The organism is Saccharopolyspora antibiotica (genome assembly GCF_047200635.1).
GTDB lineage: Bacteria > Actinomycetota > Actinomycetes > Mycobacteriales > Pseudonocardiaceae > Saccharopolyspora_C.
In genome coordinates, this window is sequence record NZ_JBJZOI010000035.1 from 1 (window position 1) to 51,232 (window position 51,232).

The window sequence follows — 51,232 nt, forward strand, 5'->3', positions numbered from 1 at the left end:
GTCGGCCACCGGACCCAGCTGCTCGGCAGCCCGCAGGGCAACGGGGTGCACTTCCCGGCGCCGGGCACCTCGGTGCGCGAGGCGGTCGCGCAGTCGCGCGCCATCTCGCCCGCCTACGACCTGGTGGACGTGGTGACCGCCACCGTCCGCCCGGACCAGCGGATCGCGCTCTGGGACGGCGGCGTCCTGGAGCCGGATCGCTTCATCGACATCGTGACCGATCGCAACTTCGCCACCGCCGTGACCGGGGTGCTGGCCGTCTCCGGTGGCAGCAGGCTCCGCTGGTTGCCGGATCTCGTCTCGGTCGTCGAGGGCCTCATCGCCACCCCCGCCCACGTGCTCCGCACTCCCGACGGCAGGCTGATCGCGGCGAACCCGGTCGTGGGCGAGGACGGGAGGACCCGCCTCCAGCGCGACCCGCACGGCTGGGTCCAGCACTTCGCCGACCGCCAGGTCCCCAGCGGGATGGCCGAGCTCGGCGAAGCGCTGGAGGTGTTCGACCTCCCGGCCTCCACTTCGGGGCGCCCCGAGCCGGGCCGGATCACCGAGGCGCTGCCGGAGACCGCGCCCGAGCGGGAGACCCGGCGCCGCCCGGCAGCGAGCCCGGACGAGATGGACGTCGACTCGCCGCCGTACGAGACGGCCCCGACGCCCGGTTACGCTCCGACGCCCGGTTACGCTCCGACCCCCGGCTACGCCCCCACGCCCGGCTACGCTCCGACCCCCGGTTACGCGCCGACCCCGGGCTGGGGCGGTGGCGAGTCGCCGAACGCCGCGTCCCTCCCGGACACCGAGCCGTGGGACAGCGGCCAGAACAGCCCGCAGCACCCCGCGCCCACCCCCGGCTACGGGGACGCGCCGACGCCCGGGGCGATGGACCTGGACGAGCAGATGCCCTCGGTCGAGTCCGACCCGCCCGAGGAGATGGTGGAGTGGATCGGCGCGATCGAGGACGCCGCCACGGACCGGGTCCCGGAGGCGGCCCTGCTGGAGCTGCGCGACGAGTCCGCCCGCTCGCTGGCCTCGGAGCTGCTGGAGGTCGTCCGGGGCGAGCGCAAGCCCTTCGAGATCCGGGTGCACGGCTGGTTCACCGAGGCGCACGGCCCGGAGGCCGGCGCGGCGCGGTTGGAGCAGGCCGTCCAGGAGCTGCGCACCTCGCTGGAGACCCACCTCGCGGAGATGCAACCGCGGCGGCCCGCGGACGAGCTGGCCTACGCGCTGACCGCGGTCCAGGTCGCCCGCGAGTCGACGCTGCCCGCCGAGCACCTGCGCATCGCGGTGGACCGGGTCCGCACCGCGCTGGCCGAGCCGATCGCCGAACTGGACGCCCTGGACTCGGTGCTGCGCCGAGGGGACGGCACCGGCCTGGGGGCCGCGCTGGACCAGGCGGCGAGCGTGCTCGAAGCCGAGGTGCGGGCGGCGCAGCGGCACACGCTGAGCAGCCTCGGCGTGCGCATCGGCGCCCAGAACGCGCTGCGCGCCGAGAACACGGTCCTGATCACCAGCATGGAGCTCCCCGACCGCGGGCAACTCTGGGAGGGCGGCGAGGAACCCCCGGTCACCGACCCCTCGTGGCGCCACGCCACGGCGGAGCACGCCTCCTGGTACGACCCGCTGTGGAACAAGTTCGAGCCCCGCGACTGGGAACACCTGCGCCGCCCGATCCCGGACCTGACCGTCCAGGCCGAGTCGCTCGACCTGCAGATGAACAGCACCGTCACCCGGCCGGAGTCGAACTCCGCCAACCCGGCGGTCCCGGACACCGCCATCCGCACGCTGAAGTTCGACGGGGACTGGCTGACCGGGGACATCCGCTACGACGTGCAGCGCATCGAGGTCGAACCGGGCCGGTTCGTGCAGGAGCGCACCTTCCGGGCGCACCTCGACGCGGAGGAGCTGCTGCGCCCGCACCGCGAGCTCGCCGACCGGCACGCCCGCATCGCGGATCGCGCAGAGGCGCGGGCGATCGATCTGGACAGCACCGCCATGCTGCTGGAGATGGCGAGCTCGTCGCGCGACCCCGACGTCCGCACGGCGCGGATCAAGGCCGACGCGGCGGGTGCGTACGCGGCCAAGCGCCGCGCGAAGGCCGACGCTTCCGCGGCGAAGCTCGCCGAGGAGCTCCAGCGGATCGAGGACTTCAAGGACCGGGCGCTGCGCCGGATCGACGAGGTGCACAACACGGGCTTCCGGCTCCCGAACGGGGACCAGTTCCACGGCAGGCTGGTGTTCGTCGACACCCCGGCGCAGGCGCACGACACCGTGCTCCTGTCCGAGAAGAGCCAGATGGACCAGACCTCGTGGAACGTCGACAACGACGGGTCCGGCGTCGCGCACGAGGTCGGGCACTACTGGGGCCTGCCCGACGAGTACCGGGCGAAGCCGAAGTTCGACCTGAGCACCCGCGAGTACCGCGGCAAGGACCTGCCGGTCTACACCGTCAAGGTCCACCTGGACAGCGACCCGCTGCTGGCGTCGCTCCGGGACCGCGCCGAGAGCTTCGGGCTCGAGGCGGAGGAGGCCGCGGACATCGCCCGGTTCGACCGGGAGCAGGCCGAGGAACTCGAAGCCAACCTGATGGACGACGACTCCGGCACCCCGCCCCCGGACGTCGTGGACGCCTGGGCCCAGGCGAGGACGTCGCGCGAGATCGCGGAGACGCGGCGCCAGGAGGCCGACGAGGCGCAGGAGAAGCTGAACGACGCTCTCGAGGAGCTCAACGAGTTCAAGGACCAGGCCGTCCGGGGCGCGCAGGCCGCCTTCCACCCGAGCCGGATGCACCGCGACGCGCGGTTCTTCGCCGAGGTGGAGTTCGTCGACTCCAGGTCCGAGGCGCACCTGAGCAGGGACCTGCACCCGGACGGCACCACCACGTCCGACCCCGACCTGTGGGAGGTCTCCGACGGGCCGCACCTGATCAACGCCCGGATCGGCGCGCACCTGGGCCTGCCGCCGAAGTACCTGACCGCCCTGGTGCACGGCAAGACCGGTGACCTGCGTTCGCGCCCGCTCGACACCCGGCGGATCTTCAACCGCGACGACGTGAAGCTGCCGATCGACCCGGCGACCGGTGAGCCGCACGTCCCGTACAACTCCTACGTCCCCGACGACGGCCTGATGACCGGACGCGAGCGGATCTTCCTGCCCCGCAACGCGTGGCGGGTGGAGGAGGTCGGCATCGACCTCGGGGTGCGGCCCGACGTGCTGGTGCCCGGACCGGAGCGGCTCGCCCGGCGGGTCCAGCACCTGCTGTCGGTGGAGGAGGCCGAGCACCAGCGCCCGGCGCGGCCGGAGGGCCTCACCGGCACCCCCGCCGTGCGCTACCGGCCGACCAGGGAGATGACGCTGCTGACCGACCTGGAGGAGGTCACCGGCAGCCCGGCGGCGCTGGACGCGGTCCGCGCCGAGTTCACCCGCCTGACCGGGGGGCAGGACCTCGACCAGTCGGTGCGCGGCGAGCTCGGCCAGCAGGCCGTCGAGCGGCTGAACGAACTCGCCGCCCCCCGGGACCACACGACGTCCGGGGCCCGCTCCGACGACGGTTCGGCCACCGAGTCGAACTCGGATCGCGACGACGGATCGGACTCCGACTCCGACGCCGGAGGTGCCAAGGGGAGCCGCCCGTCCGGCGCCACCGGGCTCGAACGCGGCCTCGGCGACCTCGCGATCACCATCCCGGACGACGTGCGCACCGGCGAGGGCCCGGCCTACCCCGGCGGCGACCCCACCGCCGCGCCCCGGACGACACCGCTGCTGGAGCGGACCCACCAGGCCCGGGAACTGCTGCCGCGCAACGTCGTGCGCGCCGAGCAGCTCGACGGGGCCGCGATCCGCGCCGACGCGCGCGCGGCGATGCTGGCGGCCGGGGTCCCGGCCGAGCGGGCGGAGCAGCTGCTGCACGGCCTGTCCGACACCGAGCTGAAGAACTCCTTCACCGCGCTCAACGGCGAGGGCATCGCGGTGTCCGCGGGCATCGGCGACGACGCCGTCGAGGTCGTCGTGCGCTCCGGGCTCGACGACGACAGCACCGGGGGCCAGCCCGCCCCGCCGACCGCGGCCCCGGCGAAGAAGGGCAAGGAGAACAAGGTCGACAACGCCTCCGGCGGCTACGGCAAGGTCAAGAACTCCTCGGACTCGCCGGCGATCCGGGACGACGGCTACGCCTACCGGAGCAGCATCCCGATCCCCTTCCTGCCCGGCACCTCGGTGCAGACGGCGCTGAGCCTCAAGGGCCTCACCCCGCAGCGGGGCTGGAGCAGCACCGACAGCTCCGAGTACCAGCACGGCTCCACGGTCGAACCGGGCGGCAAGCGGACCCGCAGCCTGCACGACCTCGTGCACACCGCGACCGTGCTGCGCAACGGTCAGGACCCGGTGCACCGCAGCGGCCGCGGGGCCGGTGCGGTCACCATCAGCACGGCCAACTCCCTCGACGGCCTGCGGCCCGCCGAGAACGCCGACGCCGAGTTCGCCGCCCCGCTCCCCGGTGACTCCACCCACCTGCGCGGGGACCGCGCCCTGTTCGACCAGGCCCGCGAGCTGGTGCACCGGCACCCGGCCTGGGCCGGCAAGGCCGACGAGATCGGTTCCGCGCTGCGCGGCACCCTGCGCGGGCTCGTCGCCAGCTCCTCGCTGAGCCGCCGGGACGTGGACCTGCTCTCGGGCGGCACCCTCGTCGAGCAGCTCGCGACCGTCGACGCCGACGGCCGCGACCGCACCGCCACCGTCGAGCTCAAGGCCCGGCGCGGCGCGAGCCGCGAGCACAGCACCCCGGACGGCCTCGAAGGCAAGATCGCCAGCAAGTCCGGGCGCAAGGACGGCCACTCGGTCGAGAGCACCGTCGAGCACCCGGTGGACCTCGGCGGCCGGGTGCGGCTCACCCAGACCGTCTGGGGCGACGACGCGGGCAACCGGCTCGACCTGCGCGGCGCGGTGCAGGGCAAGCTGACCTCGCACGAGGAGCACGGCGTCACCCGCAGCGACGACCTGCGCACCGAGCTGGCCTGGGAGCGCAAGGGCGCGCTGCACGTCGGCACCGGCGACCTCACCTACGACCTGCGGATCCGCTTCGACGACGGCGTCGTCGAGGAGACCTCGGTGGACGTGCCCCACGGCGCGACCGCCTGGCGCGGGCAGAGCCCGGACCCCACCGCGCCCGAGTTCACCGGCGGCGACCCGTTCCCGCCGCAGAAGGTCCTCGGCGCGGCCGAGACCCGCTTCCCGAACGTCGAGGGCGTCGCCGCGGCGCTGCGCGAGATGCTGCCCGAGGGCGTGCTGGCGCCCGAGAAGGGGACCGCGGAGCCGCACGCGACCGCGAACGAGGCCGTGCTCGCCGACGCCGTCTCCGAGAGCGGGTTCAGCAGCCGCTCCGCCGCGCTCAACGGCTCCGGCACGTCCTTCGTGCTCACCCGCGCCCAGCACGCGAACACCGCCACCCCGGACGACCTGGTCGGCGTGCTGGTGGAGACCGTGCCGCGCACCACCACCACCGGCTACGGCACCTTCTCCTCGGCCACCCCGCCGAGCTCGCCCGCGACCGTGCCGGGCGCCGAGCTCGGCAGCGAGCTCACCGGCAACACCAAGGTCGAGCACAGCTCCGCCGCCAAGTCCGGCCGCACCCTCGGCGGCGGGGGCGGTCTGCGCGGCCGGGCGCCGTCGCTCGGCAGGCTCGGCGGACTCGACCTCAACCTCCAGCGCAACGACAAGGTCGGCATCGAGGAGTCGACGCTCACCACCGCCAGCGGGCTCGGCCGCGGGCAGGGCTGGAAGTCCGGCGACGTGCTCGCGCACCCGGAGCTGATCGACTACCGGATCACCGTGTTCGGCGCGGAGGGCGTGCTGGACACCCGGGTCGTCGAGGGCGGCGAGTCCACCACCTACGCGGGCGGCCTGCTCGACCCGGCGCCGCGCACCGGCGCGGTCGACCTCGCCGCGCGCTACGAGCGGGTCGAGCACGACGCGCCGAGGCGCCCGGAGGGCTGGGAGCCCGCCGAGCTGCCGGAGCACTTCGTGGTGCACGGGCTCGACCTGCCCCAGGTCAACGGGCACCAGATCACCGGGGAGGTCTTCGGCGGCTTCGGCGACAACCGGGTCATCGCCGGGCACCAGGTGCACTCGTTCGTCTCGCCGGAGGAGGTCGCGGTCAACTTCGACGCCGTGGCCACCGGTGCCTACGAGGGCTCGGTGCACCGCTACGAGAAGAACACCTTGCAGCCCTCCGAGCAGCGCATCGGCGACGTCAAGCTGAACGCGGCGCTCAGCAACGCGCGGCTCAACGGCCCGCCGCAGCAGGTCGAGCTCACCTTCACCCGCAAGGTCACCGGCAGCACCGGGCACGGCACCGAGACCTTCACCGGCGGCGGCTGGACCGCCCGCGCCCGCATCGGCAACCCCGGTGGCGGCGAGTCCTCGACCGTGACACCGGTGCTCAGCGGCTCCGACGCGGAATCCGGCTCGCGGGGCCGCTCCGAGGCCAGGGAGTTCGAGCGCACCACCACGACCACCTACAAGGGCCCGGCGTACCTGGTCACCTACGACACCAGCACGCTGCTCAGCGGCGGCGAGCCGGACCGGCCGCGGACGGCGGTGCACCTCGAAGCCCACAAGGAGGGGTCCGTCCAGCTGTGGGTGCCCGCCTCGGAGATCGGCCGGATCGGGCTCGGTCCGATGCCGGAAACGGCCGACCCGGTGCCGCACATCGCACCGGGCATCGACGCCGACGGCCACACCACCGCCTCGATCCGCCCCGAGGTCACCGCCCGGCTGCTGAACGGGATCAAGGAAGTGCTCGGCGCGGTGTCGCAGCAGGACGTGCCGCGCAGCGCGATGCGGCGGTTCTCCGACCACCTCACCTCGTTGGCCCTCGGCGACGCCGAGCGTTCCGCCGGGCTGGACGTCTACCGGCAGAGCGCCCGCGACGTCGCCCCGCGCGGGATGCGGGCGCTGCTGTCGGACCTGCGCGGCCCCGGCAAGCAGTGGACCGCCTCGGTGCCCGGGCCGCTCGGCACCATCGACGTCTCGCTGACCCTCAAGGGCGAGCAGGGCCAGGGGCGGTTCGACGGCATCGAATCCGGCTGGAGCGAGAAGCACGAGTCCAAGACGACCTCCTCGGTCAGCGAGACCACCAAGACGGGTCACCAGCGCAAGGCGCAGCCGATGGCGCTGCTGCGCGGCGGCGGTGACGACCTCCGGCGGCACGGCGCGCTGCTCGGGCAGGTCGCGCTGAGCTCGAAGTCCAGCGACAAGCTCGTCGAGACCCGCAACACCGACAACACCCGGACCTACTCGGCCAAGAGCGACTTCGCCACCTTCGGTCACGACCTCGACCTCCGGCTGGAGGTCGTCAAGACCGCGCACGCCAACCGCACCCCGAGCACCCTCACCCGGGGCCTCGCCGACCTGGGCGCCCCCGCGACCACCGGCAGCAGCCTGGTGCTGCCGACGCTGCGGGACGCGGTGCGCACCCGGGTCCCGGTCGGCGAGCTCGGCACCGGGGAGCACCAGCCGCAGCGCATCGACGAGCTCACCGAGATGGCGCACGTCGTGGCGAACTCCGACGACGTGCACCGGGTGGTGCGCGACCTGCTGGACGGGACCCCGGGCGACACCGACGCGCCACCGCCGGTGCCGGAGCGCGCGACCTGGACCCGGCACGGCGTGCTCACCGGCACCACCACGAGCGCGCTGTCCGCGCACCTGCCTGCCGCGATGCGCGAGGGCGGCTACCGGATCGGCGGGCTCGACCACGACAGCCACGCCGCCGAGGGCACCCAGCACCCGCTGGAAGCGCTGGTGCTCACCGCCGAGCTCGACGACGCGCACGTGATCCCGACCGGGGACGAGGCCGGGCTCACCACGAAGGACTCGGTCACCACCGCGATCAAGCAGCAGCACAAGGAGGGCCCGGGGCTGGGCCTCACCGGCCGGGTCGCGATTGACGCGCTGGCCGACCCGAGGCAGGCCGTGGACGCCTCCGGGGCGAACTACCGGCAGGCGCCGCAGGCCACCCTGCCCGGCCCCAGCTACTCCTGGCAGCGGACCTCGGCGGCGGAGAACAAGTTCAAGGACGCCCAGGCCGAGCAGCGCTCCGTCGGGGAGACCTTCCTGGTCAGCGCGATGGCGAACTGGACGATCGCGCCGGAGTACCGGGCCGGTGCCCCCGAGGGCTGGAGCGAGCCGCGGCACGCCCGGGACCGGGTGTACGTGCACACCGACCGGGCGGGCCTGGTCATGATGGGCCTGCGCGCGCCGGAGCCGGTGACGGTGCGGGTCGAGGACGCCAGCGGCACCAGCACGCCGAACCGGACGAAGTCCGCGCCGGACTCGCCGGGCCGCTCGGGAACGCACACCCCGGACCCCCTGCCCACGCCGGACCCGGCGCCGACGCCGGACCCGATGCCGACGCCGGGCAGCGAGCAGTTGCGGGAGGCCGCTCCCGAGCCGCCGCGCACCGCGCTGGACGACTTCCTGTTCCCGCGCGAGCCCGAGCCCGAACCGGCCACCACCCCGGAGCAGTCCGATGTGGACGGCGAGGCGGTCCGGGCGGACTCCGACGCCGAGCCCGCTCGGGACTCCGACGCCGAGGTGGAGGCCCCCGGCGACCGGGACGGCGACTCCGACAGCGACGCCGGGACCGACCTGTGGTCGGAGGCCGACAGCGAGGCGCGCACCGAGCTCACCGACCCCGACGACACCCGGTCCGAGCTCTCCGACGACGCCCCCGACCCGCGCGCGAAGGTCCGCGAGCAGGCCCAGGAGGCCGAGAACGCGCTCGGCAAGATGGGCGAGCGCGCGTTCGAGGACCTCTTCGTCCAGGCCCGCAGCATCGTCCAGCCGCTGCACCAGGTCCCGCTGGTGCTCGACAACCCGAAGCCCGCCGAGGTCGAGATGCGGGCGTTGATGAACGAGGTCACGACGATCGTGGCCCGCGAGCTGCACCAGAAGGGCCCGGAGGCGGCGACCGCGCTGGCCAGGGACCTCGGCGACGAGCTCGGCACCCGCCGCACCAGCGGTCTGCCCGCAGGCTCGCCCCTCGGCGCGGGCCTGCTGGAGACCGTGCCCTCGGCCATCCCGCACGCCGAGCCCGGGCCGTCCGGCACCCAGCGGGACCGCTCGGCCACCCCGAGCACCGAGCACCGCGCCGAGGACCCGGTGCGGCGGTCCGCGGAGGACGGCTCGGCGCGGGAGACCGGCGCGGACGGCCAGGGCCGCTCCGCCGAGCTGGACGGGGAGACCGCCCGCGACCAGGACGACTCCGGCGACGGCTCCCGCGACGAGGACGGGCGCGAGCAGGACGGCACCGCCCCCGTCCGCGAGGGCGCCGAGCAGCACCCCCGCCAGCTGGGCCTGCCGAGCTACCTGAACCGCAGCCGCTCCCTCGGCGCCGGGGTGCAGCTCAGCCGCACCGAGGGCGCCGACCAGGTCGTCGCGGCCGCCACCGGTGCGGCCCGGGGCAAGGTCGAGCAGCGCCAGATCGACCAGCTCAGCCACGCCGTGAAGAACGAGTACGGCTCCTTCCTCGGCGGCGGCCGCGTGGTGACGCTGGGGAACGATCGGTTCCAGATCAGCTCCCGGCTGCGCCTGTCGGAGCGCACCGCGACCGAGGCGCCCGCGAGCTCGAACGCGGCGTCCACCTCCACGGGCACCGCCGCGAAGGCGTCCACCGGCACCGGCCGCACCCCGATGTCGCGCTGGTTCTTCTTCGTCCCAGCGGTTCCGGGAATCTTCGTCGTCGGTTCGGCCAACGTCCCGACCGACATCGGCTTCGCCCGCTCGAACGCGCAGGAGAACACCCGCGGCACCCAGCTCAGCGTGGCGCTGCCGGAGACCGCGGTCGAGGGCCAGCAGGGCTACCGGGGGATGACCGCGCAGCGCGTGCCGGCCGAGTTCACGATCACCCGCCTCGACAGCGCGGGCGAGCCCTCCGGCGAGAGCATCTTCGTCGGCACCCAGGCGCACCCGAGCGCGGAGCCGATCGCGGTGGAGCTCAGCCTCCCGGTCGGCCTCAGGACCGAGGGCCGCCCGGTCGCGGTGCCCGCGACGATGCCGCCGTCGGTGGTGGAGAACGCCGACGTGCGCACCCGCGCGCGCGGCCGCTACCGGGACAAGGCGCTGCCGCAGCGGCCCGGCCGCGCCGACGGGGTGTACGAGCAGGTCGCCGGGCAGCTCGGCAAGCTCAGCAAGAGCGCGCAGAGCACGCTGCGCTCCTTCCTGTCCCCCGACAACGTGAAGCGCCGGCTGCCGGAGATGGCCGTGACCCCGCGCCAGGCCGAGGCGGGCCTGGGCTGGGTCCAGTCCGACGCGCTGCTGCCCGGCGGCAACCCGCTGAAGCGGCTGCTGCCCAGCCGGACCCGGGCGGTGCAGATGCGGGTGATCGCCCGCCAGGTCGCCTACGAGCAGACCATCGAGGGCGCGCACTACTCCGAGGTCACCACCGAGGGCGCCAGCCAGAGCAGCTCGAACACCGCGGGCCGCGAGGGCAGCGGTGCGCTCACCGTCGGGCCCGGCTTCGACGTCGGCGCGGTCTCGGCGGCGGCCGGCGGCACCGTCTCCGGCGGAGGCGCTCGCGGGCGCGGGCAGGAGTACGGCCGCAGCACCGGCTCCGAGCAGGCCACCGGGCACACCGGGAAGGTCGTGCGGTTCCGCACCGTCTACGACCTCCAGGTCCGCAAGCCCGGCGACTCGCCGATCACCTTCGCCGAAGCCGTGGAGGCCCACCAGCTCGCCCGCCCCGAGGACGCCGACCGGGCGGGGATCAACGCCGACGGCACCGCCACCGCGCCGGTGCGCCAGCAGGACGTCGTCGACGCCGCCGCCGCGGCCGCGCTGGACCACACCGCCGCGAGCGAGCTGCTCAGCAAGATCATGAAGGACTCGGCGGCGGAGCTGCCCGGCCACCACCGGCCGAAGTGGCGGGACACCTCCTTCGTCACCGAGTTCGACGACCCGAAGCTGTCCCGCGGCATCGACGGGAAGGGCGAGCGCAAGCTGGCCCGCGGCGAGCAGATCCACGAGGTCGTCTCCCCGGAGCAGCTCGCGCGCCGCGCGCCGGACATGGTCGCCGACCGCCCGCTGCACCTGGACCTGCTGCCCGAACCGGGTATCGGCCACGACTACCGCGCGTCGTTCCAGATCAAGGCCGAGCTCGACGGCGAGCTCCGGGACCTGGGGCCGGCCGAGGGCACCCCGAGCTCGGCGGCGCTGAACCAGTCGGAGTCCGGGGCGCACAGCAAGAGCCGCAACTGGTCGCTGGGCGGCGGCCTCGTCGCCCGGATGTACGCCCAGCTGCACGGCGTCGCGATGCTGACCAGCTACCACAAGGGCGCCTACACCAGCGAGCAGGGCGCCGAGCTGGGCCAGAGCGCGAGCAGCTCCAGCGGCGGGGTCCGCGGCGGCACCCTCGACGAGGCGGGCAACGTCCGGCCGGAGCCGATGCGCCGGTACGCGGCCAGGATCAAGCTCACCACGACCGGTCAGCACTGGTCGCGGTCGAACGAGCTGGCGCGCGGCCTGTCCTTCGGGAAGCGCGGCGAGCACGCCCCCGAGCTGCAAGACCTGCGGATCGTCGACGAGTCCGCGGCGGCCGACGGTCGCGAGCCGGGGACGGTCACCGTGGACGTCGTGGTGGAGCTGCCCGCCTCGCACGGCCCGCTCCGGGTGGACGTCACGCCGGAACATCGCACCGAGCTGCCCGACGTCTCGACCAACCGCGGCGCGGAGCTGCGCAGGGGCGCCTCCCGCAAGCTCGACGGGGTGCAGATCGTGGCGTTCCACGGCCTCGAGCACGTGCGCGACTCGATGCGGGCGATGCTGAGCAAGGCGTCGAAGACGGCGACCAAGCCGGAGGACCCGATGTGGCGGTTCGACGACGGGGACAACTCGGGCCTGATCGACCAGGCGATCTCGCTGGACTCGCTGCGCGGGGACCCGCGCGCGTTCAACCGCCGCACGAAGCTGACCGGATTCCGCTGGCACCGCAGGCGCGCCGACACCGAGGCCACCGGCGCGGTGTCCTACATGCTGCGCGACCCCGAGGTCATCGAGACCCGGTGGCAGCAGCCGAACCAGTCGGTGACCGGCGGGAACACCTCGGGCCGGAACATCACCGGCACCGTGTCGGGCGGCAACGCCATCGAGCCCACGCTGATCCTCATCAGCGAGACCTCGAACCACACGCCCGGCACCGTCGCGCACGGCATGGGCCTGTTCATGCACGAGCTGAGCCTCTGGCTGGGCAGCTTCAGCAAGAAGGACGGGCACCGCACCGAGGTCTCCCAGCAGCGCGCCCTCGCCGAGGAACCGCGCCGACTGCACCTGGTCAACGCGCGGGTGGAGACGACGGTCGCGGCCGAGGTGATCCGCCGCGGCAACCTGGACCGCTGGCGGATTCGCAAGCCGAAGCCGGTGGGCCGCGCCGCCGAGCGCTTCGAGCTGCCGGACTCGGTGCGGGTGCTGGTCACCGACGAGCAGCTGCACGAGATCCGGATCAAGCAGGCGGAGGAGGACGCCCGCCGCGCCGCCGAGCAGGCCGAGCAGGATCCGCCACAGCTCCCCGAGCCGGAGCGCTCCACGGACCCGGACCGGGTCAGCGCGATCCCGGAGGGCCAGCGGCTCGGCGCCCCGCGCTGGGCGGACGGCGTCACCGAGCCGATCGACCTCAGCGACCGCATCGACCAGCTGCACGAGCAGCTGGTGCGCACCATCGGCCAGGAGGACGCCGACCGGCTGCTGCCGTCCTCCCCGACGGAGACCCCGTACGACAACCACCGCGAGGTGGAGCGCGCGCTCTCCCAGCTGCAGGCCTCGCTCCGCGACCTCTCCAACGGCGGTGCCACCTCGCTGCTGCGCCAGGAGTTCCGGGTCAGCGGCGAGACCTACGAGCTGCGGGTGGACGCCGAGCTGCTCGGCGACCCGGAGCCGAGCGGGATCCGGCACGGGGAGCTGACCAAGGCGACCTCGGCCTCGTTCACCACCACGGCCGCCCGCAAGTTCACCCGGATCCTGGCCGAGGCGATGACGTTCATGGCCCCGGCCGGCATGTTCCAGTCCGAGTCGGCCACGCACGCGGCCGAGGCCAACCCGAACGCCGAGCACGGCGCCCCGTACGGCAACTTCGGCTTCGGCTCCATCAACGTCCTGGAGTGGCTCAAGCAGTCCCGGGAGAACAAGCGGGACGACGCCACCCAGCACCAGCACACCGAGACCGTGCGCGGCGCGCTGGCCGAGCACCGGGCTCAGGTGCTGTTCGACCTCCGCTTCGAGCGCCACGGCGAGCGCGTCGCGGCGGCACCGGACACCCGCACCGTCACCACGCACAGCCCGGTCGAGGACGCCCGGATCAGCCCGGAAGTCCCCCGCGAGGCCGAGGTCGTCCCGCGCTCCGCCGACGAGGCGACGCCGGAGGCGCTGGCGGAGTGGCGGGAGAGCGGGCGCACCGAGCCGCTGCCGAGCGACCCGGCGCAGTTCCGCGTGATCGACTTCGAAGGCGACGTCTCCGGCGTGGTCCAGGCCGCCGGGCAGGCCCTGGAGCGCTCCCGCGCCGACGTGGACCCGTTGATCCGGACGATGCTGCGCAGCGAGCTCACGCCGAGCAGGCTGGCCGCGCTGCTCGACGCCGACCCGAAGGCCGAGTCGGGCGTGCCGCTGGACCTGCCGCCGGGGCTCGGCGTGAAGCTGACCGTCTTCCCGAAGGTTCCGGGCGGCGGCGAGCTGGTCGGCGCCAGCGGCCGGATCGCGCTGGGCGGCGACAGCACCCGGCCCGGTTCCGAGCACACCGAACTGGCCAGCGGCAACGGCGCCATGGTCGCGGCGGTGCCGTACTTCGCGACCGGTGCGCCGCAAGCGCCGCACTCGGCCACCTACGCCGACGGCCGCACCCCGTTCGGCGCGGCCGGCGACTGGGTGCTGAACATGGAGCCGCTCGCTGCCGCCGGTGCCGAGCACGAGCAGCAGGGCGCCGGCTCGTCCGGCGGCGGCGACCTGCCCGCCCCGGGCAAGCGGCCCGAGCAGAGCAAGATCACGAGCGTCTGGGCGCACGGCGCCGGGTTCCGGATCGTCGCCGAGCCGACCTCCTCGCTCACCACCAAGCGCACCGCGGTCGTCGACGTCGAGTACGCGCCGGGCGAGGGCTACGTGCTCCGCCGCGCCGACCGCGCCGACCGGCTGCCGGAGTCGCTGGTGCGCGCCACCGAGGACTTCGCGGCCCGGGACCGGGAGTGGACCGCGGCCCGCGCCGCCCGCCGCGCCGCCGATCCGTTCGGCCCGGACGAGCGGGCGGAGCTGATCGCCCAGCCGGAGGCAGAGTTCGCGTTCCGCGCGGCCACCGAGGCCGAGCAGGCGGCGGAGGCGGCCTGGTGGCAGGCCAAGCAGGTCTACGACGCCGAGCTCGCCGCCGCCCGCCAGGACCCGGCGTTGCAGGGCACCGCTCCCGATCAGCGGCTGGTGCTGCCCCCCGAGGGCGAGGTGCTGCCGCCGGCGCAGCGCGCGAAGCTGTACTCGCTGGCCAACCAGGCCGTGCGGGCGCACGAGGAGGGCACCCCGGTGGTCGCCCGCTACCGGGTGCGCGGCGAGCTGGGCACCCGCTCGGCGCAGGACTTCTCGGCGATGATGGCCGAGATGGACCGCTCGCTGCGGCTCGCCCAGCACGGCCGGGCGGGGGAGGAGCGGTTGCGCCGCACCGCCCTGGGGCTCGGGAGCACGCCGCACTTCGTGCGCGGCGACGGCCCGACCCAGGTCGAGGTGTGGCTCGAACCGGACCGCTCCGCCCGCGACAGCCGACCGCAGGAGGAGCAGGGCCGGCGCAACAGCGCCCCGGCCGGCCTGCCGCGCATCGACATCACGCCCGCGCAGGGTGACGGGACCGCCCCTCCGGCCCGCCCGGCCACCGAGGACGGGGCCGGCCGCCGGGACGACACCACCGGCGACGCCGAGCCCCGCGCCCGGGAGGAGCTGGACGAGGACCACGCGCTGCTGCCCGAGCTGTCCCGCTCGCGCACGGGATCCTCGGTCGCGCCCAGCATCAACCAGGAGTGGTCCCGGCCCTCCGACCCGACACCCGATCTCACCCCCGAGGTCATCGAGCAGAAGTACGGCATCACCACCGAGAACCAGCGGCTGTTCCAGGAGTTCGTCGAGGCGCACAGGGTGGTCGTCGACGTGCGCCCGACCAACCCCGACTCGGCGCGGCTGCTCAAGGAAGGCGCCTACCCGAAGCCGCTGGAGATCAAGGCGAAGACGATCAACGCGCTCGACGTCCGGCTCGGCGCGCCCGAGCACGGCCTCGGCGCGGTCGGTTTCTTCACCCCGAAGCTGCCGGAGGGCCTGAGCGACGCGGACCCGGACGCCCCGCGCCTGCGGGAGCGCGCGAAGCAGCGGCTCACCGAGTACCGCGAGCTGTTCTCCACCATGAAGGACCTGGCGAAGAAGTACCGGGTCGAGGACGGCGTGGTCCGCACCAGCACGACGCCGGAAGACGGCTCGCCCGCCCGGGACGTGCCGGTGGCGGGCGACCACGACGTGTTCAACATCCGCTCCGCCCGCGACGGCCGGGTGCTGCCCGAAGGCGAGTACCACGCGATGGTGCGCGAGCTGATCGCGCGGAACATGGGCGTGCAGCACGGGGCGCACCGGTACTGGAGCCCGCGCCGCCCCGCCTTCGAGGCGACGATCTACGACTCGATCATCCGGAGCCACGACCCGGGCCGGGAGCCGCTGGTCCGGTTCGCCCCGGACGAGCCGCCGTCGGAGATTCACGCCGACCTGCCGGACATCCCGCAGGCGGCCGCCGACTTCCGCGCCGACATGGACGCGCTCACCGAGGACTACCTGGGTCCGGACCCGCGGCGGCGGCCGGGCTACAAGGGGACGTCGATGACCGTCGATCCGACCTCGCGCTGGATGCCGCAGCCCCCCGCCCAGCCGCTGCGGATCGACCAGCAGGTGCGGGCCGAGCTGGACGCCGCCGCCGAGAACCTGTTCGGCGAGGACCGCGGGCGCACCCGCGAGCCCAGCGGCCCGGAGTCCCGCGAGGTCTCGCCGCACACCCGCCCGGACGACGCCCCGCCGCGCACCGAGCCCGCCACCGAGGCCGAGGCGGCTCGCGCCACCGAGGCCGAACCGGACGCGGCGCGCGCCGCCGCGGAGGACCTCCGGGACGGCTACGCGGCGCTGGTGCCCGAGGAACTCGCCCTTCCCGAGGCGGAGCTCCGGGAGCGGGCCGCCGAGCTCACCTCGCTCGGCGACCCCGCCGCGCTGGAGCGGCACCGGCTCAACCCCGGCACCGCCGAGCTGCTGAGCAGGCTGGCGCAGCGGGTCGACGCGCTGCCCGACGACGCCCGCCGCCACGAGCTGCGCTCGCTGGTCGCGGACGCGGTGCTGGCGGCGACCGCCGTCCCGGTGCGCACCACCGAGCTCCCCAGGGGCGGAACCGACCGCGCGACGCTGCGCCCGGTCACCCCGGCCCGGCTGGACGAGCTGCTGCGCGACGCGGAGCAGGCGCTGCGCTTCGGCGTCGACCCGCTGCGCGCCGCGGGCCAGCCGCTGACCGAGATCGCATACCGGGCGGACCAGCCGATGCCCGCGCGGCTGGCGCGGCTGGGCCTGCTGGCGCTGAACTCGCCAGCGCGCCAGGCGACGCTGGCCGACCCGCTGTTCAACGCACTGCTGGCGAACCCGGACGCGCTGCTGAACTCCTGGTTCGGCGCCACCGGGAACGAGCGGCAGCGGTTCCTGAACACCTGCACGAGCGCCGCGATCAACTCGGAGGTCCGCGCCGCGGTGCCGACGCTGGGCGGGTTGCTCCAGGTCGGCCGGGGCGTCGCGGACGCGACGCTGCACAACCTCCGCCGGATCCCCGAGTCGCGTCGCGGCCGGTGGGAGAACCTGTTCGGCCGCAGCTACGAGGAGATGGTCCGCGGCCGGGTCGAGCAGTCCAAGGCGGTCTTCGAGGAGCTGCGCGCGGCCGGGCTCAAGCTGGCCCGCGACGGCGGCGACCGCGCCGAGTGGGCCGCGCTGACCGAGCGCTGGTCGCGCACGATGCAGAAGCTCTCCGGCGCCTCGCTCAAGGCGAAACCGCCGGTCCTCACCGACCAGGCGATCCCGGGCCGCTGGGCGCTGAGCGCGCTGCTCGCGCTGCCGCGCGGCTTCGACCGGCCCTTCCGGCGGCTGGAGGGCATCGACGGGGCGACCTACACCGAGGTGCTGCGCACCCAGTTCGGCCTGGAGCCCGACGCCTCCCCCTTCGGTGGCTCCAGCGTGCCGTCGGCGCGGCCGGAGGAGCTCGTCCCGCTGTCCGAAGCGCTGGCGACTTCCGAAGGCACCTCCCACTTCTGGCAGCAGCTCTCCGACCGGGCAGGCATCGTCGCCTACACCCCGGGGCACTCGCTGTTCCTGCGCGCCGCTGAGCACAACGGCGAGCCGATCTTCGTGCTGCACGACCCGAAGTTCGACGGCACGCGCACCCTGCGGCCCGCTGAGTTCGCCGAGTTCGCCGAGCGCCGCTCGGTCTCGGTCTCCCCGCGCCTGCTGCCGGACGAGGGCGACGGGACCGTCCGCGAGGACGGCGGCCCGACCCCCGACGACACCCCCGACGGGAGCTCGGGCTCGGAGCCGTCCGGGCGAGGGCCCGACGACCCCGACGCGCGAAGCTCCGAGGACGGGGACGCGCCGCGCGGCGACGACCGGGCGCGGCGCTCCGATGCCGAGGAAGCGGCGCGCGCCGACGACGACCTCGTGATGCGGTTCGCCGACCGGGAGTACCCGCAGGGCTACGGCTCGGGCAGCCACTACCAGTACCCGCAGGGCTACGGCTCCGGCACGCACTACCCGCAGCACTCCTCGGGTTACGACACCTCCGGCGGCACCGTGCCGGTGGCCTCGGACTTCGTCGATCCGCGCGCGAAGATCTTCGGTCGGGACGCCCAAGGCCGGAAGCTGCAGATCCCGCTGAGCCAGATCGACTACGAGATGCTGCCCTCCAGCGGCGACTACGCCGCCGGCATCACCTTCCGGCGCAGCGACTACGAGCTCACCGACGCCTCCGACAAGTTCGTTCCCACGCTGCCCGGGGAGCGCGTGGTGGAGGCGGCCCAGCACACGACCCGGCCCGGGGACGCGCAGCTGGACGGCAACGCGATGTTCGTGGACATCGGCCGCGACGGGGAGGGCTTCGAGATCTTCACCCGCGACGGCCGCGCGGTCACGATCAACCAGGAGACCGTGGGCGCGATCGTGTCCCGGCTCAACACCTTCCGCGCCTTCAACCTGGAGCGGAATTCGGCGGGCGACCGGGTGCCGCTGTCGGTCGTGATGCTGACCTCGCCGCGAGCGCGGGTGGAGGGCGTGCTCGCGCAGCTGCGCGCCGATGGTTTCCAGGGCGACGTGCTGCGCCCGCGCGGCGACGTCGTCCAGCTCACCGACGGCCGGTTCGGCGTGGCGGACAACCACGGCTGGAGCCGCTACGGCGGCGACGGGAACTCGAAGTTCGTCTACTCCAAGGGCAACATCCGCAACATCCGGTTCTTCGAGCGCTACCTGCCGAACTCGGAGTTCATCCCGGACCACGACCGGGCGATCAAGGTCACGGACAAGCACTGGAAGGAGCACTGGATCACCCCGAGCGAGGTGAAGCCGAAGTCCTTCACCACGCGCTCGGAGGGGGTCTGGCGGGTCAACGGCCTGTCCTTCGTCGGCAGCAGGGGCGACGCCCGCCTCGACGCCGCCATCGCGGGCGATCTCGACGGCTTCACCCGCGTCGTGCGGACCCGGCCCGGTGAGGGCATCACGAGCAAGCTCATCCACCGCCTCGAAAAGCTGACGCCGGACAGAGACCCGACCGCCCGCCTCGCGCCCCTGCCCTGGCAGTTGCGCAGGCAGCCCGTGCTCGACCTGAACAAGGGCCGCCGCAAGACCGTCCAGACCGGCCCGGCGCTGCTGAGCTCGCACGGCAACGCCGAAGAGATGACCATGCACATCAAGCGGGGCGACCGGCGCCTGGAGATGTGGGTGCCCGGCAGCTCGTTCATCTACATGCTGGTGCAGCAGAAGGAGTTCCAGGACCTCTACGCCGCCAACCCCTCCGTCGACTTCGCCGTCACCGTGTGCGAGGCCGGGGCGGAGGGCGCCAAGGTGCTGCCCAAGATGATGGAGATGGCGAAGCGGTTCCAGATGTCGAACGTCTTCTACACCGGCGCCGACACGATCAGCATGATTCCGCTGAAGTCACCCGAGGGCAGGCGGGGCGCCACCATCGGCGTCGCGAACAACAAGGGCTGGGTCTCCAGCTACGTCGCCGCCGACGGCCAGGTCGTGCACAACAGCTACCCGCACACCCGCTACACCGACGAGGAGCTGCAGAGCCTGCCGTTCCGCTCCAAGGTCTCCGGCGAGTCGCACAACCACCGCGGCGCCGGGCCGGTCCCGGTCACCGCGGAGTACCTGAACCCGAACATCCCGGTGCGAGCGGAGGACGAGCGGGGACGGCCCATCACGCTGCCGATCGACCAGATCGCCTACGTGCCGACCGGCGGTACCTCCGGACTCGGCGTCTCCTTCCAGCTCCGGCCGAAGTTCGACCTCGACGGTGACGCGGACCGGATCGTCGCGACGATGCCGGGCGAGACCGCGGAGCAGGCCGCCGGGCACGTCAAGCGACCCGGTCACGAGGCGGCGCTGCCGAAGGGCGGGAACTTCTACGCCGAGGTCCCGCACACCGAGCGCGGCTACCAGGTCCCGCTGATCGGCGGGCGGCACGCGTTCCTGCGCGGCGACGCGCTGGGCGCGGTGCTCAGCCAGATCCCGGCCGCCAACGACTTCCTGTCCCGGGGCGCGCACCTGGCGCTGCTCGCCGACGACGTGGACCCGAACGAAGTGCGGGACGGGCTCGAAGCGGGCGGTGTCGAGACCGGGATCATCTCGACCCCCGGCAAGGTCGAGCAGCTGCAAGACGGCCGCCTCGGCGCCGCCGACAACGCCGGGTTCGTCGCGACCCGGGCCGACGGCACGAGCTCCCCGCTCGGCCGGTACTCGCCCGGCAACGTGTCGAACATCCGCTTCTTCGAGTCGGCGCTGCCGGAATCCCGGTACATCCCGGACGCCGACGCGCCGATCAGGGGCGTCGACCTGGACGGCAAGCCGTTCGAGTTCCTCCCGCACGAGGTCCACCGGGCCGGGTACCGCAGCGCCGACGAGGGCGGGGGCCGCACCACGGCGGTCGACCTCACCGGCGCGGACCGCGCCCCCGATTGGAAGAACCCGTTCAAGATCCTCGCGGAGCAGGCCGACTCGATGAGCAAGGTCGCCCGCACCTTCACCCGCGAGATGTTCAGCAAGACCTCCGCGCGGGACCGCCGGAACCTGGACGCCGAGGACCCGAAGCAGCGGTTGGTGGAGGCCCCGTGGCGGTCGACGCCGCTGGAGATCACCGACCCGGCCAGCGGGGAGCGCGTGGTCATCGACGCCGGCCCGAACATGCTCGGCGGGCACGGCGGGGCGCACCAGATCGCCGTGCTGGTGCACCGCGACGGCGAGCAGCACAAGGTCAAGATCAGCGGTGACGCCTACATCCGCACCATCGCGCAGCTCCCCGAGTTCCGGGCCATGCGCTCGGCCAACCCGCACAGCCCCTTCCTGCTCACCGTGTGCGGGGCGGGTGCCGACGGCGGCAGCACCTTCCCGTCCGCCGTCGCGGAGCTGCGCTCGATGTCCGTGAAGAACGAGGTCATCGCCGCCCGGGACGTGCTGGAAGTCGTGGCGACCAGCGGCAAGCCGATGGTGTCGGTGACGAACAACCAGGGCTTCGTCAGCAGCCGGATCCGCCACGGCGCCGAGCAGCGCGTGCAGCACGAGCACACCCGATACCCCGCCGACGCCGCGTCGCGCGCCGCCGCGGGTCAGCGGTACCAGGGCGGGACCTCGAACTCGATGCGCTTCTCCGACGAAGCCCCCGCGGCCCCGGCGCTGGACTACCTGCGCGGCCACGGCGACCGGCGGCACGGCGGGACCCGCTACACCTCGGCCGCGCTGAGCCGGGTGGCCAGGACGTTCGACGTGCCGGTCGCCGAGCTGCGGGAGAGCGTGGGCGCGGCGGCGCGGGCCGAGCTGCACCACGCCGCCCAGCAGGGGCGCGGCGCCGACCTCCTGGAGCGCTACCAGATGTCCCCCGCCTGGGCCGCCGACCAGCGCTCGCTCGCCGCCCGCGAGGCCGCCGAGGCCGCCGCTGAATCCGGTACCCCGCGCACCGCCGCCGACCTCGCCGCCCGCTACGGGCTGAGCCGCGCCGAGGCGCAGGACGCGGTGGTCGCCGCCGTGCTGGGCGAGGTGCGCTCGGCCCGCGAGCAGGGCGCGCCGGTGCTCGCCGACGAGATCGCCCAGCGCTACGGGATCGACCCGGGGACCGTGACCGCGCGCCGCGGCAGCGCCGCCCGGTTCGACGTCCGTGCGGCCGCCGAGGCCTGGACCCCCTTCAGAGCCGCCGACCTCGCCCGCCGCTACGACGCGGACGAGCGCTGGGCGCGCGCCCGGATCGACGAGGCCGCGCTCGAGTTCCTCGCCGACTCCGCCGAGGTCGAGCGGCCGCAGCTCGCGGACGACCTGGCCGCCCGCTTCGGCCGGGACCGGGAGTGGGCCGTGGAGAGCAGGCTGGAGGCCGCGCGGGCCGACGTGCTGGAGGGCCTCGAGTCCGGGAGGCCGCGCACGGTGAGCGACCTGGAGGAGCGGCTGGGGATCGACACCAGCCACGCGATCACCCTGCTGCGGCAGGCGTTGCTGGAGGACGCCCGCCGCTCCTTCGCCCTGGGTGAGCAGCGCCTCGTGGCCGAGCTGGCCAGCAGGCACGGCCGGTCCTCCGACGAGGTGGTGGCGGGGATCGCGACGCTGCTGCGCGACGACCTGCGCGAGCGGGAGCTGCGCACCGCCGGGGAGGTCGCCGAGCACTACGGCATCGACACCCGGGCGGCCGCGGCCTTGCTCGCCTCCGCCCTGTCGCCCGCGGCGCGCTCCGCCGCTGCCCTCACCGCCGCCCGGGAGGCGGAGCGGGCCGGTGAGCCGCTCACCGCCGAGGACCTCGTGGAGCGCTACGGCATCGACGAGGAGCAGGCGGCGGAGCACATCGACTACGCCCGGAACGTGCCCGAGGACACCGACATCGAGTCGGATTCCGAGTAGGCCGGGGGCCACCGGCCTCGAAGACCCGGAGCGCGCGCCCCGCCGGATAGGGTGACGGACTCGACCGACCGAAGGACTCCTGATGCACGACGACACCCCGCCGGACGACGAGGACCGCCAGTGGGTGCTGCTGCTGGACCCGGCCTGGCGACCGGAGACCGACGACGAGCCCGCACCGCCCGAGGCGGTCATCGGTGCCTGGGTGCTCGAACCCGACGGCGCGGTCGGGCCGTTCCAGCCCAACCCCGCCTACCTGCCGTCCCGCGAGGACTCGCCGACCGACCCGGTCGACGCGGCCCTGCGGCTGGCGGTGCGCGGGGAGCAGCCGGAGCGCGCCGTGGTCGAGACGATGCGGGACGCGCTGTTCGGCATCGCCCTCGACGAGCAGGGCGCCGCCGTCGTGTCGCCCGCACCGGACGGGGTCCCCTCGGTGCTGGTGGCGACCTCGCCGGTGCACGCCCGGCGGATCGAGGGGCCGAGCTGGCAGGAGATCAGCAGCGCCGACCTCGCCGCCTCGCTGCCGGCGGAGGGCGTCGACGTGCTGCTGAACCCGGGAGCCCCGGCCTCGATGCGGGTCGTGGCCGCGGCGCTCAAGGCCGTCGTCGCCGAGCCCGCGCCCAGCGCGCCCGCCCCCTTCACACCCCCGGAGCAGCGGTGACAGCACATCGAGAGGACCCCGCCGGTGCCGAGGCGGAGGGTGCCCGGGAGGACTCCGGGGACCACTGGGCGCTGCTGATCGACCCGAACTACGCCCCGGAGAACCCGGACGACCCGGTGCCGGAGGAGGCGATCGTCGGCGCCTGGTACGTCGCCGAGGGCGGCGCCGCGCAGCGGTTCGCCGCCAATCACGCCTACCGGCCGTCCAGCCCCGACCTGCCGACCGATCCGCTGGACGCGCAGCTGCGCCTCGCCGCGCGCGGGGAGACCCCCGTCGAGGACTTCGTGGCCGCGCTGCCGGGTTCGATGGTCTGCCTCGCGCTCGACGAGGAGGGCTCGGCGATCGTCACCCGCGCCCCCGACGGAATGCCGTCGGTGCTCGTGGTGACCTCGCTGGCGCACGCACACCGGCTCACCGTCGAGTCCTGGCAGGAGCTGGGCGTCGAACGGCTCGCCGCGATGCTGCCTGAGCAGGGCGTGGACGTGCTGTTCAACCCGGGCGGGGAGGCCTCGGTGCGGCTCGGCGCCGACGAGCTCCGCCGCGCGCTCACCCCGGAGGAACCGGAGGACGGGCCGACAGGTTCGTGAGGGTTTGACCGCTGCCCGGAGCCCCCCGGGCGGGGCAGCGCCGGGAGCGTCGCCCGGCCGTGGGAAGCTCGGGGCAGAAGAGGGAGGAGTGCGCGGTGTCCACTGCCGATCGAATGCACGATCTGTTGCTGCACCTGGCGGGGCGGGTGCCGGACGACTTCCTCGCCTCGGCTCGCGAGGTCCTGTCCACCGGCGTCGTCGGCCAGGTCGCGGGCTCGGTCTGCGAGCTGCTCGCGCGGGACAAGGTCTCGGTGACCATCGCCCAGGCCGGACTGCTCAGCGAGCTCGTGGACGACGCCGCCTCGGCGGTGTTCACCGGCATCCCCATCGTCGACGAGACCCCGCCCTCGGTGTGGCTGTTCGACGCCGATGAGGCGCCGGAGCGGACCGCGGACGCCACCGCCGCGCTCAGCGCGGTGCTCGCCCGCAACCCGGCCGCGCTCGGCCTCTGGACCGCTTGGCGCCGCCCGGCGCGCGGCGAGGGATCCCCGCTGCCGGTCTTCGTGGTCACCGTCGACGAGTCCGGCGATCAGCCCCGGCTCAGCGGCGAGCTGCACCGCGCGCTCGCCGACCACCCGGACGTGCCGCGGATCGAGGTCGTCGGCCCGGTCGAGGCGCCCGCCTACCAGCGCGCCGCCCGGGGTCGCGGCACCCTCACCTGGGCCTCCACCGAGCCGGTCGAGCTGCGGATCGCGCGGGTCTTCGACCGCGTCGACCCCGAGCGCGGCCCCGAGTTCGACGCGAACCACCCGCTGCTGGAGGGCGCCGAGCGCGAGGCGGCGCTGGCCTACCTGCGGGCCGGCGAGGTGCTGCTGAGCACCGGTGCGGTCCTGGAGGACGTGGTCGAGCCCGAGCGCGGCGAGGTCGTGCCCACCAGCTACCGGGGCGACGGCGTGTGGCTCTGGCCGGACGCCGTGGCCTACTACCTGGAAGAGCACGGCCTCGCGCCCGACGAGCACTTCCTGGAGCACATCCGCGCCGTCGACGGCCCGCCCGCGCGGCTCGACGCGGTGAGCACCCACCGGGCCGTGCGGCACCTCCTCGAATCCTGAGCGGCATCGCCGTGCGAGTAGTTTTCCCGGCAGGGAGTGAGGAGGACGCGCATGCCGGTCACCGGTGATTCGCGCTGGTACCTGCTGATGGACCCCGGCTGGGCGCCGTCGGCGGAGGAGACCGAGCCCCCGATCGAATCGATCATGGGCCTGTGGCCGGTCGGCGAGGACGGCGAATTGGGCCGGTTCCGGCCCAATCCGGGCTACGCGCCCACCGATCCGGAGGCCCCGGCCGATCCGCTGGACGGGCTGTTCCGGATGCTGACCGCGCGCCGCGCCGAACCGGACCAGCTGCGGCTGCTGCTGCGCGACAGCGAGCTGGAGGTCGCGCTAGGCCCCGGCGGCGGCCCGCTCGTGGTGCGCTCGCCCGACGACGTCGCCTGCCTGCTGGTCGCGACCTCGCCGAGCTACCGGCTGGACTCCGACCGGGTCGGCTCGTGGTGGCGCACCGGCGTGGACGGCCTCGCCGACCTGCTGCCCGCCGGTACCGACGTGCTGTTCAACCCGGGCAGCCCCGGCTCGCTGCGGCTGGTGGCGGACTTCATCCGCTCCGCGCGCGAGCTCTCGGCAGAGCAGGTGGCCTCGGCGCGCACCAGCCTGCCCACCGCAGCGGGCGAGGAGCTCCGGCTGCTCGCCTGGCACATCGACCCGGCGGAGGAGTCCCGATGAGCGAACCGATCCCGCAGCTGGACACCGGTCCGGAGGTGGCTCCGCAACCGGACAAGGAGTCCACGCCGACCGACTGGATGATGCTCACCGACCCGGCCTGGACCCCCGAGGACGAGGAGTCCGAGCCGCCCGGCGAGTCGCTGCTCGGCGGCTGGCCGATGTGGATGGACGGGAGCTGGGGCCGCTTCCAGGCCAACCCCGCCTACCGCCCGCTGGGCCCGGACTCCCCGAGCGACCCGGTGGACGCGGTGCTGCGCATGATGATCAGCGCCGACTACGGCGCCGACGCGCTGCTGTCGGTGCTGGAGGACACCGCCCTGGAGATCGCGATCGACGAGAACGGCGTCGCCGTCGTCGACCGCGCCCCGGACGGGGCGGCGTGCGTGCTCGTGGTGACCGCACCGATCCACCGCGACCGGGTCGAGGCCGCCGACTGGCGCGGCACCCACGCCGCGGAGATCGGGGAGGCGCTGCCGGAGAGCGGCGTCGACGTGCTGCTGAACCCGAACTCGCCCGCCTCGATGCGGCTGTCCGCCGACGCGCTGCGGGAGCATCTCGCGGCGGAGCCGGACGAGGCCGCCCGCGGACCGCTGCAGACCGAGATCGGATAGCGTGTGACCAGGGCGGCGCCCTCGCGATCGCCCATGAAGGATGTCCCCAGGAACAGCGGCCCACCGGCCCCTGAGCCCTCGTGGCGGCAGGGCGGCGGTTATGACTGAGTGCATTGCCGCAGCGAGCCGCGGAACCACCGGTCCAACCGGTGCGCGGTCATCGTGGACGCGCCCGTCGCGCCCCGCGACCCGGATCGCCCCAGGGCCCGGATCGGACCGGGGCGCCGCCACGTCCCGCAGGTGGCCGGGAGCCGTTCAGCGGGGAACGCATCGGTCGCACGCACGGTGAGTACGGAGGAACCGGGAACGTGAGCCAGAACGTCATCATGGTCACCCAGGGCACCGGCCAGGGGCACCGGAGCATCGGCGACGCCGTCGACAGCGCGTCCGAGGGTGCGGTGATCGTGGTGGGTCCGGGCCGGTACACCGAGAACCTGGTGCTGACCAAGGCCATCACCATCACCGCGGAGGACGGTCCCGGCACCGTCCGGATCGTCGCGCACAAGGGCGTCGCGGTCGCGCTGTCCGCCGATTCGGCCGCGCTGTCCGGGGTCACCATCGACGCGATCGACGGCGAGAACCCCGCGGTGCTCGCGACCGCCGGTCAGCTCACCCTCACCGAGTGCGAGGTCCGCGCGAGCGGCTGGGCCTCCATCTACGCCCGCGACTCCGGCAGCGTGCTGATGCGCGAGTGCAAGGTGCGCAACCAGGTCGGGGCCGGAGTGGTGGTCACCTCCGCGCAGGGCGGCGTGCTGGACTCCTGCGAGCTGCTGGAGCTGGGCACCTCGGCGGTCGTCGTCGCCGACGGCGGCGGGCTCACCGTGCGGGCCTGCGCCGTGCGCGGTGCCGCCGGCAACGGGATCTGCCTCAACGGCCGGGGCCGGATCACGGTGGAGGACACCACCGTCGCGGGCACCTCGAAGCCCGCCATCGCCGTGGAGCAGCACGCCCAGCTCAACGCCACCCGGCTGAACGTGCTGGACTGCAAGGGAATCGGCTTCTACCTCGCCAGCTCCGAGTCGGTGCGGCTGGAGGAGTGCCGGGTGGAGCGCGCCGGCGCGGAGGGCATCTACGTCGCCGAGTCCTGCGCGCCGATCATGCGCGGTTGCCAGGTGCAGGGCGCCCGCGGGCGCGGCCTGCACTTCGCGGGCCGGGCTTCCGGCGAGATCAGCCGCTGCGAGGTGTCCGATGTGGATGGAATCGGCATCGGCGTGACGGAGCGCAGCGTTCCCGAGTTCGACCAGACCAACGTCTCCGCCTGCACCGGCGGCGTCCGGGTGGACGACGGCTCCGACCCGTTCTTCCGCAGGCTCCGCGTCGTCGGCAGCGACGGCGCCGCGATCGCGGTGGACACCGGGGCGCGCGGGCGGCTGGAGAACATCGAGATCGACCAGACCGGCGGCGCCGGCCTGGAGGTCACCGGCGAGGCGCGGCCCGCCGTCAGCGGCCTCAGCGTCCGCCGCGCGGGCGCGTCCGGGGTCGAGGTCAACGACGCCGCGCTCTCGCTCGCGAACTGCGACATCACCGCGTCGGCCGGGGACGGCGTGCGCGCCGGGGCGGGCGCCGACGTCTCGCTGAGCAAGTGCCGGGTGCACGGCAGCGGGAAGGTGGGCTGCCACTTCGCCACCGGTTCCTCGGGTTCCATCACGGACTCGGAGTTCACCGGCAGCGCCTCCGACGGCGTCCACCTGGAGACCGAGGACTCGGTGCAGCTGTCCGGCTGCACGGTCCGCGACAACCGGGGCAGCGGCGTCCGGCAGCTCAAGCCCAGCTCGAAGATCACGGTGGAGAACCTGATCAGCGGCGGCAACGCCGCGCAGGACGCCTACGGCACCTCGGCGGCTGCCACCGCGGACCAGAAGCCCGCCGACCAGCCCGCGCAGGAGATGCGGGACCGCGCGCCGAGCGGTTCCGACCCGCTGGGCGAGCTGAACCGGCTCGTCGGCCTCGACGGCGTGAAGCGCGAGGTCACCTCGCTGGTCAACCTGAACAAGATGGCCCAGCGCCGCGTCGACGCCGGTCTCTCGGCGCCGCCGATGGCCCGCCACCTCGTGTTCGCGGGGGCTCCCGGTACCGGCAAGACGACCGTGGCGCGGCTCTACGGCCAGGTGCTCGCCGAACTCGGCGTGCTGCGCTCCGGTCACCTCATCGAGGTCGCGCGGGCGGACCTCGTCGCGCAGATCATCGGTGGGACGGCGATCAAGACCACCGAGGCGTTCAACACCGCCCTCGGCGGGGTGCTGTTCATCGACGAGGCCTACACGCTCAGCTCGGGGCGCGGCGGCAGCGGACCGGACTTCGGCCGCGAGGCCATCGACACCCTGGTGAAGCTGATGGAGGACCACCGCGACGACGTCGTGGTGATCGCGGCGGGCTACTCCAACGAGATGCGCGAGTTCCTCAGCGCCAACCCCGGCATGGAGTCCCGGTTCAGCCGGACCATCGAGTTCGCGAACTACTCCCCGGAGGAACTGGTCACGATCGTCGAGTCGCAGTGCCGCAAGCACGACTACGAGCTCGAGGCGGACGCGGTCACCGTCCTGCTGGAGTACTTCGAGGCCATCCCCAAGGACGGCACCTTCGGCAACGGTCGTACCGCCCGCCGCGTCTTCGAGGCGATGACCGACCGCCAGGCGTCCCGCCTCGCGACCGAGGCCTCGGTGGTCGCCGACGACCTCACCATTCTCAAGGCCGAGGACCTCGACACCTCCCTGGTCTGACCCGGCCGCGATTTCCCGCGACATCGCCCCCACCCACCCGGGTGCGGGGCGATTTCGCGTGAAATCGGGAGATCGAGCGCGTCCCCGCGGCCCGGACGATGCGACGTCGGTGCACCCCGTTGCGGCGAACCCCGATTTCGCGCGAAATCGCGGGCGCCCGGCCGGCGAGCGGGGTGGCCGGGGGCGCGATTTCTCGCGAAATGTCGTCCCCTCGGGAACGGGATCCGGGAGGGGGAGCGGGGTCAGGTGCTGCTGGCGTGGGCGGTCGCGGGCCGCTCGGTGGCGGCGTCGTCCTCGGGGGAGACCGGGGGGAGCGCGGCCGTCCGCTCGGTCGGGGACGCCGACTCGGTCGGTGCCGAGCTGGTGGTGGTGGGCTCGCGGGGCGCTCCGGCCGGGTCGGCGGGCGCCGTCCCGGCGGCGGTGCGCAGGGCTGCGACGTCGACCCGCACGGTCTCGCCGGAGGTGGGCGCCGGGCCGCTGGACATCGTGATGTTCGGCGGTCCGGCAGCGGTCGGGGGCGCCGCCTCGGCCGGGGTTTGCTCGCCGGTGGGCTCCTCCGCGGCGGGTGCGGAGGCGGCGGGGGGTTCGGCCGGAGCCGCGGCGAGGGCCTGCTCGACGGCGGACCGGTCCACCACGACCGTCCGCTCGACGCCGGGAGTCCCCTCGCCGACAGCGGCGGACTCCTCCTCGACCGGAGCGTCCTCGACCGCGGCCACCTCGGCGGTCTCCTCGACAGCGGACACCGCCAGATCGGCCCGCGAGATCACCTGGGTGCGCTCCACCCGCGCGTCCGCTCCGGCCTGGGCGTCGACGGCGGCCGACGGGATGACCTGGGTGCGCTCCACCCGCTGAGCCTCGGCGGGCGCCGCCGCGGTCCGCTGCATCCGCAGCGTGGACTGCTCCTCGTGCCCGAGGTCCGCCGCGAGCACCTTGGGGAACGCGATCCGCCCGCGCAGCTCGCCGGAGGCCGCCAGCAGCGCGCTGCGCGCCGCCCGGTCGGCGACCCCGAGGACGAGGATCCGCACCCGCGCCAGCTGTTCCCGGTCCAGCCCGCTCAGCACCCGGTTCAGCGCCAGCGCGACGCCCTCCGGCACGGCGGTGCACGGCACCCCGACCGTGATGGTGAGCCGGTCCGGTTCGAAGGCGAGCCGGTCGGCCGCCATCGACGACGCCGCCTTGCTCGCGGGCACCAGGGCCAGCCCGGCGGGCACCACCTTCGCGGTGATCTCGTGCGGGGTCGGCTGCAACTCGGTCGAGCCGCCCCAGCGATAGCTCAGCGGCCCGGCCGGGACCCAACCGCGCGGCGGGGGATTCGCCTGCACCACCGTGACCCGCCCGTCCGGCCCGTGCCGCAGCGCGGCGGCGAACGGTCGCCAGGTGGGAGCCCCCAGGACGTCGACGAGGTGGGCGCTGTCCGCCTCGCCCTGCCGTTGCAGCGGACCGACGGTGGAGACCACCTCGTGCCCGAGCATCCGCACCAGTTCCGCCCGCCACTCGCCGGTGGCCGTCGCCTGGTCCAGCGGCACGAGCTGCATCCGCGTCCGCACCGCTTCCGGGAACCGCCGCAGCAGCGCGGCGGCCTGGTGCGGCACCAGACCACGACCGCCCAGCACCAGCCGGGGGCGGTCGGCGGAGAACGGGATCCACTTCGCCAGTTCGAGCAGGGGTTCGCCGCCGCCCGGCACGGCCGCGAGCCCGGCGGGCACCGGCCGCAGGTGCAGCGTGCCGTCGTACCCCGAGCCGCGCGGCAGCCGGTCCTCCCAGCCGGGGCGGGGATACCGGGTGCCGTGCGCCTCGCCGGGCGCGTCCTCGACGAACCGCATCCAGCGGTGGTCCTCGTCCCCGGCGTAGACGCAACCCCCGGCGACGAGGCGTACCGGGCCGCTGGGGGCGAAGACCTCGGCATCGAACTCGCGCGCGAGCTTCTGGCCCTGCGGCCGGCCGCGGCCGCGCTCGCCGAGGGCGGGCACGGCCAGCCACAGCCGGGGCCGGTCGGCGGGCGCGCGGCGGGTCCGCTCGGCGGCGCTCACCGCCGCCCGGCAGGCCTTGCGCAGCGCGGTGCGGAACCCGCCCGCCTGGACCGCGGCGGGCGAGGCGAGCACGAGGCCGTCACCGGGGTCGACGGGCACGGCGCCGAGCAGCCCGGCGCTCTCCTCGTCAGCGGTGGACCGGTGCAGGACGAGCACCGTCGAGCCGTGCGCCCGCACCACCAGGTCGCGAACCCGCGTGGTCCCGGATTCGTCGGGGTCTGACATCGATTCGCTCTCGTTCTCCGCGCTCGGAGGTCCACGAGCGGTCCGCGCGTGCCGTCGCGTCGGAGGACCGCTCGCGGTGACCAGCTGTTCCGGGACTTCCGGCGCCACCTGCGCTCGGCTCGGGCGAGCGGCTCGCCGTGGGGTGTCCGGCTGCGGCTCCGCCCAGTGTGCACTGCTGTGCACACTAGCACCGAACGAGTGAAGCGAGCCGTCTCGCGAGGTCCCTTCCGCGCTCCTCGGCGCGAGCTTCGGTCACGCTCCGCGAACCACGGCCCCGCGGCTCGGTGAACGGTGTCGGTGCAGCTCATCGACGCCGTCGGCCGCGCGGGGGCGGGAACGGCGGCGCGGCGGAATCGCGGGTTCCGGTGCTGTCGGGGGGTTTCCCTCGGTTGGAGCGCTAGTCCGCCGCGGGCTCCGGCAGCTCGTCCGGGACGAAGCCCACCGGATCGATCAACCGCGCCGTCGCGTCCCCGGGCGCGGTGCTCGCCGCCGTCCGCCGCTGCTTGCGGGCGAGGCGCATCAGTTCGAGGTGCTCGGCGTCGGTCGCCGGGTCGTCGCCCGGCTCCTCCGCCGGGTCCAGCTCCCGCAGCAGCAGCGCCGGACCGTCCACCCCGCGATCCACGTCCAGCACGGCGAACCGGGCCCCGGCCGGGAAGATCACTTCCGCACCGGGACCACCCAGCGGGGCCGCGTCCCGGGCGCCGCGGGACCAGAGCAGCACCTGCGCGCACCCCTCGGCGGACACCGCCTCCGCGCTGGCGCTGAGGAATCCGGGCTCGGACACCAGCATTCCCGGCTCGTAGACCTCCAAGGCGTCCAGCTCCACCAGCCGGTGCACTGGGCCGCCGTGCACCGGCAGCCCGCGCAGGCCCGACATCAGGCACGCGGCGTGATCCCCGAACTCGTCGCGCTCCCGGCCGCGCAGCACCCGGTTCACCGAGACCGCGCCGAACTCGCCGGAGCCGAGGTAGAGGTGCACGGCCACCAGGTCGGCCTCCGGGCGGGCTGCGACCTCGCCGTCGGAGCCGGCCAGCGCGGCGCGCACCGCCTCCGAGCCGCTTTCGAAGTCGGTACCCGCGTGCTGGGCGAACGCGGCGCGCTGCTGCTCGCTGCTGGGCCGTTCGGCGAGGAAGGCGGGCAGCGCGGGAGCGGGCACCAGGGCCGAGCCGGTCCCGGCGCGCCGGGACGGCCGCCGCAGCGCGGACGCGGGCAGCCGTGTGGTGCGGTCGGCTGGGGCCGCCGCCGGTTCCTCGACGGCGAACGGTTGCCCGGTGGCGGGTGCCGCCGGTTCCGTGGCGGCGGTGGCCGTGGCCAGCTGGGTGACCCGGACCGAGTCGGTCTTCTCCGCGCGCTTCGCCGCGGCGGCGTTGAGCCGCTCCCGGCGCTGCCGGGACTGCCGGGACAGCGGGGAAGCGCCGGGCTGGCGCTTCGGGAGCTGGGCCGCCCCGGCGAGCGGGGTCAGCGGCACCTCGGGGGAGATCCGCGGGACCTCCGCCGCGGATCCGGCGCGCACCGCGACGGGGATCCCGGCCCCGGCGGGGAGCAGGCCGGTGAGCGGAATCCGCCGGGTGGCCAGGGACTTCAGCGGCGCCGGGCCGTCCTCGGGTTCCTCGGCCGCCGGCGCGGTCTCGACGGCGGCCGGTCCGGCGGGAGCGGGTCCGGCGGGGGCGGGTTCCCCGGTCACCGGCTCCGAGACCAGGTCCAGCTCGTCCGGCACCGGAAGGCCCGGGGCCGGGGCGCCCGACCCGGCCTCGGCGGGCAGCACCGCGGGGAATCGCAGCCGATCCGCCAACGGCCCCGCCGCGGCCCGGACCTGCTCGCGCATCGCCTCCGAGGCGATGCCCAGCACCAGCAACCGCACCCGCGCCAGCTGCTCGGCGTCCAACCCGGACAACAACCGGTGCAGCGCCACCGGGATTCCCTCGGGCAGCGGGGTGCACGGCCAGCCCAGCGCCACGGTGAGCTGGTCCGGCTCGAAGGCCAGCCGGTCGGCCGCGCCGAAGATCCCGGCCTGCGGCGCGGGCAGCAGCGCGAGCCCTGCGGGCACCACCTTCGCCACGAGTTCGTGCGGGGTCGGGTGCGGCTCGGTCGTCCCGCCCCAGCGGAACCGCAACGGCCCGGCGGGCCGCCAACCGCGCGGCGGAGCGCCCGCCAGCACCGGATCCACCCGCCCGTCCCGGGAGTACCGCAGCAGCGCCGCGAACGGCAGCCAGCTCGGTCCGCCGCGCTGGTCCGGCACGAAGGTGAACTCGGCGCGCAGGCCGTGCCGGATCAGGCCGGTGGCCACCACGACGTCGTGCCCGACGAGCGCGGCCAGCTTGCCGAGCCACTGCGGGGAGGACGTCTCCGGACTCGCGGGCACCAGCTGCATCCGCTCCCGCACCGAGTGCGGGAAGCGCCGCAGCAACGCCGCCACCTGGTGCGCCGCGATGGACGGGCCCTGCGGCGACCCGAGCACGACGCGCGGGTGCTCCGCGGACACGGCCACCGCGTGCCAGACCTCCGCCGCCGCGGCCTCGGCCGTCGCGGACGCGGCGAGTCCGGCGGGCACCGGCTCGGCGTGCAACCCGCCGTCGTGCACCGCGCCGCGCGGCAGCAGCGTCTCCCAGGGCGGCTGCGGGTAGCGCGCGCTGCGCAGCTCGCCCGCCCCACCGCCGGAGGGGAACCGGACCCAGCCGTGGTGATCGGCGCCGGTGAAGATCGAACCGCCCGCGACGAAGGTGATCGGCCCGTCGGGCGCGTACACCTCGACGGAGAACTCCCGCGCCATCTTCTGCGCGGCGCAGCGGCCCCGGCCGTCCGGACGCCCCGCTCCGGAGACCGCCAGCCACAGCCGGGGCGAGTCCGATTCGGACGCCCTGGCGCGCGCGGCCGCGACGACCGCCATCCGGCTCGCGTGCCGCAGCGCGGTGCGGAACCCGCTCGCGCGCACCGCGTCCGCGGCGGCCAGCACCAGACCGTCGCCGGGCGCGACGGGCACGGCGCCGAACACCCGCAGCTCGGTCTCGTCGCCGCCCGAGGAGTGCAGGATCAGCACCGTCGAACCCTGCGACCGGACGATGAGATCGCGGACCCGGAGGGGTGCGGCTTCCGGTTCTGACATCGACCCGCTCTCGTCGTGCGCGCTCGACGGTCGCACCGGCCGCGGCCCGCCGGAGATCGGTCGATCCACCCGTCGGGCGCGGCTGTCGGGACACCGGGCGCGGTGTTCGGTAGGCAGGGCGGGCACCGCACGGCGCTCCGCGCAGCGCTCATGATCGCATCCGCCGTTCGCGGTGTCGCCGGTTGCTCAGCACCGACCGGCAGGGGAGCGGTGCGACGCGCGTCGATCAGGCGATGTGCTCGGCCCGCCCGGTGCGGCGGCCGCGGCCCTCCGACCGCTCGCGCTCCTCCACGACGCGCCCGTCCCGCAGCGCGACGACGCGGTCGGCGTAGGCCGCCGCGGCCGGGTCGGCGGAGAACAGCACCACGGGCAGGTCGAACTCCTCGCTGCAGCGCCGCAGCAGCCGCAGGTGGTGCCTGCCGGTCACCACGTCCAGCGCGGCCGTCGGCTCGTCGACCAGCAGCAGGTCGGCCTGGTGCAGCACGGCCCGGGCGACCGCGACGCGCAGCTCCTCGGCGCGGGTCAGCGAGGGGGTGCAGCGCGCGAGCAGCTCCCGCACCTGCAGCGAGTCGAGCGCGCGCTCCATCAGCTCCGGGTCCGGGCGCCGCCCAGCGGTGTCCAGCGGCAGCAGCAGGTTGTCGGAGACGTCCAGCGCGGGCAGCAGGTTCTGCCGCGGGTAGACGACGCCGACCCGCTCCCGGCGGAACTCGGTCCGGGCCGCCTCGCCGAGGCGGGTCAGCTCGGTGCCGGCGATCCGCACGGAACCGCGGGTGGGCCGCTCCAGACCGGCCAGGCAGCGCAGCAGCACCGACTTCCCGGAGCCCGCCGGGCCGAGCACGGTCGTGCACCGACCGGGGAAGACCCGCAGGCTCACGTCGCGCAGCACCTGTCGGCGGGCCGTCCCGAACTCCTTGGTGATCCCGTCGGCGATCATCGCGCCGTCGCTCATCGGGCCTCTCGCGGACACCGAGTCCTCCTCCTCGTCGTCGTGCCCGGCACGTTCACCGGCGTGCCTCCACCGTCGCCGACCGCGGAGCGCGGGCGGATCATCCCTTCGGCCGGAGTCCTCCCGCGCTCGGACGAGATCGGGCGCACGTGCCTCTGCCTAGTCAGACGTGCCGGGTGCACCGGGGTTGCTCGCGGGCCGCACCGGGGCGAGCCGACCGGCCTAGGCCGATGGGGCGACCGAACGCCACGTGGCCGCGACCCCCGGTGCGGGGGCCGCGGCCACGTGGTCGCGGTCAGGTGCCTGGCGGGCCGGGATCAGGCCGAGGCCGCCAGCCAGGTCGAGCGCCCGGCGTGGGTGGGTACCCAGCAACCTTTGGCGGCGGCGCTCCGCTCGGGCTCGGGGTCGGCCAGCGCCAGCGCGGCCTCGATGACCTCGTTCGCGGAACCGGTGGTCCGCCACAGCACGGTCTTCGGGAACAGCACGTCCGGCTCGTCTCCCGGGATGCGGGCGGCGTCGGCCTCGTCCTCCCCGTAGAGCTGCACGATGTCGATCACGCCGTGGTGCGCCCGGATGCCGACGACGGCGATCAGGGCGCCGTTCGCATCGCGGGGGTGCGCGAAGTGGAAGTCGCGGGCGATGAGTGCCTGCAAGCCGTCCGTAATGTCGTTCATGACGCCACCGAGGGGTTCTGCGCGAGCGCTGGTCGATTGCGGGAGAGGGCCGAGGTTCAGACGATCAGGTCATCGAACTCGCCGTCCTTGGCCCCGGACACGAAGGCCGCGATCTCTTCCCGCGTGTAGATGAGAGCGGGGCCGTCGGGGTAGCGGGAGTTGCGCACGGCGATGTCGCCGTCCAGCAGCGAAGCCAGCTCCACGCAGTTGCCCACCGAGCCGCTGTGCAGGCTCTTGCGCCAAGCGACCTCGGGCAGCTGCCCCGCGATCATTCCGTTTCGGATCTCCGGCATCGAAGTTCCAGCCTTTCCCCGACTGCTTGCAACAACCAGATGCACGTGCATCCGATCGTGCAAGGACCGTATCACTGAACGTTGGAATGATGAATGCACGTGCAGACGCACGACCGCCCGGGTAGGTGACGGTTCGGATCAAAGTGATCACAGAGCGTCCAACTATTGCGAGCACAATCGCAGATTAATCCTGCTTACGGCTTCGTGCAGGGTCGAGCACCGCGGAGAGCCGCGTCACGGCTTCACCGAAAGTGTGCCGCACATCACATGAAACGGCGATGGTGGGGTCTAGCTCGCCGCGCGGAGGGCCTTGCGCGTGGCTTGCAACGTCCTGCGGGTCGCCTCCGGCGTCTGCGCGTCGACCGCGAGGCGGTGGCTGACCTTGCTGTAGATCTCCACGTCCTCGGCCTTGTCCAGGTAGAGCGCGCCCGAGAGGTGCTCGAGGTAGACGATGTCCGGGATCTCCTGCTCGGCGAACCGCAGGATCGTGAAGGCGCCCTCCGCCCCGGAGCGGCCCAGGTCGAACGGCAGCACCTGCAACGAGATGCTGGGCAGCGTGGTGATGTCCAGCAGGTGATCGATCTGCTCGAGCAGCACCTCGGCGCCGCCGATCGGCCGGTGCAGCACGGACTCGTCGATCACCGCCCACAGCCGCGGGGCGTTCGGCTGGGTGAACAGGCGCTGGCGGTGCATCCGCAGCCGGACCCGGCGCTCGACCTCGTCCTCGACGGCCTCCGGGCGGCCCTGGCTGGCGATCGCCCGCGCGTAGTTCTCGGTCTGCAGCAGGCCGGGCACGAACTGGATCTCGTAGGTCTGGATCCGGGAGGCCGACTCCTCCAGGCCCACGTAGTCCTGGAACCAGGACGGCACCAGGTCGGAGTAGCGGTGCCACCAGCCCGGCCGGTTGGACTGGCGGACCAGTTCCAGGAACGAGCCGCGCTCGGTCTCGTCGGTGACGCCGTACAGGGTCAGCAGGTCCGCGACGTCGCGCTCCTTGAACCCCACCCGGCCGAGCTCCAGGCGACTGATCTTGGAGCCGGACCCGCGGATCTCGTAACCCGCGTCCTCCCGGGAGATGCCGCTGGCCTCGCGCAACCGGCGCAACTGGTTCCCCAGGACCAGCCGGCGGGCGGTGGGGCCGCCGGTCGCGGCTCCATCCGTGGTCACGTCCAGGCCTCCTGCATTCCGCACGGTCGACATCCCCAACGCATCGTCGTGCCTCCGGCACGCACGGTTGCCAAGCACGGCAGTCTAGCCCATCTCGTCGCACTACCTACGAAGGTTGTGAACCGTTCCAGCAGGTCGAGTCGCACCATGATCGATTTGTCACCCGATCGGCGATCGGTCCCCTTCGCCGAGCGCGCGAGTCCTCCCCAGGACGGCCGCGACGATCAGTATCCGCGCTCTCGCGCACCCCGCGCAACGTCCGGGGCGTCGGTGGGGCGGCTAGGCTCCGATCTCGTGCTCACCGTCTCCACCGCGAACGTCAACGGCCTGCGCGCCGCGTCCAAGAAGGGCTTCACCGAGTGGCTCGCGGGCACCTCGGCCGACGTCCTGTGCCTGCAGGAGACCCGGGCCGAGCCCGACCAGCTCCCGGCCGCGGTCCGCGAGCCGGACGGCTGGTTCCCGCTGCTGGCGCCCAGCTCCGCCAAGGGGCGCAGCGGCGTCGCGCTGTACTCGCGCACCGAGCCGCTGTCCTCCCGGATCGGCTTCGGCAGCGCCGAGTTCGACGGCAGCGGGCGCTACGCCGAGATCGAGCTGCCCGGCCTCGTCGTCGGCAGCCTCTACCTGCCCAGCGGTGAGGTCGGCACCGAGCGCCAGGACGAGAAGGAGCGCTTCACGGCCGAGTTCCTGCCGTACCTGTCGTCCCTGCGCGCCCGCGCGCGGGAGGCGGGCCAGGAGGTGCTGGTCTGCGGCGATTGGAACATCGCGCACCAGGAGATCGACCTGAAGAACTGGAAGGCGAACCGGAAGTCCGCCGGTTTCCTCCCGGAGGAGCGGGCGTGGTTGAGCCGGGTCTTCGACGAGCTCGGCTACGTGGACGTGCTGCGCGCCCAGCACCCCGAGGGGCCCGGGCCCTACTCCTGGTGGTCCTACCGGGGCAAGGCCTTCGACAACGACTCCGGCTGGCGGATCGACTACCAGGTGGCGTCGCCAGGCCTCGCCGAGCGCGCGGTGGAGGCATGGGTGGAGCGGGCCCCGAGCTACGACAAGCGCTGGAGCGACCACGCGCCGGTCACGGCCACCTACGCGACCTGAGCGCACCGGGTGCTTGCCCGGGGCGCGGGGGAGCCGCGAGGGTGGGGCGGTGAACGCCGAAGATCTGATCGCCGATCGAACCCCGCTGCCCGAGGCCATCACCGGCCGGTTGCGGGAGCAGCTCGTGTTCCTCGCCGAAGTGGACAAGCTCAAGACCGTGCTGCGGCAGTCGCCGCTGGCCGCCGCCGAGCGGCGGGAGAACGACGCCGAGCACTCCTGGCACCTGGCGCTGATGGTGCCGCTGCTGGCCGAGCACTCCGACGAGCCCATCGACGTCGGCCGCACGATCGAGCTCGTGGTGCTGCACGACCTGGTGGAGATCTACGCGGGCGACACCCCGCTCTACGACGACGCGGGGCGCGTTGATCAGCAGCAGCGGGAGGAGGCCGCGGCCGACCGGCTCTTCGGCCTGCTGCCCGCGGACCAGCGGGACCGCTTCCGCGCGCGGTGGGACGAGTTCGAATCGCGCGGCACGCCCGAGGCCCGGTTCGCGAAGGCGGTGGACCGGGTGCAGCCGTTGCTGCTGAACTGGCTCGCCCGGGGCGGGACCTGGCGCACGCCGGGCGTCACCGCCGAGACCGTCCGCGCCCGCAAGGCCGTCATCGGCGAGGCCTCGGCCCCGCTGTGGGACGCGGCGCGAGCGCTGATCGACGAGGGCGAGCGGCGCGGCTGGGTCGAGAGCTGAGGGACCGGTGCCCGCACCGGCCCCGCGCTCCTCGCTTCCGATCGGCCCCCGGGCGGTGTCCCGCCCGGGGGCCGACTCCCGATGCCGTCGCCGGTGCCGGGTCAGGTGCTCAGCCGACGGCGTCCAGCGCGTCGACGAGTCCCGCTCCGTAGAACCCCGCCCCGGTCGCGCCGCCCTGGCAGACCGCGTCCGGTTTCCCGTCGCCGTCGGGGTCGTAGCCGGTCGGGCACGGCAGCGCGTCGGCCTGCCCGGCCAGCGCGCCCGTCACCTGCGGGGCGCTCCACTCCGGGTGGGTGCTGCGCAGCAGCGCGACCACCCCGGCCGCGTGCGGCGCGGCCATCGAGGTGCCCTGCATCCAGCCCCAGCCGCCGCCGGGCACGCTGGAGAGGATTCGCCCGTTCGCGGAGGGCGTCGGCGGGAGCTGCTTCGCGTCGCCGCCCGGCGCGGTCACCGTCGTCGAGCCGAGGCCGTAGTTCGAGAAGTACGACTTCACCGCGTCCGCGCCCACCGAGGACGTGGTCACCACGCCCGGCAGCTCCCCGGGCAGCGCCGCGCAGTCGTGCCCGGCCCACCGGTCCTGGACCGGACCGCCGTTGTTCGGGCTGTTCGTGTCGTGGACCGGCTGCGAGAGGTCCCAGCCGCTGTTGCCCGCCGCGGCCACGGTCACCACGTCGTGCCCCGCCGCGTAGGCGACGGCGCGGCGCACCGCTTCGGCTCCGGCGCGCTGATCCGGATCGCCCTCGCACCAGAGGTACCAGGGATCGACGAAGTAGGAGTTGTTCGTGACGTCGATGTCGTGCTCGGCGGCCCAGAGGAAGCCGCAGACGGCGTACTCGGGGTAGATGAAGCCGTCGTCGTCGATGACCCGCACCGAGGCGAGGCGGACGCCCGGGGCGACGCCCGCGACGCCGATCCCGTTGCGGGCGGCGGCGATCGTGCCCGCGACGTGCGTGCCGTGCGCCTGCGTGTCGTCCGCCGGGGCCCACGCCTCGACGTCGGTGTCCGGCACGCCCTCCTGGGCGCAGCTGACGGACTTGGCCGGATCCAGGTTCTGCTTCAGGTCGGGGTGCTCGGGGTCGATGCCGTAGTCCAGCACGCCGACGGTGACGTCCGGGCTGCCGAGCGAGCGGGCGTGCGCCTGATCGGCCTTGATCAGCGGCAGGTCCCACTGCTCCGGCTCCAGCGGCTCCTCGCCGACGGCCGCGGTGGACGCCCCCGGTTCGGCGGTTCCCTCCAGCGGTTCCAGCCGGGAGTTCGGCGGGGTGGGCGGCAGCTGCTCGGCGAGATCGCGGCTCGCTCCGGCCTGGTCCACGGCGGGTCGCGTCCGCACGACCGCCGCGAAGCCGGGATCCGGTGAGGTCGCCACGACGACGCCGATCTGCGGCCAGCTCCGCACGACGGCGCCGCCGGCGGTGCGCACCGAGTCCTCGGTCTGGCGCAGGCCGTCGCCGGTGGGGCCCAGTACGACGAAGTGCGCGGGCGCGGCCTCGGCCGCGACGGCGGGGGGTGCGGTGGTGGCCGGGACGAGCAGGCCCAGGGCCAGCACGGACCCGGCGAGGCGCGCGGACCTCCCGCGCGGGCGCGATGTCGATCGTTGTGGTGACACGTGTCCTCCCACGGCTCGTGAATGCCGAGCGATCTGCGAGTGATCGTCGGATACTCCACCCGTCCGGGGAACTCGGGTAGAGCGAAAAGGAGTAGCAGGACGCGATGATCGGCACCCCCGGTGAGTCCGGGACGATCGGCGGATGCCGGTGGTCCGATCCGGGGAGCGGGTGCGGGAGCGAGCGCGGGGGATACCTCGCCGGGCTTGCCACTCGAACGAGGGATGAGTCAGCTCACCGGCAACATCGCGTGAATTCGGTGCATCGTGCGACAGCGAGCGGAAACCAGCTCCGAGCAGTGATGACCGCGCCAGAGGGTACCCGGTGCCGCCACGCTGCGGGGGGTAAATAGGATCTCTGCGTCGTGGCCGGTTTACGCAACGCGATCGTGGTGTTCACACTCGATCGGTACGGTCCGCAACCGGGTTGAGGGTTCTGTGACCCGTACGGGTTAATCCGTCAAGGGAGGCAACGCTCGTGCGTAGCCGATTTGCTCGCATGACCACACGAGGATTGATCGTGGGGCTGCTGCTGGCCACCGCGGGCCTCGGCACCGCCACCGCGCAGGCCGAGGGCGTCGGCCCCGTGCTCGCCCAGGCCAGCCCCTTCGTGTCCGCGGCCACGCCGGTCGGCCTCGCCGCCATCGGCTTCGGGATCGTCGGAATGCTCGCCGGGATCCTCCGCCGCAAGAAGATCGAGATCCAGCCGGAGAACCAGCGCAAGGTCTGAGTACCCGGCCACGATCGGCGACCCGGTCCCCATCTTCCCGGAGACCTTGCGAGAATCATCGGGTGAGCAGCGACGACTCGGCCACCCAGCACCCGGCAGCAGGAGCGACCCGCGCCCCCCGCGTCCTCTCGGGGATCCAGCCCACCGCGGACTCCTTCCACCTCGGCAACTACCTGGGCGCGCTGCGGTCCTGGGTGCGGATGCAGGCCGATCACGACGCCTTCTACTGCGTCGTCGACCTGCACGCGATCACCGTCGCGCAGGATCCGGAACTGCTGCGCGAGCGCACCCGCGTCTCGGCGGCGCAGCTGCTCGCGCTCGGCATCGACCCGGACTCCGCCACGCTGTTCGTGCAGAGCCACGTCCCCGAGCACGCCCAGCTGAGCTGGGTGCTGGAGTGCCTCACCGGCTTCGGCGAGGCCGGGCGGATGACCCAGTTCAAGGACAAGTCCGCCCGCCAGGAGGCCGACCACATCAGCGTCGGGCTGTTCACCTACCCGGTGCTGCAGGCCGCGGACATCCTGCTGTACCAGGCGGATCAGGTGCCGGTCGGCGAGGACCAGCGGCAGCACCTGGAGCTCACCCGCAACCTCGCGCAGCGGTTCAACTCCCGCTACGGCGACACCTTCGCGGTGCCCTCGGCGCACATCCCGAAGGAAGCCGCCAAGATCCAGGACCTGCAGGACCCCTCGGCGAAGATGAGCAAGTCCCAGCCCGGCGGCGTGGTCGACCTGCTGGAGGACCCGAAGCGCTCCGCGAAGAAGATCCGCTCGGCGGTCACCGACAACGAGCGCGAGATCCGCTACGACCCCGAGGCCAAGGCGGGCGTCAGCAACCTGCTGGTGATCCACTCCTCGCTCACCGGCCGCGGCATCGCGGAGCTGGAGGCGGAGTTCGAGGGGCGCGGCTACGGCGACCTGAAGAAGGCCGTCGGCGAGGCCTTCGTCGAGTTCGTCACCCCGTTCCAGCAGCAGGTGCGGGACTACCTCGCCGACCCGGCGGAGCTGGACAAGGTGCTGCGCCGCGGTGCCGAGCGCGCGCGGTCGGTCGCGGCCGAGACGCTGCGGCTCACCTACGAGCGCGTCGGTTTCCTCCCGCCGCTGCGCTGAGGAGATCATTCAGCGGTAGCCTCTAGGCCCGTTCGGGGCAATCCCGGGCAGGCCTGGAGGTGAATCGTGACCGACCGCAGCCAGCCGGCGCGCACCGCCGCGACCGGGGACTCGCCCGGGCGGCTGGAACTGCTGCGCCGCGACCATCCGTGGCTGGACCGGTTGATCCGCGCCGCGGCGCGCTACCAGAGCCAGTACGGGGACTACTACGCCGCCGCGATCACCTACTTCAGCGTGCTGGCGATGGTGCCGCTGCTGATGATCGTGTTCGCCACGGCCGGGTTCGTGCTGGCCGGGAACCCCGACCTGCTGGCGCAGCTGCGGACCTCGATCACCGAAGCCGTGCCGAACCCGGAGATGAGCGGCCTGCTCAACCAGGTCGTCGAGCAGGCCATCGGCCAAGCGGGCGCCGTCGGGATCCTCGGGTTGCTCATCGCGCTGTACTCCGGCCTCGGCTGGATGACGAACCTGCGGGAGGCGCTCACCGCGCAGTGGAGCCAGGACCTCCCCGCCCCGCCGATGCTCAAGCGGCTCGGCTCCGACCTGCTCTCGCTGATCGGGCTCGGGCTCGCGATGGCGATCTCCTTCGGGCTCAGCGCGCTCGGCGGCGGAGTCGGCCGGGCGCTGTTCGGCCTGCTGGGCATCGGGAACACGCTGCTGGCGCGGATCGCGCTCACCGCGCTCACGATCGCGTTGTCGCTGGCGGCGGGGTGGCTGGTGTTCACGTGGGTGCTCGCCCGGCTGCCGCGCGCGCCCGTGACCCTGCGCAGCGCCATGTGGGGCGGGTTGTTCGCGGCCGTCGGCTTCGAAGTGCTCAAGCAGGTCGGGGTGGTCTACCTGAACAGCGTCACCGGCTCGCCCGCGGCCGCCGCGTTCGGACCGCTGCTGGGGCTGCTGGTGTTCGCGTACCTGACCTCGCGGTTCATCCTGTTCGTCACCGCGTGGACGGCCTCTGCCGCGGAGAACGAGCCGACCGCCGCACCGGAACCGCCGCCCCCCGCCGTGATCCGGCCGCAGGTGCGGGTCGTCGGAGCGGGAGCGCGGTTCGCGGCGGGGATCTTCGGGCTGGGCGCGCTGCTCGGCTGGTCGCTGCGCCGCCGTCGTTGAGCGGACCCACCCGGCCGGGTTCGGGGCGAGGCCGGGTGGGCCGCGCCCCGTGCGGTGGCCACCGCACGGGGCCGGAGTCGGCGCCGCGGCTCGGGGCACGCCGCTGAGCGGGCCCGGCGGTCGTCCGGGCTCCCGCGCTCGCTGACTCCTACTACGAGAATGCCCAGTTCCGTTGGAAACCGGACCCGTGCGACTACCCGAGTACTACCTAGCCCGACCGAGTGACCGACGAGACCCACCCGCCCCGTCCCCGTCCCCGTTCCGTCCCCGTCCCCGCGAGATTTCGCGAGAAATCGCGCCCCACCCAACCCGCACCCCGCGATTTCGCGCGAAATCGCGTCGACCCGGGCGGACGGGGACGCGATTTCTCGCGAAATCTCCCCGTCGCGGGCGTGGTGCGGGGAGATTTCTCGCGAAATCGCGGTCAGGGGCGGCGGGAGGCCTTGGCGCGGCGCTTGCGGACGGCGGTGAAGACCCCGGCGGCCGCGATGAGCACCAGCGCGGCGAGGGTGAGCGGCCAGCCGAGGGTGCCGAACATCGGCGAGTTCGGCTCCTCCGCTTCGCTCGCCTGCGGGACCGGTTCCGCCGCGCTCTCCTCGGGTTCGGCCTCCTCGGTCACCAGCTCGCCGACGGAGGTCCCCGGCGGCAGCGAGAAGCCGTGGTCGAGCAGCCCCATGGTGTGCTTGGACTGCCGCACCGGCTTGTTCTCCCCGCGCATCAGCACCGCGACGAGCCGCCTGCCGTCGCGCTCGGCGGCGGCGATGAAGGTGTGCCGGGCGTCATCGGTGAAGCCCGTCTTGCCGCCCAGCGCGCCGGGATAGTTCCACAGCACGGCGTTGTCGCTCTCCACGTGCATCGGCGGCTGCCCGGGTTTGCCGGGCAGCGTCGTCTCCCGCAGCGCCTCGGCCCGCGCGAACTCCGGGTGCCGCATCGCCTCGCGGAAGATCAGCGCGAGGTCGTAGGCCGAGGTGCTCATCCCGGGCCCGTCCAAGCCGGACGGGGTCGCGGTGCGGGTGTCCTGCGCGCCGAGCTCGGCCGCGAGCGCGTTCATCTTCGCGACGGTCTCCGGCACCCCGCCGAGCTTCACGGCGAGCGCGTGCGCCGCGTCGTTGCCGGACTGCATGACGAGTCCGGACAGCACCTGCCGGACGGTGTAGGTGGTGCCGGGTTCGAGTCCGACCCGGCTGCCCTCCTCGTTCGCGTCCTCCTGGGTGGCGATGAGCGTGTCGTCCAGGTCGAGCTCGCGGATGGCGACCAGGGCGGTGAGCACCTTGATGGTGGACGCGGGCCGGTGCCGCGCGTGCGGATCGCGAGCGGACAGCACCTCGCCGCTGTCGAGATCGGCCAGCACCCAGGACTCGGCGGCGATCGGGTCCATCGGGGCGCGGGCGGCGCCCCGGGCGACGACCTCCCCGCACTCGCCGAGCCGAGGACCCCCGACCGGCTCGGCGGGAACCGGCAGCGGAGCCGGGACCGGCTCGCCGGGCTCGGGGACCTCGGAGGTGTCCACCGCGGGTGGGGGAGCGGCGGCGGGGCAGGACCCCGGCTCGGCCGCCGCCGACAGCGGCGCTAGGCCGAGCAGCAGCAGCGCCGCGCAGCCGGCGGTGGCGAACCGCCCCGCCGCGCGCGTCCGGTGGTCCGACTGCGATCTGCGCGGCTCCGCGAAGGCCGCCGCTTCCGCGCCGTTCGGCACGAATGCCGGGTTCTCCGGCGGAGACGGGGGCGTTGTGCGGACCGGGCGGTGAGCTCTCACGGGCACGCGCTCAGGCTAGCGAACGCGGCCGCGCGCCGGTGCCCGGTGCACCGAGACGGGATCAGGAGACCTGGCCCACCTCCGCTCCGGGGCGCGCCGGTACGTCCGCTGAGCGGGGTCGATACTGGTCGGCGTGACGCTCTCCCGCCGTACTTCCCTGCTCCTGCTGGCCTTCGGCGTCTGGTCCTGGCTGCTGTGGCCGACGTTCTTCCGCAACATCTGGGTCAGCGAGAACTCCTGGCAGGCGGGGGCCCCGACCCCGTTCCTCTACGTGCACTTCGCGATCGCCGCGATCTCGCTGGTGCTGGGCACCGCGATCGGCGTGCTCGGCTGGCGAGGCTTCCGCGCGAGCCGCTCCTAGCCCGGACCACGACCGAGGCCGCCCCGCGTCCGCCGGTCATCGCCGCCCGCACCGGCGCCGCCCGGATCTGGGCCCGCTGGTGCTCCTCCGGCGAGGCCCGACGGCGGTGACGAAGTCGTCGAGCGGCGCCGAGCTGGTCGACCGGACCCAGCGGAGCAGGTCAGCTCGATCGGACCCGTGGAACCCCGCCCTCGCGGCCTAGGTCGAAGTCGAGGCGGTAGATGTCCGGCAGGTCGAGCATTCCGCTGGCGCGCCGCGTCATCACACCCAGCGCGATCAGCTCTTCGATCGAGCTTTCCGGCTGGTGGTTCCGGGGCCCGTGGACACCTGCTGCTTCGAGCTGCCCCGCCCCTGCTCCTCCGCGTGACCCCGCTGGTGCTCGGCGAGGCGCTCCGGAAGGTTCACTTCGCTCCACCGCGAGATGACGTCGGCTCGGGCGATCGGAACCTGCTTCCGCGCCAGCGGGTTGATGGTCGCGGCGACCCACGAGATGTCCTCGGTCAACTCGGAACGGAGCGTCTGCCGCGCTTCCGCGAGGTCGGGCGTCCGGGCAGTGGCGGCGCGCCGCGACCGCGAAGCGGGTGGTGCCGCGAACCGGGTCGCGCTCGCGGAAGGCGCCTGAGCGCCACCCGGAGTGCTGGATTCGACGCTCCCATGTGCGGATTCCGGAAACGCGAAAGGCGCCCGCCTCCGGGGAAGCGGGCGCCTTCGGGGGTGGTGCGGGTCAGCGGCGGCGGAACATCAGGGCTCGCTTGACCTCCTGGATGGCCTTCGTCACCTGGATGCCGCGCGGGCAGGCGTCCGTGCAGTTGAAGGTGGTGCGGCAGCGCCACACCCCGTCCACGTCGTTGAGGATGTCCAGGCGCTCCTCGGCGGCCTCGTCGCGGCTGTCGAAGATGAACCGGTGCGCGTTGACGATCGCGGCCGGGCCGAAGTAGGAGCCCTCCGACCAGTACACCGGGCAGGACGTGGTGCAGGCCGCGCAGAGGATGCACTTGGTGGTGTCGTCGAAGCGCGCGCGCTCGGCGACGGACTGGGTGCGCTCGCGGGTCGGCTCGTTGCCGGAGGTGACCAGGTAGGGCTTGATCGCCCGGTACGCCTCGAAGAACGGCTCCATGTCGACCAGCAGGTCCTTGTGCACCGGCAGGCCCTTGATCGGCTCGACGGTGATCGTCGTCTCGCCGTTCTTGGCCAGCAGGTCCTTCATCAGCACCTTGCACGCCAGCCGGTTCACGCCGTTGATGCGCATCGCGTCCGAGCCGCAGACGCCGTGGGCACAGGACCGGCGGAACGTCAACGAGCCGTCGACGTACCACTTGATGTAGTGCAGCAGGTTCAGCACGCGGTCGCTGGGCAGCGCCGGAATCCGGTAGGACTCCCAGTGCAGGTCCTCGTCGACCTCCGGGTTGAACCGCTGGATCTTCACCGTGACCATCGTGGCGCCCTCGGGGATCGGCGGGGCGTCCGAGGGCAGGTCGGTGGTCTGGTCGGAGTTCGTCACGGTTGCGGTCATCAGTACTTACGCTCCATCGGCTGGTACCGGGTGACGACGACGGGCTTGTAGTCCAGCCGGATGTCGGACTGGAAGCCGGTCAGTCCCAGCGGCGCGTTCGGGTCCTCGGCGTCGGGCAGCTGCTTGTACGACATGCTGTGGCGCATGAAGTTGGTGTCGTCGCGGGCGGTGTAGTCCTCCCGGGCGTGCCCGCCGCGGGACTCCTTGCGCGCCAGCGCCGCGTTCACCAGCGACTCCGCCAGGTCCAGCAGGAACCCGAGCTCGATCGCCTCCAGCAGGTCCGAGTTGAACCGCTTGCCCTTGTCGTGCACCGCGATGCGCCCGTAGCGCTCCTTGAGCGCCTGCACGTCCGAGAGCGCCTGCTTCAGCGTCTCCTCGGTGCGGTACACGGAGGCGTTGGCGTCCATCGTCTCCTGCAGCTCGGTGCGGATCGTGGCGACCCGCTCCCCGCCGTGCGCGGTGCGCAGGTGGTCGACCATGCCCTCGACGAGCTTGGCGGGCTCCTCCGGGAGCTCCACGTGCTCGTGGGCGTTGGCGTACTCCGCGGCGGCGACGCCCGCGCGGCGGCCGAACACGTTGATGTCCAGCAGCGAGTTCGTGCCCAGGCGGTTGGAACCGTGCACCGAGACGCAGGCGCACTCGCCGGCGGCGTAGAGGCCGGGAACGGTGGTGTCGTTGTCCCGCAGCACCTCGCCGATGATGTTCGTGGGGATGCCGCCCATCGCGTAGTGCGCGGTCGGGTAGACCGGCACCGGCTCGGTGGTCGGCTCCACGCCCAGGTAGGTGCGGGAGAACTCCGTGATGTCCGGGAGCTTCTGCTCCAGCACGTCCGCGCCGAGGTGCGTGACGTCGAGCAGCACGTAGTCCTTGTTCGGGCCGGCGCCGCGGCCTTCCAGCACCTCCAGCGCCATCGAGCGGGCGACGATGTCGCGCGGCGCCAGGTCCTTGATCGTCGGGGCGTAGCGCTCCATGAAGCGCTCGCCGTCGGCGTTGCGCAGGATGCCGCCCTCGCCGCGGACCGCCTCCGAGATGAGGATGCCGAGCCCGGCCAGGCCGGTCGGGTGGAACTGGTAGAACTCCATGTCCTCCAGCGGCAGGCCCTTGCGGTAGATGATGCCCATGCCGTCACCGGTGAGGGTGTGCGCGTTGGACGTCGTCTTGAAGACCTTGCCGAAACCGCCGGTGGCGAACACGACGGCCTTCGCCTCGAAGACGTGGATCTCGCCGGTGGCCAGCTCGTAGGCCACGGCGCCGGTGCAGACCTGCTCGCCGTTCTCGTTCTCGCTCATGGTGACGTCGAGGACGTAGAACTCGTTGTAGAACTCGACGCCGTGCTTGATGCAGTTCTGGTACAGCGTCTGCAGGATCATGTGGCCGGTGCGGTCGGCCGCGTAGCAGGCCCGGCGCACCGGGGACTTGCCGTGGTCGCGGGTGTGGCCGCCGAAGCGCCGCTGGTCGATCTTGCCCTCGGGCGTCCGGTTGAACGGCAGCCCCATCTTCTCCAGGTCCAGCACCGCGTCGATGGCCTCCTTGGCCATCACCTCAGCGGCGTCCTGGTCGACGAGGTAGTCGCCGCCCTTGACGGTGTCGAAGGTGTGCCACTCCCAGTTGTCCTCTTCGACGTTGGCCAGCGCGGCGCACATGCCGCCCTGGGCCGCACCGGTGTGGGAGCGGGTCGGGTAGAGCTTCGTGAGCACGGCGGTGCGGGCGCGCTGGCCCGACTCGATCGCCGCGCGCATCCCGGCGCCGCCGGCGCCGACGATGACCACGTCGTACTTGTGGTGTTGCAAGGTCGCCTCCTAGGGCCGATGGCGAGGCCGCCCGCTGAGTGCGGGGCCTCGAAGCCTGCGCTCGGTGCTCAGCCGATGTTCGGGTCGAAGGTGAAGAGCACGAAGGTGCCCAGACCGACCGTGAGCAGGACCGACACGTACAGCACCATCTTCAGCCAGAAGCGGGTGGCGTCCTTGCGGGAGTAGTCGTTGATCACGGTGCGGAGCCCGTTGCCGCCGTGCAGGCCGGCCAGCCACAGCATCGTCAGGTCCCAGAACTGCCAGAACGGGGAGGCCCAGCGGCCCGCGACGAACGCGAAGTTGATGCGGTGCACCCCGCCGTCCAGGAACAGCATGATCAGCATGTGTCCGAGGACCAGGAACAGCAGCAGCACGCCCGACAGGCGCATGAACAGCCAGCTGTAGAGCTCGAAGTTGCTGCGGCGAGCGGCCGGGCGGTGCGAGGACCGCGGCTTGTCGACCGGCAGCGGCGCGTCGATGGTGGTCATGGGTCAGTGCCCCCCGAACAGTTCCGTGGCGGCCCGCGTGAGCATGCTGATGGCCGCGGGCACGATCAGCACCAGCCAGACCGCCAGAACGGTCCACAGCATCGGCTTCTGGTATTTCGGTCCGTTCGCCCAGAAGTCGACCAGCATGACGCGGATGCCGTTGAACGCGTGGAACAGCACCGCCGCGAGCAGACCCAGTTCGAACAGGATCATGATCGGGCTTTTGTAGGTTTCGATGACCGTGTCGTACGCCTCAGGCGAAACCCGCACGAGAGCGGTGTCCAACACGTGCACGAACAAGAAGAAGAATGTGAGCACGCCCGTGATGCGGTGGGCTACCCACGACCACATGCCCAAATCACCGCGGTAGAGGGATCCCTTGGCACGAGGGTTGCCCTCGCGCTGGGGGGCCTCCGCCGCGGAGGCGGTGGTGCTGGCCATGGTGGAAGGCCTCCAACGTCGCTGGTGGACTACGGCCCGTTCGGGAACGAGGACGACCGGTCCGAGTCGTCATCATCCGCACGCCCGTCACCGGCCACCTGAACTAGGCCTGGACGTCTCGGATGCTAGACCTGCGTCATCGGCGCGGCCTACTCGCCTGTGCTCTGTGTGATCGACCAGACAAACCGCCTACCTGGTGGATCGATGTAGAAATCAACTCGTGACACGCGGGCAATGCGCAAGCAGCAGCGTCAAGCCTTAATTTCGAGAGCCACGTCACCGGACGTGAGCTGCGCACCGGGTCACAATTCTCCTGCGGAAGACACCGCGAGGAGGCCGGCCCGATCAGCGGCCCCGGAATCGGCTCCGAACAGGAGTCGGCCGGGGCCGCTGGTGCGCGGCAGGCGGGCATCGAAAGGGGAAGAGCCATGCGGCGAACGGCCGGCACGGCAGGGGAGTCCCGGTCTCGGGACGCGAAGCGGGGGCGGCGCTCCGGCGCGGCGCTGACCGCGCTCGCGATGGCGGGCGCGCTGGCGCTCGCCGGGTGCGCGAAGGACGCCCGCGGCGGCGGTGGTGCCGGTGCCGCGGGTGAGCCCTGCCGCACCGAGCAGCCGCCCGCCGCGGCCCTCGCCACCTCGGAGCCGGCGAAGGAGCAGCTCCCGCCGCCGGACGCGAGCCGGATGCGGGTCGGGCTCGCCTTCGACATCGGCGGGCGCGGGGACGCCTCGTTCAACGACGCGACCGTCGCGGGCCTGGAGCGGGCGAAGGCCGAGATGGGGCTGGCCGAGACCAAGGAGCTCGACGCCGCGGCCGGTGAGCCGGAGGACGCCAAGCAGACCCGGCTCCGCCAGCTCGCGCGGGAGGGCTTCAACCCGGTCGTCGCCGTGGGCTACGCCTACGCGGACTCGGTGAAGGCGGTGGCCCCGGAGTTCCCGGACACGAAGTTCGCGCTGATCGACGAGAACGTCGAGGGCATCCCGAACGTCACCCCGCTGGTCTTCGCGGAGGAGCAGGGTTCCTTCCTGGTCGGCGTGCTGGCCGCGCACAAGTCGCAGAACTGCAGCATCGGCTTCGTCGGGGGCGTGGAGACGCCGCTGATCAAGAAGTTCCAGGCCGGCTTCGAGCAGGGCGCGAAGGCCGCCGCGCCGGACGTGGAGATCGAGAGCGACTACCTCACCCCGGCCGGTGACTTCTCCGGCTTCCAGGACCCGAACAAGGGCTCCGAGGTAGCCCAGGGGCAGCTCGACGGCGGCGCCGACGTGATCTACCACGCGGCGGGCGCCTCCGGGAAGGGCGTGTTCGCGGCCGTGCAGGGCGCGGGCGGGATGGCCATCGGCGTGGACTCCGACCAGTACAACCAGCCGACCGTGGCGCAGTACCGGGACGTGATCATCACTTCCATGCTCAAGCGGATCGACCTGGCGGTCTACGACTACCTGGCGGCGGTGGCGCGCGACGACCTGTCGTCGGTGCCGAAGAAGTTCGACCTGTCGATGGACGCGGTCACCTACTCCACCTCGGGCGGGAAGATCGACGACCTCAAGCCGGTCGCGGACGCCTACAAGGCCGCGATCGCGACCGGGCAGATCCAGGTGCGCGACACTCCGTGATCGCGCGGCGGGGGGGGGGGGGGGGGCCCCCCCCCCCCCCCCCCCCCCCCCCCCCCC

27 protein-coding genes are annotated in these 51,232 nt (G+C 73.5%); 14 read left to right on the plus strand and 13 right to left on the minus strand.

The window, feature by feature from the left end; all coding sequences use genetic code 11:
• Positions 1-45: 45 nt before the first annotated feature.
• From ACL03H_RS22820 to ACL03H_RS22850, 7 genes are all read left to right on the plus strand, one after another.
• Positions 46-22,158 (plus strand): hypothetical protein, encoded by a 22,113-nt coding sequence (locus ACL03H_RS22820; protein ID WP_412813352.1) that lies wholly within the window; start codon positions 46-48, stop codon positions 22,156-22,158.
• A gap of 82 nt (positions 22,159-22,240) precedes the next feature.
• Positions 22,241-22,816: a type VII secretion system-associated protein gene (locus ACL03H_RS22825; RefSeq protein WP_412813353.1), complete on the plus strand. Its 576-nt coding sequence runs from the start codon at positions 22,241-22,243 to the stop codon at positions 22,814-22,816.
• A complete protein-coding gene (locus tag ACL03H_RS22830; RefSeq protein WP_412813354.1) occupies positions 22,813-23,403 on the plus strand; it encodes a type VII secretion system-associated protein in 591 nt (196 codons plus the stop codon). Before ACL03H_RS22825 ends, ACL03H_RS22830 begins: the two co-directional genes overlap by 4 nt.
• Before the next feature lie 95 nt (positions 23,404-23,498).
• Positions 23,499-24,455, plus strand: a complete 957-nt coding sequence (locus tag ACL03H_RS22835) for a hypothetical protein (RefSeq protein ID WP_412813355.1) — start codon at positions 23,499-23,501, stop codon at positions 24,453-24,455.
• A 51-nt stretch (positions 24,456-24,506) separates the two neighbouring features.
• Positions 24,507-25,124 carry a type VII secretion system-associated protein gene (locus tag ACL03H_RS22840; protein ID WP_412813356.1) on the plus strand — a complete coding sequence of 206 codons (618 nt, stop codon included), beginning with the start codon at positions 24,507-24,509 and terminating at the stop codon, positions 25,122-25,124.
• A complete protein-coding gene (locus ACL03H_RS22845) occupies positions 25,121-25,735 on the plus strand; it encodes a type VII secretion system-associated protein (RefSeq protein ID WP_412813357.1) in 615 nt (204 codons plus the stop codon). The genes ACL03H_RS22840 and ACL03H_RS22845 overlap by 4 nt, the downstream gene beginning before the upstream one ends.
• 308 nt (positions 25,736-26,043) lie before the next feature.
• Entirely contained in the window at positions 26,044-28,455 is a 2,412-nt protein-coding gene (locus ACL03H_RS22850) for a right-handed parallel beta-helix repeat-containing protein (RefSeq protein WP_412813358.1), read from the plus strand.
• Between the two features lie 242 nt (positions 28,456-28,697).
• Here ACL03H_RS22850 and ACL03H_RS22855 read toward each other — a convergent pair whose 3' ends face one another.
• From ACL03H_RS22855 to ACL03H_RS22880, 6 genes are all read right to left on the minus strand, one after another.
• Complete coding sequence (locus ACL03H_RS22855; protein WP_412813359.1) at positions 28,698-30,710, minus strand: hypothetical protein; 2,013 nt, start codon at positions 30,708-30,710, stop codon at positions 28,698-28,700.
• Between the two features lie 397 nt (positions 30,711-31,107).
• Positions 31,108-33,813, minus strand: coding sequence for a hypothetical protein (locus ACL03H_RS22860; RefSeq protein WP_412813360.1), 2,706 nt, complete (start codon positions 33,811-33,813; stop codon positions 31,108-31,110).
• A gap of 226 nt (positions 33,814-34,039) precedes the next feature.
• The gene (locus tag ACL03H_RS22865; protein WP_412813361.1) at positions 34,040-34,780 is read right to left on the minus strand and encodes an ATP-binding cassette domain-containing protein; all 741 of its coding nucleotides are present in this window, start codon (positions 34,778-34,780) and stop codon (positions 34,040-34,042) included.
• A 296-nt stretch (positions 34,781-35,076) separates the two neighbouring features.
• Positions 35,077-35,433 (minus strand): hypothetical protein, encoded by a 357-nt coding sequence (locus ACL03H_RS22870; RefSeq protein WP_412813362.1) that lies wholly within the window; start codon positions 35,431-35,433, stop codon positions 35,077-35,079.
• Positions 35,434-35,489: 56 nt separating this feature from the next.
• Entirely contained in the window at positions 35,490-35,726 is a 237-nt protein-coding gene (locus ACL03H_RS22875) for a DUF397 domain-containing protein (protein ID WP_412813363.1), read from the minus strand.
• A 288-nt stretch (positions 35,727-36,014) separates the two neighbouring features.
• Positions 36,015-36,926, minus strand: a complete 912-nt coding sequence (locus ACL03H_RS22880; protein ID WP_412813364.1) for a helix-turn-helix domain-containing protein — start codon at positions 36,924-36,926, stop codon at positions 36,015-36,017.
• Positions 36,927-37,187: 261 nt separating this feature from the next.
• Here ACL03H_RS22880 and ACL03H_RS22885 point away from each other — a divergent pair, with 261 nt between their 5' ends.
• Together ACL03H_RS22885 and ACL03H_RS22890 are read left to right on the plus strand one after the other, a co-directional pair.
• A complete protein-coding gene (locus ACL03H_RS22885; protein ID WP_412813365.1) occupies positions 37,188-37,985 on the plus strand; it encodes an exodeoxyribonuclease III in 798 nt (265 codons plus the stop codon).
• A 49-nt stretch (positions 37,986-38,034) separates the two neighbouring features.
• Positions 38,035-38,670, plus strand: a complete 636-nt coding sequence (locus ACL03H_RS22890) for an HD domain-containing protein (protein WP_412813366.1) — start codon at positions 38,035-38,037, stop codon at positions 38,668-38,670.
• 109 nt (positions 38,671-38,779) lie between these two features.
• Here the strand turns inward: ACL03H_RS22890 and ACL03H_RS22895 are convergent, their stop codons facing one another.
• The gene (locus ACL03H_RS22895) at positions 38,780-40,216 is read right to left on the minus strand and encodes a S8 family peptidase (RefSeq protein ID WP_412813367.1); all 1,437 of its coding nucleotides are present in this window, start codon (positions 40,214-40,216) and stop codon (positions 38,780-38,782) included.
• A gap of 556 nt (positions 40,217-40,772) precedes the next feature.
• Here ACL03H_RS22895 and ACL03H_RS22900 point away from each other — a divergent pair.
• From ACL03H_RS22900 to ACL03H_RS22910, 3 genes are all read left to right on the plus strand, one after another.
• Positions 40,773-41,003: a hypothetical protein gene (locus ACL03H_RS22900; protein ID WP_412813368.1), complete on the plus strand. Its 231-nt coding sequence runs from the start codon at positions 40,773-40,775 to the stop codon at positions 41,001-41,003.
• 62 nt (positions 41,004-41,065) lie between these two features.
• Positions 41,066-42,112, plus strand: a complete 1,047-nt coding sequence (gene trpS, locus ACL03H_RS22905; protein ID WP_412813369.1) for a tryptophan--tRNA ligase — start codon at positions 41,066-41,068, stop codon at positions 42,110-42,112.
• 66 nt (positions 42,113-42,178) lie between these two features.
• Positions 42,179-43,219 carry a YhjD/YihY/BrkB family envelope integrity protein gene (locus ACL03H_RS22910; protein WP_412813370.1) on the plus strand — a complete coding sequence of 347 codons (1,041 nt, stop codon included), beginning with the start codon at positions 42,179-42,181 and terminating at the stop codon, positions 43,217-43,219.
• 424 nt (positions 43,220-43,643) lie between these two features.
• On the opposite strand, the gene ACL03H_RS22915 is transcribed toward ACL03H_RS22910, so the two are convergent.
• On the minus strand, positions 43,644-44,912 hold the full coding sequence (locus ACL03H_RS22915; RefSeq protein ID WP_412813371.1) for a D-alanyl-D-alanine carboxypeptidase family protein: 1,269 nt from the start codon (positions 44,910-44,912) through the stop codon (positions 43,644-43,646).
• A 193-nt stretch (positions 44,913-45,105) separates the two neighbouring features.
• Between ACL03H_RS22915 and ACL03H_RS22920 the strand changes: the two genes are divergently transcribed.
• Complete coding sequence (locus ACL03H_RS22920) at positions 45,106-45,333, plus strand: SCO4848 family membrane protein (RefSeq protein ID WP_412813372.1); 228 nt, start codon at positions 45,106-45,108, stop codon at positions 45,331-45,333.
• A 276-nt stretch (positions 45,334-45,609) separates the two neighbouring features.
• On the opposite strand, the gene ACL03H_RS22925 is transcribed toward ACL03H_RS22920, so the two are convergent.
• From ACL03H_RS22925 to sdhC, 5 genes are all read right to left on the minus strand, one after another.
• Positions 45,610-45,837 (minus strand): hypothetical protein, encoded by a 228-nt coding sequence (locus ACL03H_RS22925; RefSeq protein ID WP_412813373.1) that lies wholly within the window; start codon positions 45,835-45,837, stop codon positions 45,610-45,612.
• 220 nt (positions 45,838-46,057) lie between these two features.
• On the minus strand, positions 46,058-46,846 hold the full coding sequence (locus ACL03H_RS22930) for a succinate dehydrogenase iron-sulfur subunit (protein WP_412813374.1): 789 nt from the start codon (positions 46,844-46,846) through the stop codon (positions 46,058-46,060).
• Entirely contained in the window at positions 46,846-48,636 is a 1,791-nt protein-coding gene (gene sdhA, locus ACL03H_RS22935) for a succinate dehydrogenase flavoprotein subunit (RefSeq protein ID WP_412813375.1), read from the minus strand. The genes ACL03H_RS22930 and sdhA overlap by 1 nt, the downstream gene beginning before the upstream one ends.
• Before the next feature lie 68 nt (positions 48,637-48,704).
• Entirely contained in the window at positions 48,705-49,124 is a 420-nt protein-coding gene (locus ACL03H_RS22940; protein ID WP_412813376.1) for a succinate dehydrogenase hydrophobic membrane anchor subunit, read from the minus strand.
• Between the two features lie 3 nt (positions 49,125-49,127).
• Complete coding sequence (sdhC, locus tag ACL03H_RS22945; RefSeq protein ID WP_412813377.1) at positions 49,128-49,565, minus strand: succinate dehydrogenase, cytochrome b556 subunit; 438 nt, start codon at positions 49,563-49,565, stop codon at positions 49,128-49,130.
• A 518-nt stretch (positions 49,566-50,083) separates the two neighbouring features.
• On the opposite strand from sdhC, the gene ACL03H_RS22950 reads away from it, so the two are divergent.
• On the plus strand, positions 50,084-51,175 hold the full coding sequence (locus tag ACL03H_RS22950; protein ID WP_412813378.1) for a BMP family lipoprotein: 1,092 nt from the start codon (positions 50,084-50,086) through the stop codon (positions 51,173-51,175).
• The last annotated feature ends 57 nt before the right edge of the window (positions 51,176-51,232 follow it).

What these genes read in the sequence shown, in the direction of transcription:
- ACL03H_RS22840 (WP_412813356.1), top strand. Translation starts at nt 24,507, where the DNA reads ATGCCGGTCACCGGTGATTCGCGCTGGTACCTGCTGATGGACCCCGGC.
- ACL03H_RS22875 (WP_412813363.1), bottom strand. Translation starts at nt 35,726, where the DNA reads ATGCCGGAGATCCGAAACGGAATGATCGCGGGGCAGCTGCCCGAGGTC.
- ACL03H_RS22900 (WP_412813368.1), top strand. Translation starts at nt 40,773, where the DNA reads ATGACCACACGAGGATTGATCGTGGGGCTGCTGCTGGCCACCGCGGGC.
- ACL03H_RS22845 (WP_412813357.1), top strand. Translation starts at nt 25,121, where the DNA reads ATGAGCGAACCGATCCCGCAGCTGGACACCGGTCCGGAGGTGGCTCCG.
- sdhC (WP_412813377.1), bottom strand. Translation starts at nt 49,565, where the DNA reads ATGGCCAGCACCACCGCCTCCGCGGCGGAGGCCCCCCAGCGCGAGGGC.
- ACL03H_RS22950 (WP_412813378.1), top strand. Translation starts at nt 50,084, where the DNA reads ATGGCGGGCGCGCTGGCGCTCGCCGGGTGCGCGAAGGACGCCCGCGGC.
- ACL03H_RS22930 (WP_412813374.1), bottom strand. Translation starts at nt 46,846, where the DNA reads ATGACCGCAACCGTGACGAACTCCGACCAGACCACCGACCTGCCCTCG.
- ACL03H_RS22825 (WP_412813353.1), top strand. Translation starts at nt 22,241, where the DNA reads ATGCACGACGACACCCCGCCGGACGACGAGGACCGCCAGTGGGTGCTG.
- ACL03H_RS22870 (WP_412813362.1), bottom strand. Translation starts at nt 35,433, where the DNA reads ATGAACGACATTACGGACGGCTTGCAGGCACTCATCGCCCGCGACTTC.
- ACL03H_RS22860 (WP_412813360.1), bottom strand. Translation starts at nt 33,813, where the DNA reads ATGTCAGAACCGGAAGCCGCACCCCTCCGGGTCCGCGATCTCATCGTC.
- ACL03H_RS22940 (WP_412813376.1), bottom strand. Translation starts at nt 49,124, where the DNA reads ATGACCACCATCGACGCGCCGCTGCCGGTCGACAAGCCGCGGTCCTCG.
- ACL03H_RS22855 (WP_412813359.1), bottom strand. Translation starts at nt 30,710, where the DNA reads ATGTCAGACCCCGACGAATCCGGGACCACGCGGGTTCGCGACCTGGTG.
- ACL03H_RS22880 (WP_412813364.1), bottom strand. Translation starts at nt 36,926, where the DNA reads ATGTCGACCGTGCGGAATGCAGGAGGCCTGGACGTGACCACGGATGGA.